This is a genomic window from Neobittarella massiliensis (ex Bilen et al. 2018), assembly GCF_900289145.1.
Taxonomy (GTDB): Bacteria; Bacillota; Clostridia; order Oscillospirales; family Ruminococcaceae; genus Neobittarella; species Neobittarella massiliensis.
The window spans coordinates 115,344-172,681 of the sequence record NZ_OKQO01000002.1 but is presented as its reverse complement, the minus strand read 5'-3'; the positions used below and the strand labels follow the sequence as shown (position 1 = coordinate 172,681).

General features: G+C 59.1%; 52 protein-coding genes (2 of these 52 cut by a window edge). 13 read left to right on the top strand and 39 right to left on the bottom strand.

Annotated elements, in window-relative coordinates:
* The 4 genes from mutL to miaB all read right to left on the bottom strand — a co-directional run.
* Positions 1–2,017: the 5' portion of a DNA mismatch repair endonuclease MutL gene (gene mutL, locus C6Y32_RS15260; RefSeq protein WP_105203794.1), read on the bottom strand. The gene continues 95 nt to the left of window position 1, outside the view; only the first 2,017 of its 2,112 coding nucleotides appear in the window; it begins with the start codon at positions 2,015–2,017; its stop codon lies beyond the left edge, outside the window.
* Positions 2,018–2,055: 38 nt separating this feature from the next.
* On the bottom strand, positions 2,056–4,665 hold the full coding sequence (mutS, locus tag C6Y32_RS03555; protein ID WP_105203793.1) for a DNA mismatch repair protein MutS: 2,610 nt from the start codon (positions 4,663–4,665) through the stop codon (positions 2,056–2,058).
* Between the two features lie 102 nt (positions 4,666–4,767).
* Positions 4,768–5,184, bottom strand: a complete 417-nt coding sequence (locus tag C6Y32_RS03550; RefSeq protein WP_105203792.1) for a YlbF/YmcA family competence regulator — start codon at positions 5,182–5,184, stop codon at positions 4,768–4,770.
* A gap of 80 nt (positions 5,185–5,264) precedes the next feature.
* Positions 5,265–6,689: a tRNA (N6-isopentenyl adenosine(37)-C2)-methylthiotransferase MiaB gene (miaB, locus tag C6Y32_RS03545; RefSeq protein WP_243562495.1), complete on the bottom strand. Its 1,425-nt coding sequence runs from the start codon at positions 6,687–6,689 to the stop codon at positions 5,265–5,267.
* A gap of 234 nt (positions 6,690–6,923) precedes the next feature.
* On the opposite strand from miaB, the gene C6Y32_RS03540 reads away from it, so the two are divergent.
* Positions 6,924–8,057: an AI-2E family transporter gene (locus C6Y32_RS03540; RefSeq protein WP_105203791.1), complete on the top strand. Its 1,134-nt coding sequence runs from the start codon at positions 6,924–6,926 to the stop codon at positions 8,055–8,057.
* Between the two features lie 265 nt (positions 8,058–8,322).
* Here the strand turns inward: C6Y32_RS03540 and C6Y32_RS03535 are convergent, their stop codons facing one another.
* From C6Y32_RS03535 to C6Y32_RS03515, 5 genes are all read right to left on the bottom strand, one after another.
* Positions 8,323–9,270 (bottom strand): DUF4097 family beta strand repeat-containing protein, encoded by a 948-nt coding sequence (locus tag C6Y32_RS03535; protein ID WP_105203790.1) that lies wholly within the window; start codon positions 9,268–9,270, stop codon positions 8,323–8,325.
* Positions 9,267–9,848, bottom strand: coding sequence for a DUF1700 domain-containing protein (locus tag C6Y32_RS03530; protein ID WP_105203789.1), 582 nt, complete (start codon positions 9,846–9,848; stop codon positions 9,267–9,269). Before C6Y32_RS03530 ends, C6Y32_RS03535 begins: the two co-directional genes overlap by 4 nt.
* The gene (locus C6Y32_RS03525) at positions 9,826–10,161 is read right to left on the bottom strand and encodes a PadR family transcriptional regulator (RefSeq protein WP_105203788.1); all 336 of its coding nucleotides are present in this window, start codon (positions 10,159–10,161) and stop codon (positions 9,826–9,828) included. Before C6Y32_RS03525 ends, C6Y32_RS03530 begins: the two co-directional genes overlap by 23 nt.
* Before the next feature lie 147 nt (positions 10,162–10,308).
* On the bottom strand, positions 10,309–11,487 hold the full coding sequence (gene fabV, locus C6Y32_RS03520) for an enoyl-ACP reductase FabV (RefSeq protein WP_105203787.1): 1,179 nt from the start codon (positions 11,485–11,487) through the stop codon (positions 10,309–10,311).
* A gap of 118 nt (positions 11,488–11,605) precedes the next feature.
* Positions 11,606–11,851 (bottom strand): helix-turn-helix domain-containing protein, encoded by a 246-nt coding sequence (locus C6Y32_RS03515; RefSeq protein ID WP_105203786.1) that lies wholly within the window; start codon positions 11,849–11,851, stop codon positions 11,606–11,608.
* A 178-nt stretch (positions 11,852–12,029) separates the two neighbouring features.
* On the opposite strand from C6Y32_RS03515, the gene C6Y32_RS03510 reads away from it, so the two are divergent.
* A complete protein-coding gene (locus tag C6Y32_RS03510) occupies positions 12,030–13,118 on the top strand; it encodes a lipid II:glycine glycyltransferase FemX (protein ID WP_164998122.1) in 1,089 nt (362 codons plus the stop codon).
* A 478-nt stretch (positions 13,119–13,596) separates the two neighbouring features.
* On the opposite strand, the gene C6Y32_RS03505 is transcribed toward C6Y32_RS03510, so the two are convergent.
* The 4 genes from C6Y32_RS03505 to C6Y32_RS03490 all read right to left on the bottom strand — a co-directional run bounded on the left by C6Y32_RS03505 (position 13,597) and on the right by C6Y32_RS03490 (position 19,774).
* Positions 13,597–13,758 (bottom strand): rubredoxin, encoded by a 162-nt coding sequence (locus C6Y32_RS03505; protein WP_105203784.1) that lies wholly within the window; start codon positions 13,756–13,758, stop codon positions 13,597–13,599.
* Between the two features lie 155 nt (positions 13,759–13,913).
* Entirely contained in the window at positions 13,914–16,748 is a 2,835-nt protein-coding gene (uvrA, locus tag C6Y32_RS03500; protein ID WP_105203783.1) for an excinuclease ABC subunit UvrA, read from the bottom strand.
* A gap of 65 nt (positions 16,749–16,813) precedes the next feature.
* Positions 16,814–18,784: an excinuclease ABC subunit UvrB gene (gene uvrB, locus C6Y32_RS03495; protein WP_105203782.1), complete on the bottom strand. Its 1,971-nt coding sequence runs from the start codon at positions 18,782–18,784 to the stop codon at positions 16,814–16,816.
* Positions 18,785–19,090: 306 nt separating this feature from the next.
* Complete coding sequence (locus tag C6Y32_RS03490) at positions 19,091–19,774, bottom strand: JAB domain-containing protein (RefSeq protein WP_164998121.1); 684 nt, start codon at positions 19,772–19,774, stop codon at positions 19,091–19,093.
* A gap of 139 nt (positions 19,775–19,913) precedes the next feature.
* Here C6Y32_RS03490 and C6Y32_RS03485 point away from each other — a divergent pair, with 139 nt between their 5' ends.
* Positions 19,914–20,882 carry an RluA family pseudouridine synthase gene (locus C6Y32_RS03485; protein ID WP_105204099.1) on the top strand — a complete coding sequence of 323 codons (969 nt, stop codon included), beginning with the start codon at positions 19,914–19,916 and terminating at the stop codon, positions 20,880–20,882.
* 68 nt (positions 20,883–20,950) lie between these two features.
* On the opposite strand, the gene C6Y32_RS03480 is transcribed toward C6Y32_RS03485, so the two are convergent.
* From C6Y32_RS03480 to C6Y32_RS03420, 13 genes are all read right to left on the bottom strand, one after another.
* The gene (locus tag C6Y32_RS03480; RefSeq protein ID WP_243562493.1) at positions 20,951–25,195 is read right to left on the bottom strand and encodes a PolC-type DNA polymerase III; all 4,245 of its coding nucleotides are present in this window, start codon (positions 25,193–25,195) and stop codon (positions 20,951–20,953) included.
* Positions 25,196–25,277: 82 nt separating this feature from the next.
* Positions 25,278–26,327 (bottom strand): flavodoxin-dependent (E)-4-hydroxy-3-methylbut-2-enyl-diphosphate synthase, encoded by a 1,050-nt coding sequence (gene ispG, locus C6Y32_RS03475; RefSeq protein WP_105203780.1) that lies wholly within the window; start codon positions 26,325–26,327, stop codon positions 25,278–25,280.
* A 141-nt stretch (positions 26,328–26,468) separates the two neighbouring features.
* Entirely contained in the window at positions 26,469–27,503 is a 1,035-nt protein-coding gene (locus C6Y32_RS03470) for a M50 family metallopeptidase (protein WP_105203779.1), read from the bottom strand.
* Positions 27,504–27,597: 94 nt separating this feature from the next.
* Positions 27,598–28,752 (bottom strand): 1-deoxy-D-xylulose-5-phosphate reductoisomerase, encoded by a 1,155-nt coding sequence (locus C6Y32_RS03465; RefSeq protein ID WP_105203778.1) that lies wholly within the window; start codon positions 28,750–28,752, stop codon positions 27,598–27,600.
* 161 nt (positions 28,753–28,913) lie between these two features.
* Complete coding sequence (locus tag C6Y32_RS03460) at positions 28,914–29,744, bottom strand: phosphatidate cytidylyltransferase (RefSeq protein ID WP_105203777.1); 831 nt, start codon at positions 29,742–29,744, stop codon at positions 28,914–28,916.
* A 2-nt stretch (positions 29,745–29,746) separates the two neighbouring features.
* On the bottom strand, positions 29,747–30,493 hold the full coding sequence (locus tag C6Y32_RS03455; protein ID WP_105203776.1) for an isoprenyl transferase: 747 nt from the start codon (positions 30,491–30,493) through the stop codon (positions 29,747–29,749).
* A gap of 4 nt (positions 30,494–30,497) precedes the next feature.
* A complete protein-coding gene (frr, locus tag C6Y32_RS03450; protein WP_105203775.1) occupies positions 30,498–31,052 on the bottom strand; it encodes a ribosome recycling factor in 555 nt (184 codons plus the stop codon).
* 75 nt (positions 31,053–31,127) lie between these two features.
* On the bottom strand, positions 31,128–31,838 hold the full coding sequence (gene pyrH, locus C6Y32_RS03445) for a UMP kinase (RefSeq protein ID WP_105203774.1): 711 nt from the start codon (positions 31,836–31,838) through the stop codon (positions 31,128–31,130).
* A 203-nt stretch (positions 31,839–32,041) separates the two neighbouring features.
* Positions 32,042–34,021, bottom strand: coding sequence for an LTA synthase family protein (locus tag C6Y32_RS03440; protein WP_164998120.1), 1,980 nt, complete (start codon positions 34,019–34,021; stop codon positions 32,042–32,044).
* A gap of 232 nt (positions 34,022–34,253) precedes the next feature.
* Entirely contained in the window at positions 34,254–36,350 is a 2,097-nt protein-coding gene (locus C6Y32_RS03435; RefSeq protein WP_105203772.1) for an LTA synthase family protein, read from the bottom strand.
* Between the two features lie 324 nt (positions 36,351–36,674).
* Positions 36,675–37,583 carry a translation elongation factor Ts gene (gene tsf / locus C6Y32_RS03430; RefSeq protein ID WP_105203771.1) on the bottom strand — a complete coding sequence of 303 codons (909 nt, stop codon included), beginning with the start codon at positions 37,581–37,583 and terminating at the stop codon, positions 36,675–36,677.
* A 92-nt stretch (positions 37,584–37,675) separates the two neighbouring features.
* Entirely contained in the window at positions 37,676–38,398 is a 723-nt protein-coding gene (gene rpsB / locus C6Y32_RS03425) for a 30S ribosomal protein S2 (RefSeq protein WP_105203770.1), read from the bottom strand.
* 180 nt (positions 38,399–38,578) lie between these two features.
* Positions 38,579–38,869 carry a YlmC/YmxH family sporulation protein gene (locus tag C6Y32_RS03420; RefSeq protein ID WP_105203769.1) on the bottom strand — a complete coding sequence of 97 codons (291 nt, stop codon included), beginning with the start codon at positions 38,867–38,869 and terminating at the stop codon, positions 38,579–38,581.
* A gap of 255 nt (positions 38,870–39,124) precedes the next feature.
* Between C6Y32_RS03420 and sdaAB the strand changes: the two genes are divergently transcribed.
* Together sdaAB and sdaAA are read left to right on the top strand one after the other, a co-directional pair.
* Positions 39,125–39,799, top strand: coding sequence for an L-serine ammonia-lyase, iron-sulfur-dependent subunit beta (sdaAB, locus tag C6Y32_RS03415; RefSeq protein WP_105203768.1), 675 nt, complete (start codon positions 39,125–39,127; stop codon positions 39,797–39,799).
* Between the two features lie 22 nt (positions 39,800–39,821).
* A complete protein-coding gene (sdaAA, locus tag C6Y32_RS03410; RefSeq protein ID WP_105203767.1) occupies positions 39,822–40,694 on the top strand; it encodes an L-serine ammonia-lyase, iron-sulfur-dependent, subunit alpha in 873 nt (290 codons plus the stop codon).
* A 142-nt stretch (positions 40,695–40,836) separates the two neighbouring features.
* Here the strand turns inward: sdaAA and C6Y32_RS03405 are convergent, their stop codons facing one another.
* On the bottom strand, positions 40,837–41,301 hold the full coding sequence (locus tag C6Y32_RS03405) for a TetR-like C-terminal domain-containing protein (RefSeq protein ID WP_306418962.1): 465 nt from the start codon (positions 41,299–41,301) through the stop codon (positions 40,837–40,839).
* A 193-nt stretch (positions 41,302–41,494) separates the two neighbouring features.
* Here C6Y32_RS03405 and C6Y32_RS03400 point away from each other — a divergent pair, with 193 nt between their 5' ends.
* The 3 genes from C6Y32_RS03400 to C6Y32_RS03390 all read left to right on the top strand — a co-directional run bounded on the left by C6Y32_RS03400 (position 41,495) and on the right by C6Y32_RS03390 (position 43,037).
* Positions 41,495–41,725: a hypothetical protein gene (locus C6Y32_RS03400; RefSeq protein ID WP_105203765.1), complete on the top strand. Its 231-nt coding sequence runs from the start codon at positions 41,495–41,497 to the stop codon at positions 41,723–41,725.
* Positions 41,722–42,093 (top strand): hypothetical protein, encoded by a 372-nt coding sequence (locus tag C6Y32_RS03395; protein ID WP_105203764.1) that lies wholly within the window; start codon positions 41,722–41,724, stop codon positions 42,091–42,093. The genes C6Y32_RS03400 and C6Y32_RS03395 overlap by 4 nt, the downstream gene beginning before the upstream one ends.
* Before the next feature lie 146 nt (positions 42,094–42,239).
* Positions 42,240–43,037, top strand: coding sequence for a hypothetical protein (locus C6Y32_RS03390; protein WP_164998119.1), 798 nt, complete (start codon positions 42,240–42,242; stop codon positions 43,035–43,037).
* A gap of 89 nt (positions 43,038–43,126) precedes the next feature.
* Here C6Y32_RS03390 and C6Y32_RS03385 read toward each other — a convergent pair whose 3' ends face one another.
* Positions 43,127–43,642 (bottom strand): hypothetical protein, encoded by a 516-nt coding sequence (locus C6Y32_RS03385; RefSeq protein WP_105203762.1) that lies wholly within the window; start codon positions 43,640–43,642, stop codon positions 43,127–43,129.
* Between the two features lie 161 nt (positions 43,643–43,803).
* On the opposite strand from C6Y32_RS03385, the gene C6Y32_RS03380 reads away from it, so the two are divergent.
* The 3 genes from C6Y32_RS03380 (at position 43,804) to C6Y32_RS03365 (ending at position 45,243) form a co-directional block, all read left to right on the top strand.
* Complete coding sequence (locus C6Y32_RS03380; protein WP_105203761.1) at positions 43,804–44,145, top strand: helix-turn-helix domain-containing protein; 342 nt, start codon at positions 43,804–43,806, stop codon at positions 44,143–44,145.
* Positions 44,146–44,710: 565 nt separating this feature from the next.
* Positions 44,711–45,031, top strand: a complete 321-nt coding sequence (locus tag C6Y32_RS03370) for a phosphotransferase (RefSeq protein ID WP_105203759.1) — start codon at positions 44,711–44,713, stop codon at positions 45,029–45,031.
* A gap of 26 nt (positions 45,032–45,057) precedes the next feature.
* Complete coding sequence (locus tag C6Y32_RS03365) at positions 45,058–45,243, top strand: hypothetical protein (RefSeq protein WP_105203758.1); 186 nt, start codon at positions 45,058–45,060, stop codon at positions 45,241–45,243.
* A gap of 282 nt (positions 45,244–45,525) precedes the next feature.
* Here the strand turns inward: C6Y32_RS03365 and C6Y32_RS03360 are convergent, their stop codons facing one another.
* The 9 genes from C6Y32_RS03360 to C6Y32_RS03325 all read right to left on the bottom strand — a co-directional run bounded on the left by C6Y32_RS03360 (position 45,526) and on the right by C6Y32_RS03325 (position 54,072).
* Positions 45,526–47,868 (bottom strand): endonuclease MutS2, encoded by a 2,343-nt coding sequence (locus C6Y32_RS03360; RefSeq protein ID WP_164998118.1) that lies wholly within the window; start codon positions 47,866–47,868, stop codon positions 45,526–45,528.
* Positions 47,869–48,049: 181 nt separating this feature from the next.
* Positions 48,050–48,784 (bottom strand): DNA repair protein RecO, encoded by a 735-nt coding sequence (gene recO, locus C6Y32_RS03355; protein ID WP_164998117.1) that lies wholly within the window; start codon positions 48,782–48,784, stop codon positions 48,050–48,052.
* Positions 48,765–48,914, bottom strand: a complete 150-nt coding sequence (locus tag C6Y32_RS15255) for a hypothetical protein (RefSeq protein ID WP_164998116.1) — start codon at positions 48,912–48,914, stop codon at positions 48,765–48,767. The genes recO and C6Y32_RS15255 overlap by 20 nt, the downstream gene beginning before the upstream one ends.
* A gap of 172 nt (positions 48,915–49,086) precedes the next feature.
* The gene (gene era / locus C6Y32_RS03350) at positions 49,087–50,010 is read right to left on the bottom strand and encodes a GTPase Era (RefSeq protein ID WP_105203755.1); all 924 of its coding nucleotides are present in this window, start codon (positions 50,008–50,010) and stop codon (positions 49,087–49,089) included.
* An 81-nt stretch (positions 50,011–50,091) separates the two neighbouring features.
* Entirely contained in the window at positions 50,092–50,571 is a 480-nt protein-coding gene (locus tag C6Y32_RS03345; protein WP_105203754.1) for a diacylglycerol kinase family protein, read from the bottom strand.
* Between the two features lie 157 nt (positions 50,572–50,728).
* Positions 50,729–51,238: an rRNA maturation RNase YbeY gene (gene ybeY, locus C6Y32_RS03340; protein ID WP_105204095.1), complete on the bottom strand. Its 510-nt coding sequence runs from the start codon at positions 51,236–51,238 to the stop codon at positions 50,729–50,731.
* A gap of 65 nt (positions 51,239–51,303) precedes the next feature.
* Complete coding sequence (locus C6Y32_RS03335; RefSeq protein ID WP_243562491.1) at positions 51,304–52,308, bottom strand: PhoH family protein; 1,005 nt, start codon at positions 52,306–52,308, stop codon at positions 51,304–51,306.
* A gap of 237 nt (positions 52,309–52,545) precedes the next feature.
* The gene (locus C6Y32_RS03330) at positions 52,546–53,721 is read right to left on the bottom strand and encodes a sporulation protein YqfD (protein WP_105203752.1); all 1,176 of its coding nucleotides are present in this window, start codon (positions 53,719–53,721) and stop codon (positions 52,546–52,548) included.
* 54 nt (positions 53,722–53,775) lie between these two features.
* Positions 53,776–54,072 carry a YabP/YqfC family sporulation protein gene (locus C6Y32_RS03325; RefSeq protein WP_164998115.1) on the bottom strand — a complete coding sequence of 99 codons (297 nt, stop codon included), beginning with the start codon at positions 54,070–54,072 and terminating at the stop codon, positions 53,776–53,778.
* Positions 54,073–54,190: 118 nt separating this feature from the next.
* Between C6Y32_RS03325 and C6Y32_RS03320 the strand changes: the two genes are divergently transcribed.
* A complete protein-coding gene (locus C6Y32_RS03320) occupies positions 54,191–55,288 on the top strand; it encodes a hypothetical protein (RefSeq protein WP_129589377.1) in 1,098 nt (365 codons plus the stop codon).
* 110 nt (positions 55,289–55,398) lie between these two features.
* The gene (locus tag C6Y32_RS03315; RefSeq protein ID WP_243562489.1) at positions 55,399–55,623 is read left to right on the top strand and encodes a hypothetical protein; all 225 of its coding nucleotides are present in this window, start codon (positions 55,399–55,401) and stop codon (positions 55,621–55,623) included.
* 82 nt (positions 55,624–55,705) lie between these two features.
* Here C6Y32_RS03315 and C6Y32_RS03310 read toward each other — a convergent pair whose 3' ends face one another.
* Together C6Y32_RS03310 and C6Y32_RS03305 are read right to left on the bottom strand one after the other, a co-directional pair.
* Positions 55,706–56,461 carry a sulfite exporter TauE/SafE family protein gene (locus tag C6Y32_RS03310; protein WP_243562487.1) on the bottom strand — a complete coding sequence of 252 codons (756 nt, stop codon included), beginning with the start codon at positions 56,459–56,461 and terminating at the stop codon, positions 55,706–55,708.
* A gap of 19 nt (positions 56,462–56,480) precedes the next feature.
* Positions 56,481–57,338: the 3' portion of an amidohydrolase family protein gene (locus tag C6Y32_RS03305; protein WP_105204089.1), read on the bottom strand. 453 nt of this gene lie beyond the right edge of the window; 858 of the gene's 1,311 nt are visible here — the last part of the coding sequence; its start codon lies off the right edge, out of view; it ends in the stop codon at positions 56,481–56,483.

Sequence of the window (57,338 nt, the reverse complement as noted above, 5' to 3'; positions counted from 1 at the left end):
AGATCTGCTCGATGAGCTGCTGCAGCTCGTACAGACTGGAGCGGTCGCCGCCCTTGATGGCCCCCCGGCAGGAGATGGACTGAAACAGCCAGTCGAGATGGGAGGCCTGCACCGCCTGACCCTGGGTGGTGAGCAGGTTGCTGGCGATCTCCTCGAAGATATCGGCCAGGCCCACCTGCTCTAAAAACACCGGGATCTCGCGCACCACCACCGTGTTTTGGCCGAACTCCTCAGCCACGAAGCCGGCGTCCTGCAGCAGCTGCCGGCTGGCCACCACTGCGTCGACCTCCTCTTTGGAGAGCGTGACGCTGACCGGGTCCAGGAGCATCTGGCGGTCGATACTGCCCCACTCCTGCCGCAGCCGCTCGTAGAGGATGCGCTCGTGGGCGGCGTGTTTGTCGATGATGAACAGGCTGTTGCCGCTCTGGCAGAGGATATAGGTCTTAAACACCTCGCCGATGACGGTGGGCACCGGTTCCTGCTGCTCCTCTGTCTCGCGCGGGGCCAGCGCCAGTTGGTCGGGTGCCGACACCGGCGTTGCCGGGGTGCAGACGGGCGCCGCATCCGCATTTTGGGGAGGTGTCGCAGCGGCCGGCGGTGGGGAGACTGGAGCCGGCGTGCAGTCCTGCCGAGGCTGGAGATCCGGCTCCTCTACCTCGATATCCAGCTGGCGGCTGCGGGCGGCCTGACGGGCCATATTCTCGCGCAGCAGCTTGGTCACTGCGGCGGGCAGCTGTTGCGTGTACTGGCCGTTTTGCACCTCTACCGTGCCGGTAGGGGCATGCAGCGAGAGATCTCTTTCCCGCCCGGCGCCTGTCTTGGCCAAAGCTGCGTCCGGGCGGGCCGAACCAAAGCGACGGCGGAACTCGTCGGCGCTCATGCGCTCGCTGCGTAGGCCCTCCGCAGTTTTTTTCTCTGTTAAAGTATCTGGCTTTACAGCGGTCGCTACCGCCGTTTGCGGCGCAGACGACCGCTGCCCGGCCAGAGAACTCATGGCACTGCCCAGTGCGGCGGCAGTTTGGTCGGAGTAGTTGGCGATGGCCGACTTGGTGGCGGCGTAGATGGCGCCGAACACCTCTTTTTCGGCGGCAAAGCGCACCTCTATCTTGGCCGGATGCACGTTGACGTCCACCAGCTCCTGCGGCATGGTGACAAACAGAAAACAGGCGGGGAACTTGCCGCTCATCAGCACGCCGCGGTAACCCTGCTCCAGCGCCACCATGCCGGTCTTGGTCTTGACCAGGCGGCCGTTTATGTAGAAGTGCTGCAGCGTGCGGTTTGACTTGGCCAGCTGCGGCTTGGAGATAAAGCCCTCTACCCGGTAGTAGCCCTCCTGGTAGGAGACGGGGATGAGCGAGGTGGCCACCGTTTTGCCAAACAGGCTGAAGATGGTATCTTGCAGCTTGCCGGTGCCGGGGGTATGCAGCTTGTCCACCCCGTCGCGCACAAAGCGAAAGGAGATGTGCGGGTGGGAGAGGGCCACCTTTTGCATGACCCCCTCTACCGAATTGCCCTCGGTGACATTTTTCTTTAAGAACTTCATCCGCGCCGGGGTGTTAAAAAAGATGTCGCGCACCACGATGGTGGTGCCCACCGGGCAGCCGGCATCTTCTGCCTCGCCGGCGCTGCCGCCCTCGATACAAAAGCGGGTGCCGGCCACCTCTTCCCGGGGACGGGTGATGAGCTCTACCCGGCAGACCGAGCTGATGGCCGCCAGCGCCTCGCCGCGAAAGCCCAAAGTGCCGATGTGGCCCAGGTCCTCCTCGGTGGATATTTTGCTGGTGGCGTGGCGCAAAAAGGCGGTGGGCACGTCTTGCCGCAGAATGCCGCAGCCGTTGTCGCTGACGCGGATATAGGAGATACCACCGTCTTTTATCTCGACGGTGATGGCGTCGGCCCCCGAGTCGATGGCGTTCTCGACCAGCTCTTTGACCACCGAGGCCGGACGCTCCACCACCTCGCCGGCGGCGATGAGCTCGGCCACATGGCCCTGCAGTAGATTGATGCGTTCGCGCATGGCGCACCTCCTTTTTTACGGTAAACTCTTTGTTCTGCTCACTCTTTGACCATCTGGGCCAGCTCGTAGAGGATGTTGAGCGCCTCGATGGGGGTGAGCGTGTTGACGTCGATCTGTTTGATGCGCTCTTCGAGCTTGCTCTGGCTGGACATGGCAAACAAGTTGGGCTGCTCTTCCTCCTGCCTGGGGGCCGCCTGCCGGCGGCGCGGCTGATCCTGGCTCTCGAGCGAGGCCAGTATCTCTTTAGCCCGGTTGACCACAAAGTCGTTGACCCCGGCCAGCTTGGCCACCTCGATGCCGTAGCTCTCGTCGGCGCCGCCGGGCACGATACGCCGCAAAAAGGTGATGTCGTCCCCCCTCTTTTTGACGGCGATGTTGTAGTTTTTGACGTTGGAAAAGCTCTCTTCGAGTGCGGTGAGCTCGTGGTAGTGGGTGGCAAACAGCGTTTTGGCTCCCAGCTTGCGGCGGTTGCCGATATACTCGAGCACCGCGCGGGCGATGCTCATGCCGTCGAAGGTGGAGGTGCCGCGGCCGATCTCATCCAGGATGAGCAGGCTGTGGCGGCTGGCATTTTGCAGGATGTGGGCCACCTCGCTCATCTCGACCATGAAGGTAGATTTGCCGGCGGCCAGATCGTCGGAGGCACCCACGCGGGTGAACACCGCGTCGACGATGCCGATCTCGGCGCTGGATGCGGGCACGAAACAGCCCATCTGGGCCATGAGCGTGATGAGCGCCACCTGCCGCATATAGGTGGATTTGCCGGCCATATTGGGACCGGTGATGATGGCGATCTGGTTGTCGCGCTCGTCGAGCAGCGTGTCGTTGGGCACAAAGGGCACGTCTTTTTGCAGCTTTTCCACCACCGGGTGGCGGCCGTCTTTGATGCGGATGGCCTCCCCGGCGGTGACGGTGGGGCGCACGTAGCCGCCGCGCTCGCTGACGGCGGCAAAGGAGATGAGCGTATCCAGCAGCGCCAGCTGGTGGGAGGTCTCCTCCACCCGGGCTATCTGGGCGGTGATCTTTTTGCAGAGCCCATCGTACAGCTGCCGCTCGAGGGCGATGATCTCGTCGCTGGCGTTTAGGATGCGGCTCTCGAGCTCCTTGAGCTCCTGGGTGATGTAGCGCTCGCAGTTGGTGAGCGTCTGCTTGCGGATAAAGCTGTCGGGCACCAGATCGGTCTGGCCTTTAGAGACCTCTATGTAGTAGCCGAACACCTTGTTGTAGCCGACTTTTAAGTTGCGGATACCGGTCTCCTCTTTGACCTGGACCTCCATGCGCAGGAGGATGTCTTTGGAGTGATCGATGAGATCGCGCAGCTCGTCGACCTGCGGATTGTAGCCGTAGCGGATGACCCGGCCGTCTTTTAAGGTGACCGGCGGATCGTCCTCGATGGCCTCGTCGATAAGGGACTTGAGGTCGTTTAGCGGGTCTATCCCATCACGGCACTGGCGCAGCAGGTCGCAGTCGAAAGCGGTCAGCGACTGGCGGATCGAGGGCAGCTGGCTGGCGGTGTAGGCCAGCGCCCGCACCTCTTTGGGGCCGGCGGAACCGAAGACGATACGGCTCATCAGCCGCTGCAGGTCGGAGATCTTTTGCAGGTGCTCGGTGATCTCGCTGCGGGCGGTGAGATTTTGCATGAGCTGCCCCACCGCATCCAGCCGTTTTTCGATCTGCACGATACCGGTGAGCGGCTGCTCGACAAAGCTGCGGATGAGCCGCTTGCCCATGGCCGTTTTGGTCTTGTCGAGCACCCACAGGAGGCTGCCCCGCTTCTCGCCGGTGCGCATGGTCTCGGTGAGCTCCAGGTTGCGCCGGGAGCTCAGGTCGAGGTTCATGTAGCTGTCGGTCTGATAGATGGTGAGCTCGCGGATGCGCTCGACCCCTTTTTGCTGGGTGTGGTCGAGGTAATGCAGCAAAATGGAGATGGCGGTACTGCACAGCGGCTTGCCGGTGAGGCCCAGCTCGCTGGGGTCGGCCACCCCGAACTGGTCGGCGATGCGGCGCGCATTTTGCGCCGGCTCGAACTGGTCGCCCACCAGCTTGACCACCTGGCAGCCGATCTGCTCGCTGATATCGTCGAGCGCGCGCTTGAGCTGCAGCGAATTTTGGCACAGCAGGATCTCGGAGGGGGAGAATTTGCCCAGCTGGTCGATGATCTTCTGCTGGCAGTCTTTGCCCGAGAGCTGGGTCACCAGCATCTGGCCGGTGGAGATGTCGGCCAGGCACATGCCGGCGGTGTTCTTATCGGTGGCGATGGAGCAGAGGAAGTTGTTTTTTCCCTCCTCGAGCATGCCGGTCTCGAGTACGGTGCCGGGGGTGTAGATGCGCACCACTTCGCGCTCGACCAGTGTGCGGCCCTTCTGCGGCTCGGTCACCTGCTCGCAGATGGCGACGTTGTAACCTTTTTTCAAGAGCCTCTGTATGTAGCCCTCACAGCTGTGGTAGGGCACCCCGCACATGGGGGCCCGCTCGTCGAGGCCACAGTCGCGCCCGGTGAGGGTGAGGTCCAGCTCTTTGGACGCCTTGAGCGCGTCGTCGAAAAACATCTCGTAAAAGTCACCGAGGCGGAAAAACAATATCTCGTCTTTGTGCTGTTCTTTGATGCGCATGTACTGCTGCATCATGGGCGACAAATTCTCACACATCTCTTTTCTGCTCCTACCCTGCGCCCCGACCTGTCCGGGGCGCCCATATCCCATACAGGGCCGCGGTCGCCCGCAGCCCTGTAGCAAGTGCTCTATCGGTCCTTAACAGCCACAGCCGCCGCAGGAGGCACAGTTGCCGCCGCAGCCGGCGCTCTCGACATCGATGGCGTCGGGGTCCTCGCCGTTGATGGCGCCCATGAGGATGGCGTTGATCTGGTTGGCCAGCTGGTCCATGGCCTCTTTGGCGCCGGAGAAGATCATCATATTGGGGTTTTGCATGATCTTGGCGTAGAGGTCGCGCATCTCCTGATTGAGGGTGTCGATGCGCTGCTGGTCCTTGTCTTTTTTGCCCATCTCGCCGTTGATGTTCATGCGCACCAGGTTGAATTTACCGATGAGCTCGGCCAGGGCCTTGTCGTTGTCGTTGCCCTGCTTGGCCAGCTCCAGCGCCAGGTAGCGGTCGTCCTTCTGGATCTCTTTGGCCAGCTCGCGGGCCAGCTTTAAAATCGCGTCGTCCATTTTATTGCCTCCAAAAATTTTGTTATATCCTGCCGACAGCCGCCGGCGAAATATCGGTATGATCGTGCCGGATACGGCGGTCAGTCGACCCGGTGGCCCACCAGCGCCCAGCTGGCGACCCGGTCGACCTCTACGGTGACAAAGTGGCCACAGAGGGTGCTGTCGCCGATAAAGTCCACCACCATATTGTGTTCGTCGCGGCCGCTCATATACCCGGGGCCGGTCTTGCCGGGGCTCTCACACAGCACCCGGACCGTTTGGCCCACCAGCTCGCCATAGCGCTGCCGGCCCACCTGCCGCTGTACTTCCAGCAGCTGGTTAAACCAGCGCGACTTCTCCTCTGCGGGCACCGGGTCGTCCATTTTGGCGGCGCGGGTGCCCGGCCGCGGGGAGAAGATAAAGGTGAACAGGCTGTCGTAGCGCACCTTTTTGATGAGGTCGACGGTCTGCAAAAATTCCTCGTACTGCTCGCCGGGGAAACCCACGATGATGTCGCTGGTAAAGGAGACCGCGGGGATCTTTTGGCGGGCGTAGTCGACGATGGACAGGTATTTCTCGACGTCGTAGTGGCGATTCATCTCGCGCAGTACCCGGTCACAGCCCGACTGGACCGGCAGGTGGATATGATTACAGAGCTTGTCGTTTTGGGCGATGGTATCGATGAGCTTGTGGGTGATATCTTTGGGGTGTGAGGTCATGAACCGTATCCAGAAATCACCGGGTATCTGGCAGATGCGCTGCAACAGGTCGGCGAAGTCGCAGGGCTCGGCCAGACCTTTGCCGTAGGAGTTGACGTTTTGGCCCAGCAGAGTGATATCGCGGTACCCCTGCCCCACCAGCTGCTCGATCTCGCGCAGCACATCGGCCGGCTGGCGGCTGACCTCGCGGCCCCGCACCAGCGGCACCACGCAGTAGGAACAGAAGTTGTCGCACCCGTACATGATGGGCACCCAGGCCTTGAGGCTGCCCTCGCGGCGGGTGGGGATCCCCTCGTAGATGATGTTTTTCTGCTCGTTCGTGTCGAACACCCGCTTTTTGCCCTGCTGGCGGCCCTGCAACAGCTCGCACAGATTTTGCGGCAGGTTTTGCAGGGCATGGGTGCCGAACACCAGGTCGACATAGGGGTAGCTCTTTTTGATCTTCTCGGCCACCGCCGGCTGCTGCATCATGCAGCCGCACAGACCGATGACCATGTCGGGGTTGCGGCGCTTGGCGTGTTTGAGCGCGCCCACATTGCCAAACAATTTTTCCTCGGCGTGCTCGCGGATGGCGCAGGTATTGTAGATGACCAGGTCGGCCCGGCCGGGGTCGGCGGTAAAGCCGTAACCCATCTGAGCCAGCAGGCCGCTGATCTTTTCGCCGTCGCTGACATTTCCCTGACAGCCGTAGGAGTGTACGTGAGCCAGTGGTATGCGGTCGCCGAAAAGGCGCTGTATCAGCTGGCGGGCGCTATCTAAAAGGCGGCTGTCGAACTGCTGGCTGCCGCCGGTACCGGTGATTTCCAAACTGTGTCCTCCCCAAATGAACTTACTGCTTTATCATACCATTTTCGTCAGTTTTCTTCAAGTTCTTTGCCCGCCAAAAATACCGCCCCGAAAAAGCGTAAAACTGTGACCTGCCGCCGCGGATTTGTTTTGACATCCCACTTTCTGACAACTATAATATGGGGTATGCAAGCCGCACCAACTGAGCTATCCGCTGCGCCCGGCACGGCGCTTACACTGTGAGGACGTGATACATTGAAAGCATACTTCGAGACCCTTAAAAAGTACTGGCTGCCCATCACCTACGCTATTTTGCTTTACCTGGCGCTCAATAACCTGGGCGCGCTGTACGAGATGCTGTCTTACTCGATGGGGCTCATCAGCCCCATCCTCATCGGCATTTTTATCGCCTTTATCCTGAACCTGCCCATGCGGGTGATCGAGGCGAAGCTGGTGGGGCGGCTGATCAGCCGGGAGAAAAAGCCCAGCCTGTGCCGGGCCGTCTCTATCGTGCTGACCATTTTACTGGTACTGGCCATCTTCACTCTGCTTATCTGGTACATCATCCCCGAAGTGAGCCGCAGCGTGATGACGCTGGGCAACCGGGTGCCGTCTTACGTGCAGGAACTGCAGAACCTGCTCATCAAGCTGTCTAAAAACATCGAGCTGCCAAAAGAGGTCATCACCCAGCTGACCAAGACCTTCAACGATCTGTTGGAGAGCGCGGTCAATTTTCTCTCGGACCTGGCGCCACTGGTGGTGGGCTCGGTGATGGGGGTGGCCTCCAGCATCGTCAATTTCATCATGGGCTTTGTGTTTGCCATCTACCTGCTGTTTGGCAAGGAGCGCATGCTGCGGGGCATTAAAAAGGTCGCCGCCTGCGCACTGCCCAAAAACTTTTACGACCGCAGCCTGTCGGTGTGCCGCCTGACCAACGAGACCTTCTGCTGCTACTTTACCGGTCAGTTGACCGAGGCTTTTATTTTGGGCGGGCTGTGCTTTTTGGGCATGAGCATCTTTAAGTTTCCCTTCGCCCCGCTCATCAGCGTCATCGTGGGGGCCACCGCGCTGATCCCCATATTGGGCGCCTACATCGGCGCCATCCCCAGCGCGCTGCTGATCCTGATCGAGGACCCCATCAAGGCGCTGTGGTTCGTGGTGTTCATCATCTGCCTGCAGCAGTTAGAGGGCAGTCTCATCTATCCGCGCATCGTGGGCACCTCCATCGGGCTGTCGGGTTTTTGGGTGATGGCGGCCATGATCATCGGCTCGGCCACCTACGGCATCATGGGCATTTTGCTGGGCGTGCCCATCTGCTCGGTGCTCTACACCCTGATCTCGCGCAAGACCAACCAGACCCTGAAAAAGAAAAACATACAGATCGAATAGAGGCGATAAAAAGGCCCGCTCGTGTGACCGAGCGGGCCTTTTTCTATTTGTCGATCAGCACCTGCCGCGCCGCCGGCCAGACATGCCGGTGGAGGTGCATGGTGGGCGCCATCCACGCCACTCGCCGACTGGCAGCAGGCTTTTTTTAGAGCGCAATACAAGCATCCCACGCCTGGGGGCAACTGCTGCGCAAAAAGATGCGCAACCGGGAGCGCTTTAGGGCACACCGGCACTGCAGGTACGCAGGCCGAGTTTGGACCGGCAACTACTGCTGGACGAACTCGAGGCGGATTGAGGCGTTGGTGGTCTCGGCCAACAGCTGTTTGGCTCGCGCCTTATCTATGCCGGAGGACCCGGGCTCGGCCGAGCCGTTGGTGGTGGTGCAGATGATATTATAATCCTGCTGGCGGCCATCTATACTGCCCTTGATACTGCCGTTGCGGGTGTGCAGCTCGATATCCGGCACCTGCAGACGCTCCAGGACGATAGCCCCGTTGCTGGTCTCGGCCCGCAGCGCCTCTTGCAGGTGCACGTCGGTGAGCTCCAGCTTGCCGTTGGTGGAGTGCACGCTGCCGCTTTTGGCCGACACGCGCAGCAGTTCGCATTTGGCGTTGGAGGTGGTGGCGCTCAGCGCCTCCTGTATGCTGACGGTGTTCAGATCGATCTTGCCGTTGGTCGAGGTGGCCTGCAGGCTGTAACAGGACACATCCTGCAGCTCGATCTTGGCGTTGGTGGTGCTCAGCAGCACAGCCTGCTCGGTGTGCAGGCCGGTGAGCGTGATACGGCCGTTACGGGTCTTGCCGGTGATGCTGCCCGCGTAGTTTTTGGGCAGGATTACCCTGACCGGGGCGATATCCAGCTGCATGATGCCGTCGACGAAGGGATTATACCAGCGGCGCACATCGCGGGCGTACACTTTGAGCTTGTGGCCCACCTGCTCGACGGTAAACTCGCGCCGGGTGCTCTCTTGATACTCTACCTGGATCTGGGTGGCGGTCTCGTCCACCTCGATCTGCAGCCGCAGATTTTCGATATCTACCTCTAGCTGCTCTACGCTCTGGCTCTGTTTTGCTGTATACATCTTGCTCTCCCCCACACTGCCGTCCATCTGATATATGTCGAACCCGGACATGGCGAAACCGCAGGCGGCGAGCACCAGCCCCACCCCGCACAGGCCGCCGGCTACCGCCAGCCATACTCTTGTCTTTTTCACTGGGCAGTCCTCCTCTCGGCGCTCTTACCGCGCAGTCTTTTGATCAGGGTGTCTACCAGCCGGCACAGCGCGCCCCACAGCTTGTAACTGCCCAGGCCAAACGGTATGGCCAGACCAGATACGAACAGGCAGCAGCCCACTTGAAACAGCCCGGCGGCCGGTTCGCGAAAGGCCAGCAGCACCGATGGCACCAGCATGAGCACTCCGCACAGGCCCATGACCCCCGCAGTCAGCAGCAGCGCGAGGACCACGATGAAGGCCGAGAGCAGCAGCGCCAAGGCGGCGATGCCCAGCGACAACCACAGCGGCGAGCCCAGGACCAGCGCCACGGTGATGAGCACTTTAGAGCCGGTACCGCTGCCGGTGCCGCTGTTGGGCGCGGCGCCGTTTTCCTCTAAGATCTTGGCGGCCACCTGGTGCGGCGTGCCCAGCTGCGCCACTGCCTGGGCCTCGCTCATACCGCCCTCGATCTTGTCGTCGATGATCTCGGCATAGTACTGGAATATCTGTTCCCGCTCCTGCGGGGAGAGCTGCCCCAGCAACTTGCGCAGCTCTTTAAAAAATCTCTCGCGGTCCATCGGTCTGGTCCTCCTCGATTATAAAGTGGTATATTTTTTCGATCTCGCGCCACTGGTCGATAAATTCGGCGATGCGCTGCTGCCCCTCGGGGGTGATGCGGTAATACTTGCGCAGCCGCCCGTTGTGGGCCTGGGTGTAGGTGAGCAGGCAGCCCCCGGCCTCCAACCGTTTTAAGATCGGATACAGGGTCGATTCGGATACGGCGGCGTACGGGGGCAGGTCCCCCATGATCTTATAGCCGTAGGAGTCTTCGCGCCGCAGCAGCGAGAGCACACATATCTCCAGCAGCCCCTTTTTGAGCTGTGTATCCATGGCGTTACCTCCCTTTACCTAATACTATATAATACATAGTATACTTTGTCAACAAGAAAAGAGGACCCACAGCCATGCGCTGCGGGCCCTCTTTTATGCGGTATTTTGATCTGAGTGGAGCGCGGCCGGCCCCGTCACAGACGGGCTCTAGCTGTGGATACTGGGGATCGCGACATCGGGATCGACATCCTGCTTATAGTCTACACCCTCGATGCCAAAGCCGAACATGCGGTAAAAGTCGTCCCAGTAGCCGTCGATATCGGCCAGCTGCGAGACATTTTGACTGTTGAGCTGCTCCCAGATAAGGCTCACCTGTTCCTGCACGTCAGGGCGCATCTCGAGGTCGTCGAGCCGCAGGTAGCCCTGCTCGTCGGTCTGGGGCGCGGCGCCAAACAGTTTTTGGGAGAACAGGCGGTACATCTGGCGGGCACAGCCCTCGTGCAGCTCCTTCTCTTTCATGACTTTATAGAGGATGGACACGTAGAGCGGCACGATGGGGATAGCGGCTGAGGACTGGGTGACCAGCGCCTTATTCACCGAGACATAGCTGTGCACACCCGGTATCTGCGCCGCTATTTGGCCGGCCGTTTGGTAGAGGTGTTTTTTGGCCTGGCCGATAGAGCCGTTTAGGTACATGGGATGGGTGAGCGCGGGCCCGATGTACGAATAGGCCACGGTGGTGGCGCCGGGGGCCAGCACACCGCCATTTTGCAGCTGCAGCATCCAGTCCATCCAGTCCTCGCCGCCCATCACTTTAACGGTGTCGGCAATCTCCTGTTCGGTGGCCTGCGGGATGGTGATCTCGGACACCTGGCGGGTCTTGAGATCGATGGTCTTGTTGGTGTAGGGCTCGCCGGTGGTCTTGAGCACCGAGGAGTAGGTCACCTCCCCCACCGTGCGGCGCGGTGCGGCCAGACTGTAGATCACCATATCTACCTGGCCCAGATCGCGGCGGATGCGGGCGATCGTCTCTTCTTTTATCTGGGGGGAAAAGGCGTCGCCGTTTATGGTTTGGGCATACAGGCCGTCGGCGGCGGCAAATTCCTCGAAGGCGGCGCAGTTGTACCAGCCGGCGGTAGCGGTGCGCTTACCGGCTGCCGGGCGCTCGAACGCCACCCCGAGCGTGGCAGCGCCGCAGCCAAACGCGGCCGCGATGCGCGAGGAGAGGCCGTAGCCGGTAGAACAGCCCAACACCAACACCTTTTTAGGGCCGCTGACTGCCGGCTGAGATTTTACATAGTCTATTTGGCGCTTTACCTCTGCCCGACAGCCCACGGGGTGGGCGGTGGTACAGATAAAACCCCTGATCTTTGGCTCGATCACCATAAAAATTCCTCCTTTGGAACGTCTGTTCGCAGATGAAAGAGGGTCTCCCCTGTTTTCCTGGGTATTATACCACAGCGCAGCGGAGCGAAACAAGGCGGCAGCAAAAATATTTAGACAGTCAAAGTTTATGATGTTCCCGCCTTTCCCGCGAGGGGGGCGGTGCCGGGTCATCGGTGCGGTCGAGCAGGTAGTCGACACTGGTTCCGTAAAAATCGGCCAATTTACAGAGCACCTCGGCGGTGAGGGCTATAGTGCCCGTCTCGTACTGGGAGTAGGTATTTTGGGCCATGCCCAACAGCTGGGCCAGCTCCCGCTGGCGGATATCACGATCGACCCGCAGGTCTTTTATGTGTTTATAAGCCATATCGCATCACCGATCTCAGTATGGCTTATCTGTATAACAGATATTGATTTTTATCTGGAATACAGATAACATGAGTATTAAACACCATATGCGGTCTGCGGCAAAATCCCCCGCTGTCGCAGCGGACTTTTGCCCCGTCATCCAGAGCGGTGACAGGGCCGACAGATCGGAGCGCAACATGTACCAGATCATCGATCATCCAGACGACAGCCAAGTGACCGAATACGAGGCCTTTATCTGCGCCTGCCACAACGGCAGCTTTACCCAATCGGCCGCCTGGGCGCAGGTAAAGGCCGGTTGGGGTCACTATTTGCTGGTATCGCGCCGGACCGATGGCGCTCTGCGCGGGGCGGCACTGGTGCTGCACAAAAAACTGCCGCCGCCCTTTGGGGGCATACTGTATAGCCCCCGCGGGCCGGTGGGCGACCTGAGCGACGAGGCGCTGGTGGCGGATTTCGCCGACGGCGCCCAGGAGTTGGCACACCGCTGTCACGCCTGTTTTTACCGCTGTGACCCCTGGCTAGCCGGTAACGAACCAAAGGTGCTGACCCCGTGGCGACAGGCCGGCTTTCGGCCGGGGCCGCAACAGGGCGATTACAATACCATCCAGCCCCGTACCCTGTATGTATTGCCGCTGGCTGGACGGGACCGCGCACAGATACTCGCCGACTTTCACCCCAAGTGGCGGTACAATCTGCGGCTGGCGCAGCGCCGCGGCGTGGTGTGCGCGCTGTGCGGAGAGGAGGCACTGGACGAGTTTTACGAGCTGATGATCGAGACCGGGCGGCGGGACGGATTCACCATCCGCCCCAAAGCGTATTTCTCTGCCCTGTTGCGGGCCTTTGGGCCCCAGTGCGCCCGGCTTTTTATCTGTCGGCACGAAGGGCGGGCGCTGTCGGGGGCGCTGTGTATACGCTATGGGGGTAAGGCCTGCTATCTGTACGGGGCCTCCAGCAGCTGTGAGCGCCGCTGCATGCCCAACCACCTGATGCAGTGGGAGATGATCTGCTGGGCACTGGACGGCGGCTGCACCGTTTACGACTTTGGGGCGATCCCCCACTGGCAGCAGCCACAGCACCCCGATTACGGCATATACCGCTTTAAAAAGGGGTTTGGCGGGCAACCCTGCACCTTTGCCGGCGAACTGGACCTCGTGTCCCGGCCGGCAGCTTACCACCTGCTGATGGCCGGGCAGCGGTGGGACTGTTTCTGGCGAAAGATGGGGCGCTACTTACACCGGCACCATTACCGGCGCTATCGGTCGTAGGCGACGGTGAAAAAGAGAAGTGCGGTGGGGACATATGTACCCGCGCACGTAGATGCGGGTGCGAGCGGCCAAATACACGGATCGCGGACAACTGGCAGTGGGGGCGGGTCTGTGCCGGGCTGCACCGGGCGGCCTGACAGGTGGCGGTGGAGCGGTATGCGGGCCCTGACCGGTGACACCGCTGCTTTTAGAACACAGTAGCCGGGCAGAGCTGCCGGGGTTGTGTTGTGGGTATGGACCGACACCGGTGATCTTGTATCGCCTAGAGCGCGCTACCGGACAGCAATTAGGGACAAGCAGATATGTCAGGGCGCCGGAGGGCGCTGGAGGCCCGTTTAGGGCACTGCGGCGTCCCTCTAGGGGCAAAGGAGAACTCTGTTTGAGCGACCTCTGCCCTGCCCTTTTTTGCACAGAAAAAAGCAGGCGGCACACATGAGATGTGCCGTCTGCTCTCTTTTTTAAAAGCTATCGCTGAAAATCAGGCCTGTTCCTCGAACATATCTTTGCCTACGCCGCACAGGGGGCAGACAAAATCCTCGGGCACGTCGGCCCAGACAGTACCGGCAGCAACGCCGGCGTCGGGAGCGCCTTCAGCCTCGTCGTAAACATAACCACAAACGGTGCACACATATTTTGCCATGTGAAAAACTCCTTTCAGTGAAGGCGCCGGTGTTTTGGGCAGCGCCTCTTTGTTACGATCTAATTATACCAAGTTAGTCCACAATTGTAAATACCCTTTTTGCAAGAATTTCCAGACTCTGTGCACGGGGACGCAAAATGGGCGGCCAGCCGCCATTACTGCGAATCGGCCAGCATTTTTTGCAGGTATTTACCGGTGTAGGAGCCGGCCACTTTGGCCACCTTTTCGGGGGTGCCGGTAGCCACGATCTCGCCGCCCTGATCGCCGCCCTCGGGGCCGATGTCGATGATGTAGTCGGCCACTTTGACGATATCCAGGTTGTGCTCGATGACGATGATGGTGTTGCCGGCGTCTACCAGCCGCTGCAGCACGCCGATGAGCTTGTGCACGTCGGCGGTGTGCAGGCCGGTGGTGGGCTCATCCAGCACGTAGATGGTCTTGCCGGTGGCCCGGCGCGACAGCTCCAGCGAGAGTTTCACCCGCTGTGCCTCGCCGCCGGAGAGGGTGGTGGCCGGCTGGCCCAGCTTGATGTAGCCCAGGCCCACGTCTAAGAGGGTCTGCAGCTTGGCCTTGATGCGGGGGATGTTCTCGAAAAACACATAGGCCTCGTCGATGGACATCTCCAGCACGTCGTAAATGCTCTTGCCTTTATATTTTACTTCCAAAGTCTCGCGATTATACCGTTTGCCGTGGCACACGTCGCAGGGGACGAAGATATCGGGCAAAAAATGCATCTCGATCTTGATGATGCCGTCGCCCTGACAGGCCTCGCAGCGGCCGCCCTTGACATTGAAGGAGAAGCGGCTGGAGGTGTAGCCGCGTGCCTTGGCGTCGGCGGTCTCGGCAAAGAAGTTGCGGATATCGGTGAACACGCCGGTATAGGTGGCGGGGTTGGAGCGCGGGGTGCGGCCGATGGGAGACTGGTCGATACCGATGACCTTGTCGAGATTTTCCATGCCCACGATCTTTTGGTGCTTGCCCGGCCGCGATTTGGCGCCGTTGAGTTCCTTGGCCAGCGCCTTGTAGAGCACCTCGTTGATGAGTGAGGATTTGCCCGAGCCGGACACGCCGGTGACACAGGTAAAGGTGCCCAGCGGTATTTTGACGTTGACGTTTTTCAGGTTGTTCTGAGACGCTTTTTTGACCTCGATAAATTTACCGTTGCCCTTACGGCGGGACTTGGGCACCTCGATCTTTTGGGCGCCGCAGAGGTACTGGCCGGTGATGGACTCTTTGCAGTTCTCGATATCCCGCAGGCTGCCGGCGGCCACCACTTCCCCGCCGTACACGCCGGCGCCGGGGCCGATATCGACGATGTAGTCGGCCTCGCGGATGGTGTCCTCGTCGTGCTCCACCACAATGAGGGTATTGCCCAGGTCGCGCAGCCGCTTGAGGGTGCCGATGAGCTTGTCGTTGTCGCGCTGGTGCAGGCCGATGCTGGGCTCGTCGAGGATGTAGAGCACCCCCATCAGCGAAGAACCGATCTGGGTGGCCAGGCGGATGCGCTGGCTCTCGCCGCCGGAGAGAGTGGTGGCCGAGCGGGCCAGGGTCAGGTAGCCCAGACCCACGCTCTTTAAGAAGGTGAGTCTCTCCTTGATCTCTTTAAACACCTGGCCGGCAATCATCTCGTCGCGCTCGCTCAGGTGCATGTTCTCGATAAAGCTGAGCTCGTCGACCACCGACATGTTGGTGAACTCGATAATGTTCTTGCCGGCGATGGTGACCGCCAGCGACTCTTTTTTCAGCCGGTCGCCGCCGCAGTCGGGGCACAGCACCGAGCTCATCACATCCTGTATCTCCTCGCGCATCCAGTTGCTGCTGGTCTCGCGGAAACGGCGCTCGAGATTGTTGATGATGCCCTCGAAGGTGGTCTTGTACACGCCGGTGCCGTACTCGTTTTGGCGGGTCATCTCGATGGCCTTTTTACCGGTGCCGTAGAGGATGGCCTCCTGCCCCTTTTTGGGGATCTCGGCAAAAGGGGTGTCGAGGGTGAAGCCGTAGGCCTTGGCCAGCCCGTCGTAGTACATGTGGGAGATGGTGGACGAGTCTTTGTAGTACCAGCCGGAGGCACGGATGGCCCCCTGGCGGATGGACTTTTTCTTGTCGGGCACCACCAGATCGGGGTCTACCTTGAGAAAGGTGCCCAGGCCGGTGCACTTCTCGCAGGCACCAAAGGGGTTGTTGAACGAGAACATGCGGGGCTCGAGCTCCTCGATGCTGACCCCGTGCTCGGGGCAGGCGTAGTTTTGGGAGAAGAGCAGCTCCTCTTTTCCCACCACGTCGATGATGACCAGCCCGCCCGAGAGCGAGGTGGCGGTCTCCAGTGAATCGGTCAGGCGGGACTTGATCCCCTCTTTGATGACCAGGCGGTCGATGACCACCTCGATGTTGTGCTTTTTATTTTTGTCGAGCTTTATCTCCTCGGTGAGGTCGAAGATGCTGCCGTCGGCCCGCACCCGCACAAAGCCGCTGCGCCGGGCCGACTCGAACTCTTTAAGGTGTTCGCCTTTGCGGCCGCGCACCACCGGCGCCAGCACCTGGATGCGGTCTCCCTCATCCAGTGAGAGCACCTTGTCTACGATCTGGTCGATGGTCTGCTGCTTGATCTCGCGCCCGCAGATGGGGCAGTGGGGCACGCCGATACGGGCGTACAGCAGGCGCAGATAGTCGTATATCTCGGTGACGGTGCCCACGGTGGAGCGCGGGTTGCGGGAGGTGGTCTTCTGGTCGATGGAGATGGCGGGGCTCAGCCCCTCGATGTAGTCGACGTCCGGCTTTTCCATCTGGCCCAAAAACTGACGGGCGTAGGAGGACAGGCTCTCGACGTACCGGCGCTGTCCGTCGGCGTAGATGGTGTCGAAGGCCAGCGACGACTTGCCTGAGCCCGACAGCCCGGTAAAGACCACCAGCTGGTCGCGGGGGATGGTGACATCGACGTTTTTCAGGTTGTGCTCGCGGGCACCTTTGATGCGGATCTTATCTGTAGCCAATCTGCGTTCCTCTCTTTTATAAACTTCCTCTTTTTGGGGAGATCGTTGGGGGATACTGGGTCTATCTATTTCATCGCCTTGAGCTTGGCGATCTTGTCGCGCAAGAACGCCGCCTGCTCGAACTCCAGCAGCTGGGCTGCCTGGCGCATCTCTTTGGTGAGCGCGTCGATCATCTCCATCTTCTTGGCACGGCTGAGTTTTTTGTACTTCTTCTCGTCGTCGGTATCTTTGGAAGATATCTCGATGATGTCGCGCACCGGCTTGATGATAGTCTGGGGGGTGATGCCGTGTTCCTGGTTATATTTGCCCTGGATGGCGCGGCGGCGCTCGGTCTCGCGGATGGCCGCCTCCATGGAGCGGGTAACGCTGTCGGCATACATGATGACCTGGCCGCCGGCGTTGCGGGCGGCGCGGCCGATAGTCTGTATCAGCGAGGTCTCAGAGCGGAGGAAGCCCTCCTTATCGGCGTCGAGGATGGCCACCAGCGACACCTCGGGGATATCCAGCCCCTCCCGCAGCAGGTTGATGCCCACCAGCACGTCGAACTCGCCCAGGCGCAGATCGCGGATGATCTCCATGCGCTCGATGGTCTCGGTGCCGTGGTGCATGTAGCGCACCCGCACGTCCATCCCCTCCAGGTAATCGGTCAGGTCCTCGGCCATCTTTTTGGTGAGGGTGGTCACCAGCACCCGCTCGCCGCGCTGGCGGCGCTTCTGTATCTCGCCGTAAAGGTCGTCTATCTGGCCCTCGACCGGCTTGACGATGACCTCGGGGTCCATGAGGCCGGTGGGGCGGATGACCTGCTCCACGATCTGGGTGCTCTTTTCGCGCTCCAGCTCGTTGGGGGTGGCCGAGACGAAGATGACCTGGTTGAGCTTTTGGTAGAACTCGTCGAAGTTGAGCGGCCGGTTGTCGAATGCCGACGGCAGGCGAAACCCGTAGTCGACCAGGTTTTTTTTGCGGGCGAAGTCGCCGGCGAACATGCCGCGCACCTGCGGCAGCGACACGTGCGACTCGTCGACGAACAGCAAAAAGTCGTCGGGGAAATAGTCGAGCAGGGTGTTGGGGGTGCTGCCCGGCTCGCGGCCCGAGAGCACCCGCGAGTAGTTCTCGATCCCCTTACAGAAGCCGATCTCCTGTAACATCTCGATGTCGTAGTGGGTGCGCTGCTCGATGCGCTGGGCCTCGATGAGTTTGCCCTCGGCCTTAAACTGGGCGATGCGCTGCTGCAGCTCCTCCTCGATGTTGGCGATGGCCGCCTTCATCTTCTCCTGCGGGACGATGTAGTGGGAGGCCGGGTAGATAGCCACGTGGCCCACCACATTCTTCACCTCGCCGGTGAGGGGATTGATCTCGCAGATGCGGTCGATCTCGTCGCCAAAAAATTCGACCCGGATGGCCGTCTCGGACGAGTAGGCGGGGTAGATCTCCACCACGTCGCCCCGCACCCGGAATTTGTTGCGCACAAAGTTGAGGTCGTTGCGCTCGTACTGCAGGCTCACCAGTTTTTTGATGAGCTCGTCGCGGTCTTTTTCCATGCCCGGGCGCAGCGAGATGACCATGGTGTGGTAGTCGATGGGGTCGCCCAGCGAGTAGATACAGGAGACGCTGGCCACCAGGATGACGTCGCGCCGCTCGGACAGAGCGGCGGTGGCCGAGTGGCGCATGCGCTCGATCTCCTCGTTGATGGCGCTGTCTTTTTCGATATAGGTATCGGTGGAGGCGATATAGGCCTCGGGCTGGTAGTAGTCGTAATAGGAGACAAAATACTCGACCGCATTGTGGGGGAAAAACTCGCGGAACTCGGAGCACAGCTGTGCGGCCAGTGTTTTGTTGTGGGCCAGTACCAGTGTGGGGCGGCCGGTATTGGCGATGATGTTGGCCATGGTAAAGGTCTTGCCCGAGCCGGTGACGCCCAGCAGCGTCTGCTCTTTGTCGCCCCGCAACACCCCCGCGGTGAGCTTTTCGATGGCCTGTGGCTGGTCGCCGGTAGGGCTGTACGGCGCCACCAGCTGAAAAACTTTTTCTTCGCCCATATCTCTTTCCTATCTTCCAATGCTCTATAAGAACAAACGTTTCTACACCTTAATATACTACTGCTTTTGTAGGTCTTTGTCAACCGGATCTGTCGAGATCGGTCGCCGCTGGATCGAGTCGCCAGCGACCCGCCCGCCACAGCTATTCTGCCCACTGCCGGGCGCAGTACAGTCACTTTTCTGCCCGATCTCCATCATACCACAAACTGTGGCCAAAAGAGATAAAATCTCCTATATTTTTGCAACAGAGGAAAGTGTTTATGGGCAAAAAAGCGCCTGCCCTGCCCGGTGGCAGGACAGGCGGCACTAGAGCCCGACAAACAGGTTGCTGTCGCGCAGGGAGACAAAGTCGTCGCCGGCGACGATGATGTGGTCGAACAGCTGGATATTCAGGTCGCGCAGCGTTTTGTAGATCTCGAGGGTGGCGTGGATGTCCTCGTCGGAGGGCATAGCCACCCCGCCGGGGTGGTTGTGGGCGATGGCCACCAGGTTCGACTTGGCCACCACCGCCCGCTCGGCGATCTTTTGCCGGTTGACCTGTACCGCATTGTGGCTGCCGCCGCCGATACACTCACACTTGAGTAGCGAAAAGCGGTCGTCGAAACAGAGCAGGTAGACCTCCTCATCGGTCTTGCCCAAAAAGACCGGCAGCATGTATTGCCCGATCTTCTCGGAGGTGTTGAGCACCCGGGAGCTGTCCTGTCCGTCGCGCATGTAGCGGCTAAAGAGGGCCAGCACCGTCTTGAGCATGACGGCGGTGTTATAACCCACCCCCGGCACCTGCTGTAGCAGCTGCACATCGGCCTCTAAAACGCCTTTGACACTGCCGAAGGTGTTTAGCAGCTGGTGGGCCAGATCGTTGGTGTCGCGCTGGGGAATGGCCGAGTAGAGCAGGATCTCGAGCAGCATGTGATCGGGCAGGCCCGCCGGCCCGGCCTGTAAAAACAGCTGCCGGGTGCGCTCCCGGTGGCCGTAGTGATTGTGTTTCATAGACGCCCCTGCCCCGCTGCAAAAAAGATTTGTGTTGCCGCACATTATCCAGTACAATACCAGTAGACCCGCACCTCCCAAAACAGAGGTGCTGCTTTTTGACAAATTGCGACATGTATACCCGTTTAGTATATACTATTTGCGGGCAGAAGGAAAGAGGAGAACTGCTCTGTTTACACTGATCATTGGCGACAACGACGCCGGGCAGCGACTGGATAAATTTTTGCTCAAGACGCTGGTGCACTGTCCTAAGTCGCTGCTCTATAAAGCCAATCGGCAAAAGAAGATCAAGGTCAATCGCAAGCGGGTGGAGCTGTCGGCCATGCTGCAGCCGGGCGACCAGCTGGACCTGTACCTGCCAGACGAGTTTGACCCGGCACAGCGGGGCGGCGCGGTGGCAGGGACACTGCCGGCCGCAGTGCCGCCCCTGCCGGCGGATGACATCGTGTATGAGGACGATCATCTGCTGGTGGTCAATAAGCCGGTGGGCACTCCTGCCCACAGCGAGCAGCGGGGTGCTTGTAACCTGCGCGATCAGGTGCTCTGTTACCTGATGGCCAGCGGCAGCTACCGGCCGCAGCGGGAACTGAGTTTTGTGCCGGCGCTGGCCAACCGGCTGGACCGCAACACCCAGGGGCTGGTGCTGGTGGGCAAGACCGCCCCGGCGCTGCGGGAGCTGTGCCGGCTGATACGGGAGGACCGGGTGCAAAAGCGGTATTTGTGCCTGGTATCTGGCGTGCCGCAGCCGGACCGGGCGGTGCTGACCGGCTACCTGCGCAAGGACCGACAGCAGAACCGGTCTGAGATCTTGGACGAACCGGTACCGGGCGCCAAAAAGGTAGTGACCGAATACCGGGTGCTGCGGCAGCTGGGCGGACACGCCGAGGTAGAGGTACTTTTGCACACCGGGCGCTCACACCAGATACGGGCGCAGATGGCGGCTATCGGCCACCCGATACTGGGCGACAAAAAATACGGCGGACAGCACCCTGCATACCGCTGGCAGGCGCTCTGCGCCTATCGGCTACAGCTGCAGCCCGAGCCGGACAGTATGCTTTCCTACCTGGCCGGGCGAGAGTTTGCGGTGGACCCCTGGTTTGCTATATGATAAAGAGCGAGCCGACATGCCCCTTAGGATGGGCTGTGTCGGCTCGCTCTTTTCGCGCAACGAAACGATTAGAAAAAGGTCATTTGGCTAGACTGGGGCAGGTCTCCGAAAGCGCCAAACTCCTTGAGGCTCTCGACCACCGTTTTGGAGATGCCCGAACGGGTCTGCAGCTCGTCGATAGAGATGAAGTCCCCCTCCTTGACCGCGGCTTCCAGCCCCTGGGCGGCGGTATCGCCCACGCCTTTGATACAGTTAAAGGGCAGGCGGATCTTGCCGCTTTCGATCTGGTAATTGGTGGCCGAGGAGTGGTAGATATCTACCGGCAAAAACTCGTAGCCGCGCAGCTGCATCTCGTAGAGGATCTGGTAGGTCTGGAATGCGTCTTCCTCTTTGACCGAGCGCTCGTTTCCCTTGGCGCGCAGCGCCTCCATCTGCACCTTGGTATATGCCTTTCCCTTGACCGCCGCGTGGGCGTCGAGATCGCCGCCGCGCACGGTGAAGTGGGCGGCATAGAACTCCAGCGGGCGGTGGAGCTTAAACCAGGCCAGCCGCAGTGCGCCGATGACGTAGGCGGCAGCATGGGCTTTGGGGAACATGTACTTGATCTTTAGACAGCTCTCGATATACCACTCGGGCACACCGTGCTCGCGCATGGCGGCGTAGTGCTCTTCGGTGAACAGCTTTTTGGCGTTGCCCTTACGGGTGATCTCCATGATCTTAAAGGCCATGCTGGGGTCGAGCCCCTTGTGCATGAGGTAGACCATGATGCTGTCGCGGGTACCGATCACCTCGCTGATGGTGCAGGTACCGTTTTTGATGAGGTCTTTGGCGTTGCCCAGCCACACGTCGGTACCGTGGGACAGGCCGGATATCTGCAGCAGGTCGGAAAAGTTTTGCGGCTGGGCGTCGATGAGCATCTGCCGGGCAAAGCTGGTGCCCATCTCGGGGATGGCAAAGGTACCGGTCTCGCTGCCCAGTTCCTCAGGGGTGAGGCCCAGCGGCTCGGGGCTGGTAAAAAGCCGGTACACCTGTCTGTCGTTCATGGGGACGGTGTTGATATCGATGCCGGTAAGGCGCTCCAGATGCTTGCAGAGGGTGGGCACATCGTGACCCAGCTCGTCGAGCTTGAGGATGGTGTCGTGCAGCGAGTGGAAGTCGAAGTGGGTGGTGATGATATCGGAATCAGCTTTCTCGGCCGGGTGCTGGACGGGGGTAAAGTCGTACACGTCGTAGTTGGAGGGCACCACCACCATGCCGCCGGGGTGCTGGCCGGTGGTGCGCTTGACGCCGGTACAGCCCTGCACCAGCCGTTTCATCTCGGCCTTATGCACCACCCGGCCCCGCTCTTCGAGGTAACGCATGACAAAGCCGTAGGCGGTCTTATCCTGCACGCCGGAGATGGTACCGGCTTTGAATACGTGGTCCTTGCCGAACAGCTCCTCAGTATATTTGTGGGCGCTGGACTGGTACTCGCCGGAAAAGTTGAGGTCGATATCGGGGGCCTTGTCACCATTAAAGCCCAAAAAGGTCTCGAAGGGGATATCGTGGCCGTCGCCGTGCAGCGGCGTGCCGCACCGCGGGCAGTTTTTCTCCGGCAGGTCAAAGCCGGAGCCCACGCTGCCGTCGGTGATGAATTCGGAGTATTTGCAATTTGGACAGCTGTAGTGGGGAGATAGCGGGTTTACCTCGGAGATGCCGGCCATGCTGGCCACGAACGAGGAGCCCACCGAACCGCGGGAGCCCACCAGATAGCCGTCGGACTCGCTCTTGGCCACCAGCTTTTGGGCGATGATGTACAAGACGGCAAAGCCGTGCTTGATGATGGACTGCAGCTCGCGGTCCAGCCGCTTTTCGACGATCTCGGGCAGCGGCGTGCCGTAGAGCGACTCGGCCCGCTCGTGGGTGATGCGCACCAGGTCCTCTTCGGCCCCCTCGATGGTGGGGGTAAAGGTGCCTTTGGGGATGGGGCGGATGTCGCGCTCTATGGTATCGGCCAGCATATTGGGATTGGTGATGACCACCTCGCGGGCCAGGTCCTCCCCCAGGTAGGAAAATTCTTTGAGCATCTCCTGGGTGGTCTTAAAGTAGAGCGGCGCCTGTTCACCGGCATCGGAAAAGCCCATACCGGCCATAAGTATCTCGCGGAAGATGGCGTCTTCGGGGTTTTGGAAGTGCACGTCGCCGGTGGCCACCACCGGTTTGCCCAGCTCTTTGCCCAGTTGACACACGGTGCGGTTGTAGCCCTGGATCACCGTCTCGTCGGCCACGGTGCCGTTGCGGATCATAAACTGGTTGTTGCCCAGCGGCTGGATCTCTAAAAAGTCGTAAAAGCGGGCGATCTCGAGCAGCTCTTTGTAGGGCTTGCCGTCGATGATGGCGCGGTAGAGCTCGCCGGCCTCGCAGGCACTGCCGATGAGCAGCCCCTCCCGCAGGGCATTTATGCGGCTGCGGGGCATACGGGGGCGCTTGAAGTAGTAGTCGAGGTTGCTCTCGCTGACCAGCTTGTAGAGATTTTTGAGGCCGGTATGGGTCTGCACCAGCAAAATGATGTGATAGGTGCGCAGCTTTTTGGGATCGGCCCCCGGCAGAGCGGCCTGGATGCCGTCGGTATCCTGCACCCCCAGCTCGGCCAAGCGCTCGAACAGTTTTTCTAGGATGAGGGCCAGTTGTTTGGCATCGTCGCTGGCGCGGTGGTGATTAAAATCGGGCAGATTAAAGTATTTGGACACCGTGTTGAGTTTATAGTTGTGCAGATCTTTAAACAGCATTTGAGTGAGCGTGACGGTGTCTATGTAGGTGTTGTGAAAGTCGAGATCGTGCCGGCGGCTGGCGGCGGCGATAAAGCCGGTATCGAAGTCGGCGTTGTGGGCGACTAAGATGCGGTCGCCGCAGAAGGCGAGAAAGTCGGCGACCGCCTGGGCCTCTTTGGGGGCGCCGGCCACCATGGAATCGTCGATGCCGGTGAGTTGGGTGATCTTGGGCGGGATGGGCATCTCCGGGTCGACGAACGTCTCGAAGCGGTCGATCTCTTTGCCGCCCTGCACCAGTACCGCGCCGATCTCGGTGATGCGGTCCTGGGCGTTGGACAGGCCGGTGGTCTCGATATCGAAAACGATATACTCGTCCTGCAGCGAGGCGTTTTTGCCGCCTTTTACACAGGGGACCGCGTCGTTGACGTAGTAGCCCTCCACCCCGTAGATCGCTTTGAAATCGGGATCGTCTTTCTGTATTTTGGCCACCGTGTTCATCACGTCGGGGTAGGCCTGCAGCACGCCGTGGTCGGTGATGGCCACCGCTTTATGGCCCCACTTGTGCGCCTGCATGATGAGGTCAGAGGCCTCGGACAAGCCGTCCATGGAGGACATTTTGGTATGCATGTGCAGCTCGACTCTCTTTTCGGGCGCTGTATCCTGCCGGCCCATCTCCCCCTCGATCAAATTGATATCGTAGGGCATGACGTTGATGTCGCGGTCGAACTTGTCGTAGCTGACCTTACCGCGAACCAGGATATTGTCGCCGTTTTTGAGGGTCATCACCCCGGCCAGCTTGTCCGGCTCCTTGATGACCTTTACGGTCATGGAGCCGGTGCCGTCGGTGATATCCAGCAGCACGATGAGCCGGGCGCCGTTTTGGATCTCTTTTTTCTCGATCGAGAACACGCTGCCCCGGATCACTACCATGTCGTACTCATCGGTGAGATCGCCCAGCGGGGTGATACCGGAGTCTTTGATGGTCTTGCCGAAGAGCACGTCGCCTTCCCCGGTGTATACCTTTACCGGTGACTTCTCTTTTTTGGGCAGCTCTTTTACGTAGGTGATACGCTCTTTGGGCGGTTCGGCCTCGACCTCGACAGCGCCGGTAAAGACCACCTTGGCCGGTCTTCCGTACAGGGCAGCCGCCTTCTGGCTGAACTTCTGGGCAAAACCCATACCCTCTAAGATGCGCAGCCCGCCGCCGCTCAACTCGACGGCGTAGGTGCAGCTCTCGGCGTCGAAGGACACCTGGCACTCGCTGAAGATGCAGTCGAACATGGAATTTTCTTCGCGTATGTATTCGGCGATGATGTGAAAGGCATCTTCGTCGAGCGCCACACCGCTAAAGCGGGGGTTGAGCCGTACGCCGCAGCCCAGCTGCAGGCCCAAATGGCTGCTGCAGCCCCGCAGCACCTGGCAGGACACCGGCTGAGGAAAATCGGCCTGTATCTCGATCTGATTGCCGGCCCGGTCTACGGCAATGCCCAGCACGCTGCCGCAGGACAGAGACTGGTACTCGCCGCCGGCGACCCCCAATTGCTCAAATAAACCGCTACTCAAATCTTCACCTCAAAAAAATCGCTCTGCTGCCGGCTGCCACTGCGGAAGCCGATCTTTCTTATGTATACGGCACCGACGGCGCTCACAGCCGTTCGATCTCCTCTATCAGGGCCGACAGGATCTGGTCTTCCGGCACCTTGCGCAGTATCTTGCCGTGGGAGAACAGCAGACCGCAGCCGTCGCCGCCGGCCACGCCGATATCGGCCTCTCTGGCCTCGCCCGGGCCGTTGACCGCGCAGCCCATCACCGCCACGGTGATGGGCTTGTCCATATCCCGCACCAACTCGGTCACCTGCTCGGCCAGACCGATGAGGTCGATCTGGGTGCGGCCGCAGGTCGGACAGGAGATCACCTCTGCTCCGCCCTGACGCAGACCCACTGTTTTGAGTATATCTCTGGCGGCGTACACCTCTTTGACCGGATCGGCCGTCAGCGACACCCGCAGTGTGTCGCCGATGCCGCACAGCAGCAGCGAGCCGATACCAACGGCGTTTTTGATGGTGCCCATACGCTCGGTGCCGGCCTCGGTCACGCCCAGGTGCAGCGGGTAGTCGCAGCAGCTGGACATGAGCCGGTAGGCCTCGTACATGGTCTGTACATTGGAGGACTTCAGGCTGATGACGATATCCTCAAAGTCAAATCTCTCCAGCAAAGAGATGTGGTATTGGGCGCTCTCGACCAGTGCCTGAGCCGTGGGGTGACCGTATTTTTGCAGGATCTCTTTTTCCAGACTGCCGCCGTTTACCCCGATACGGATAGGCACGCGGCGGGCGCGGCAGGCGTCGACCACCGCTTTTACCCGCTCGTTAGAGCCGATGTTGCCCGGATTGATGCGCACCTTGTCCACCCCGGCCTCGACGGCGGCGATGGCCAGCCGATAGTCGAAGTGGATATCGGCCACCAGCGGGATATCCACCGCCTTTTTGATGGCCGGGATCAGCGCCACCGCCTCCATATTGGGGATAGCGGCCCGCAGTATCTCGCAGCCGGCAGTCTGCAGCGCCTTAGCCTGCTCTACACTGCCGGCTATGTCGGTCGCCGGCGTGCTGAGCATGGACTGAATGGCGATGGGGTGATCGCCCCCCAGCTTTACGCCGCCTACATCTACAACACGGGTATGTCTTCTCTGCATGATATATCTCCCTCGTCTTTCACTTCCTGCACCAGTCCTGCACCGGTAGGGCCGGCAGTATACCGGCCCTACCGCCAAACCGCGCCGCGGCTATTTTCTCGGCGCATCAGGGCCGCTGACCTTACACATCTCGGGCGCCGGTCAGCGGGTAAATATGCGGGTGATGTCGCTGTAGCTGACAAACAGCATAAAACCGATGAGCAGTAAAAAGCCCACCGCGTGGATCGCGCCTTCGTACTTGGCGGGGATGGGCTTGCGCCGCACCGCCTCGATGAGCAGGAAGACCAGCCGTCCGCCGTCGAGCGCGGGGATGGGCAACAGGTTGAAGATGCCCACATTGATGGTGAGCAGCGCCAGCATACTGAGGGTAGTCTCCCAGCCCATGCCCACCGCCTGATCGATGACATCGATGGTGCCGATGGGGCCTGCCACCTGGGAGATGGGCACGTTGCCGGTGACCAGGTCGATGAGCGAGACCCAGACCATCTTGCCCACCGAGACGGTCCAGAGGGCGCTCTCTTTGATCACGCCGCCCACTGTTTTTTCGACTCCCAGCACCCAGAAGTCGCGGCTGATATACTGGTTGCCGCTGTCATCTTTGGCCATGGAGAACTCTACCCCGTTCAGCTCTACCAGCTTGCCGTCGCGCCGCACGGCCATATCTACCTTGCCGTCTTTGTCGCGCATCAGCTCAAAGTCGATATCGTTGGCGATAAAGACCCGCCGCCCGTTGATGGCGTGGATCTCGTCGCCTACCTGCAGGCCGCTCTGGGCACTGAGGGAACTGTCGCCGAATTTAGCCACGGTGGTGGTGGGCACCAGCTTGGCAGTGGAGGTGAGGATGACCAAAATGACGAAACCCAGGATCAGGTTCATGGCGGCGCCGGCGATCACCACGAGGATGCGTATCCAAATAGGGCGCTGGCCAAAGGAGTGGGGATCGGGCGAGTCCTCGTCTTCCCCCTCCATCGAGACAAAACCGCCGATGGGTACCAGCCGCAGTGCATAGGTCGTGTCGCCTTTTTGTTTTTTGAGCAGCGTGGGGCCCATGCCGATGGCGAACTCGTTGACCTTGATACCCCCCAGCTTGGCCACCACAAAGTGGCCCAGCTCGTGTATCATGATGATCAGCCCGAACATCAGGATAGCCAGACAGATGGATAACACAAAACTCATAGTACACCTAGATCCTCACTGGGCGGCACAGCGCCGCCGTATTTTCTATTTTATTATGATCGCCACCGGTGTCAAATGCGCCGGACAGCAGTGCTTATGCGCCGACAGCTGCACGCACGAACGCGCGGGCCTCCTGGTCCTGGGCCAGCACATCCTCTAGAGAATATACGTCCTTTTGCGGCAGAGTATGCATGGCCGCCCGGGCCAGCTCCCCGATCTGTAAAAAGCCGATCTTGCCCTGCAAAAACAGCGCTACCGCCTCTTCGTTGGCACCGCTGACGGTACAGGGGGCCAACCCGCCCCGGCGCGCGGCCTCGATACAGGTGCCCAGACAGGTAAAGGTCTCGATGTCGGGGCGGGCAAAAGTTAAGCTGCCGCAGTCGGCCAGCGAGAGCTCTTTTACCGGCGATGGCCAGCGGTCGGGATAGGTCAGCGCGTACTGGATGGGGATGCGCATATCCGGCACGCCGAGCTGCGCCAGCATAGAGTTGTCGTCGAATTGTACCAACGAGTGGATGATACTCTCTCGGTGCACCACGATATCGATCTCGTCGGGCGTTTTATCGAAAAGCCAGCTGGCCTCGATGAGCTCCAGCCCCTTATTCATGAGCGTGGCCGAATCGATGGTGATCTTGGCGCCCATATCCCAGTTGGGGTGTTTGAGCGCATCTTTTACCGTGACCTGCGCCAGCATATCGCGGCTGTAGCCGAAAAAGGGGCCGCCGGAGGCGGTGAGCACCACTTTTTTCAGCCGCCGGGCCGAGTGCTTATCCTGCAGGCACTGAAAGATGGCCGAGTGCTCGCTGTCTACCGGCAGGATATCGACCCCCATTTTTTTAGCCAGGTCGGTTACCAGCTTGCCGCCGGCCACCAAGGTCTCTTTGTTGGCTAGAGCGATAGTGGTGCCCGCTGCGATGGCGGTGAGCGTGGGCTGCAGGCCGACCATACCCACCACCGAGTTGAGCAGGATATCGTTTTGCTCCAGCGCCGCCAAGGTGCACAGACCATCCATTCCTGTCAACACCTGAATATCGGTATCGGCCAGAGCGGTCCTCAGCTCCTTGGCCGCTGTCTCGTCCATCATGCAGGCATATTGAGGGGCAAAAATGCGGCACTGCTCTTCCAGCTGAGACACCGAAGAATTGGCCGAGAGGCCCACCACTGTAAATTGGTCGGGGTGGCTGCTGATCACATCCAGCGCCTGGGTACCGATAGAGCCGGTAGACCCCAAGATCGTCACTCGTTTCATTGCTACACTCCGTTTTTCATAGGGGCCAGGTTCGGGAGTACCGGGGCCCAGCACGGCGCAAGGGGGGCCATAAATGCCCCCCTCTGCCGCACATGTATCCTCTATCTATCTGCAAAAGCCAGCCGGCCGCTGCCGAATGGGCACACCCATACACGGCCAGTTTACCGCGCGATGATCGGCAGAAAGCTGGCCATAAAGAGCACTGTGGGCGCGGTGAATAGCACGCTGTCGAACCGATCCATAGCGCCGCCGTGGCCGGGCATGATATTGCCGTAGTCTTTGATCTGCATCTGCCGCTTTAGACTGGAGGCCACCAGGTCACCCATCATGCCCAGCAGCGAGGCTACGGCCACCGTGAGTGCCAGGTACAGGTGATTGATGGACAATACTCCATCGTTAAAATGGGTATACAGTGCGGCGATACCTGCCATGAGCAGTGCGCAGACGACAACGCCGCCAACAGCGCCCTCAACTGTTTTGTTGGGGCTGACGTGGGGCGACATTTTGTGTTTACCGAACAGACGCCCACAGAAATAGGCGCCCGAATCGGTGAGCCAGGCACTGCCCAGCGCCACAAACAGTAAAAACAGCGCATCGGGGCCAAACGCTGTGCGCATGTACACGGCGCTGCCAAAACCGAACAGGATGGCCATGGTCTCGAGATACAGCACGGCCACATTGGCATAGGGTACATCCTGAAAGTGAAATACAGTAAAACTGAGCACGCCTACCGTAAAGCAGAACAGACCGGCCAAAAACGGCAGGAAACCGCTGAGGGGCAGGTACTCGTAAAACACCACGAACAGGCCGAACAGGCCGCACCAGAGATACAGCCCAAAGTGCTGTTTGAGTTTTACCGCACGGCACACCTCAAAGATGGCCAGCAGCACGATAGCCCCGATGATAGCGTTAAAAAACACCGTACCGAAGAGCAGTACGGCGATAGCCAGCACCACCAGGCCACCCATGGCCGAAAGAATGCGGGTCTTCAAGATCAAACCCCTCCAAATCTGCGATTTCTATTCTGGTATTCCAGCAGAGCCCGGTCAAGGTGGTGGCGCCGAAAGTCAGGCCACAGCACATCCATAAACACCAGCTCGCTGTAGGCCGACTGCCACATGAGAAAATTGGAGAGACGCTGCTCCCCGCTGGGGCGGATGATGAGATCGGGATCGGGCTGGCCGGCGGTATAAAGGTGTTCTTCCAGCACCGTCTCGTCGACCTGCTCTGGGGTTAAACGACCCGCCGCCACTTCGCCGGCTATCTGCTGCACAGCCTGCATGATCTCGGCCCGCCCACCGTAATTGAGGGCGATATTCAAGATCATCTTGTCGTACTGGGCACTGTCAGCCTCCAGCTTATCGATCAGGGCGATGATATCGGGTGCCAGCGGGGCCTTGTCGCCCAGTATCTTTACCCGCACCTCTTCCTCGCGGTGGTCGAAAGCATCTTTTAGATAGCTGCGCAAAAGGTCCATGATGCTGTCGACTTCCTGTTGCGGCCGCTTCCAGTTTTCAGTTGAGAACGCGTACACCGTCATGTACTTGATCCCGATATCTTTGCAGTAGCGGACCATATCGCGAAAGACCTGAGCCCCTTTTTGATGCCCAGCCGACCGCGGCAGCCGACGCTTTTTGGCCCAGCGGCCGTTGCCGTCCATAATGAAGGCCACGTGAGCCGGCAGGTGCTCGAAGTCGGGCCGCAGCAGCACCTTGCTCTTTTTTAAATTAAACCAGGCCACCGCCCTAGATCTCCATGATCTCTTTTTCTTTTTGTTTGGTGGCGGCTTCGACCTTTTCGCAGTAGTTGTCGGTCAGCTTCTGGATATCTTTCTCGGCTACTTTCAGCTCGTCCTCGGTGATCTCGGACGACTTCTTCATCGCCTTGAATTTATCGATCGCATCGCGGCGGATCGAGCGGATGGCCACCTTGCACTCCTCGCCCATCTTGTGGATCTGCTTGACGATATCTTTTCTGCGCTCCTCGGTCAGCGGGGGGAAAGAGATGCGCAGCAGCTTGCCGTCGTTCATGGGATTGAGGCCCAGATCGGAAGACAGGATGGCCTTCTCGATGTTTTTCAGCGCCGATGCATCCCAGGGCTGTACCACCAAGGTACGGGCGTCGGGCAGCGAGATCGCCGCCATCTGGCTGATCTGGGTGGGGGCGCCATAGTAGTCGACAGTCACCTTGTCGAGTACGGCGGGGTTGGCGCGGCCGGCACGGATCGAGGAGAACTCGTTCATCATCACGTCGATAGATTTGCCCATCTTGCCTTCATACTTTTTCAGTTGCTCTTTCATGTTGATACCTCCGGCTGTATATATAGGTGAATGGCGGCCGCCGCGAAGCGGCTGGCCCGTATAGAAAGATCTCTCTTAATCCTCGATGACGATGGTGCCCACCTGCTCGCCGCACATGGCTTTGACGATGTTGTGGGGGTCGCTGAGGTCAAACAGTAAAATGGGCAGATCGTTGTCTTTGCACAGAGATGCCGCGGTAGAATCCATGACGCCCAGCGAGTCGGTGAGCACCTTGGTAAAGGACACCTTGTCGTAGCGGACGGCGTCGCCAAACTTTTTGGGGTCTTTGTCGTAGACGCCGTCGACCATGGTAGCCTTAAAAATGATCTCGGCATTGATCTCTGCCGCGCGCAGCGAAGCGGCAGTATCGGTAGAGAAATAGGGGTTGCCGGTACCACAGGCCAGGATCACCACTCTCCCCTTTTCCAGGTGGCGGACCGCCTTGTTGCGGATATAGGGCTCTGCCACCTGCTGCATGGGCAGTGCTGTCTGTACTCGCACCGGCACGCCCAGCTGCTCCAGTGCGTCGGCTACCGCCAAAGCGTTGATAACGGTGGCCAACATGCCCATGTGGTCGGCACGGGTGCGCTCCATCTCGCCGCTGCTGCGACCGCGCCAAAAGTTGCCGCCGCCTACCACGATGGCGATCTGGGCACCCATCTCTACGCAGGTCTTGATATTTTTGCAGATATCGGTGACGATGTCGTAATCGATGCCCATCTTCCGCTCGCCGGCCAGGGCCTCACCGGAAATTTTCAGCAGGACCCGCTTGTACTTCAGCTCCATGTTCTAAACACTCCTACCCATTATTATTTATCCTGTATTTTACCCTATTTCGACTCGGTCTGTAAAGGACATAGGGGGAAATTCACAAATTGTCATGAAAGCGAACAACCACAACACGTGTTTTTCTACTTTCTGTCCTATGGGAACATGCGGATAGAGAAAGTCTCTGCCGAGCTGACTTGCCGCGGCAGAGACTTGTAGAGCTATTGTGATTTTACGCTATAGAGACCGGGGATGCGGTTTTTAGAGTCGAACACGCTATTGTACTGTAGCATCTCGTAGCCGTGTAACAGCTCATCGTCGGGCTCTTCTCCCCGCTGATAGTAGTTGCCCTGACTGTCGATAACGCCCAGCGCGTTGATCACCGGATACTGCGCATACACCTGCTTGAGGTACTGGTTGTACGGCGGCAGCGGCAGACCGGCAGTCTCGAGGAGCAGTGTAGACAGATAGTTTGCACTGATCTTATCCACCTCTCTGCTCTCGATATCGTAGTTGGCCCAGATAATAAATGGGGTGACATACTCCAGCTGGCGCTCCTCAATGGTTTTTTCACTGGACTCTTTGCCGTCTAATTCCCGATAGAAGTCGGTACTCAAAGACGGCTGATGGTCACCGAACATCAAAATGATCGTGGGTTCTTCCTGCTGACTAAAATAGGTGACGAGTTCCTGAAAAGCCAGATCAGATTCACGGATCAGAGATAGATACTGCTCAGCGTCGGGGTAGCTCCCCTGCATATTTTGAATACGCACCGTCGGCTCGTAATCTTCTACTGTATAGCCCCCGTGATTTTGCATGGTCACATCAAAAATGAATAAGGGGGTATCTCCGTCTTTCTCCTCATACTGACGGATGATCTCGGTATATGTGCAGCGATCCGATGGAAAAACTCTCACGATATCTTCTGGGAAAGTATATGTATCCCAAAACCTCGTCTCCTCAAAGCCCAGCCAGGGATAGACACGATACCTGTTCCAGCCAGTAGACCCATGTGGATGCATGGCACTTTTTCTGTACCCCAAAGTGTCCACAGTTTTTACAATGCTATCTGTCTCTCCATGGATATACTGCTGATAGGCAATACTGCCAACAGGAAGATAGGACATACTTCCACCAGTCAAAAATTCCCACTCGCTATTGCTCGTTCCCCCTCCAAACGTTGACATATATAAATGGCCATAAACTGCATTTTCTCTAAGCGACGCGGTAAACGGCATATAAGGGGTATCCACCTCCAGCGTCCCCCGCACTGAGAGGTCTGAAAAGGACTCATTCATAATGGCGATAATGTTTGGGTACTGTGTGCCAGTCACTCTACTCGACTGTACTTCTTCTGTACTCTGAAGAAGGTCTTTTACCACTTTGGGAGAATACCCGACAGGATTCTCGACAACTAGGTATTGCGAGTTTAAGATAAAACCCAGCGCGATCCCCTGCTCCCTATATGTGTTTTCCTGTGCCCAAAAATCGATCACCTTTAAACCGGCATTAGCCATCACATCCGTTTTATAAATGCAGGAAAATGCCGTCAAAGTAAAGAGCGCCAGTATTCCTTTTTGCGTCCATCTCTTCCACTTTTTCGTGCACTTTATGCGGAAATTGCCCGCTAGGGCGATTGCGGCCACCAAAACTGCCACTACTAGCAAAATACTTCCAGTGACCGTCATCTTATAATTCCCCATTACATTCATCGCCGTACGCACGGCGAACAGATCGGCCGGCAACAGCGGGGTTCCCCGAAACATGTACACCAGCATAAAGATCAGGCCAACAAGAAAAGAAAAGAGCAAAGACGCTATCACAGCGACACGCACCCGGTTGGTGAAAAAATATAAAATACAGATAACCAATAGATACAGGAAATAGTTGACCCAAAAAACAAGATCTTTATAGTCCTCCAATAGCCGTCCATTCAAGGCCTCAACCATCCAAAAACACAGCAGTGGGGTAGCAAAAAAAGACAAGATACTAAGTACTTTGTCCGCCGTGGGATGCAGAGTGATTTTGGGAATAAGCAGACAACCGGCCAAAAGGACCAAGCCCAGCGCAGTACAGGCCAAATTGCGACTATAGACCCCGTCCACGAGAAACAGAGCCCGATTGTAGTAGATAAAAGTCAGCAGAAAAAATATTGGCGGCACGGTCAGTGCTGCCCGCTTTTTACTAAATTCTATACGCATGGATCCACCCCTGATGCTCTTTATTGCCATACTGGTATCTCAAAACAGGACCGCGTTTCAGCCAGACTCTTCATTCCTTCACTAGATAGTTAGTATACCATATGAAAATAGTTTACAAAAGGGTTACACGGCCATTACATTTCACAAATTTTTACCATTTACACAGAATTTTTACACAAAAAGACAGCTACCCAAATAAAAGGCAGCTGTTTTTTTGTTATTAATGCTCTTTTCATGCGGCGGCAGCGGTATTTTCTGAGCTGGTCTGCTGCGTGTCGGGAGACGTTGGGCCGGCATCGCTGCTCTGTGTGGAACTGCTACCCAAGTCGGCCGGCGGATCCTCTTTCTTGACTTTTAAGGCAAATACGCCTTTGAGCTTGTTTTTGGGGTCAAAGAGATTGTTATACTGCAGAATGCTGTACTCGTCCAGCAGCGGATTGTCGGTGCCCGGATCGCCCACGGCGTAGTACTGACCATTTTTGTCGATGATGCCGGTGGAGTCGATGACCGGGAACTCTTTGTACAGGTTTAGGAGGAACTTGTTGTAGGCCGGCAATTTGAGGCCCGCAGTTTTGAGCAGCAGACTGGAGAGGTAGTTGGTGCTGATGCGCGCGATCTCCTGCTCCTCGATATCGTAATTGGCCCAGATCACAAAAGGCACCTCGTAGAGCTTTTGGGTCTCCTCGATGGTGAGGTCGTCTAAGCTCTTACCCATGAGCTTTTCAAAAAATTTGGTCTGCAGTTTGGGCTGGTGATCGCCGAACATCAGGATGATCGTCGGCTCCTCCTGCTGGCTGAAGTAATTGACCAGTTCCTGGAAGGCGGTGTCCGACTCCTTGATGAGCGAGAGGTACTGCTCAGCGTCGTCGTAGGTGCCTTCTGGTTTGGTGATGTGCACGGTGGGCTCGTAATCGCTGTAGTTATAGCCGCCGTGATTTTGCATGGTCACGTTAAACACGAACATCTTTTCGCCGGGCATACGGCTCTCGTACAGGTCGATGATCTTGCGGTAGCTCTCGCGGTCGCTGATATAGTCGCGGATCTTCTCGGGCGGGGTCTCCTGCTTTTCGAAGTCGTAGATGCTGTAGAAGCGATCGAAGCCCAGCAGCGGGTAGACGTTCTCGCGGTTCCACCCCTCGGGGTAATAGGGGTGGATGGCTGAGGTGGTGTAGCCCTGCTCTTTTAAGATAGAGGCCAGCGAGTCGGTGGGCTCTTCTATGTACTGCTGATAGGGGTACACGCCGGGCGAGAGATGCGACATGCTGTTGCCGGTGATGAACTCGAACTCGGTGTTGCAGGTGCCGGCACCTTTGACCGGCACATAGAGCGTGCCTTTGACGGTGTTTTCTTTTAAGCCGCGCACAAAAGGCATGTAATCCTGATCGGTCTGCAGGTCACCTACCACCCCCAGATCGGAGAAGGTCTCGTTCATGATAGCGATGACGTTGGGGCTCTTTTTGCTGGCTTTGGCCGTATCGGATTTATAGTCGCCGTTTTTGATGATCTGCTGGGCCTTTTCAGCTGAGTACTCCTCTGGCTCTTTGATGGAGATGTACTTTAGATTCATGGCAAAATAGGTGACTACACCGTTGCGCTGGTACTGCTTGGCCGGCTGCCACAGCGTAAAGCTGAGACCCATCCAGTCCATGAGCGGGGTGGCGTAAAAAAGCAGTGCAAAGAGCGGCGCCGCCAGCGCCAGCGCGGCGCGGTGCCAGAGCTTTTCGCGCACCTTGACTTGGCACAGCTTGATCGCGAGGATGATGACAAACGCCAGCACCAGCACGGCCAGCACCAAAAGATCGGTGACTTTATAGCTGTAGCCGCCGGCCACATCCATGGCGATGCCCAGCACCAGCAAGTCGCCGGGCAGCACCGGGGTGCCGCGGAAAGTGAGCACCGCCTGATAGGCGGCGCCCAGAATGAAAGCCAGCGCATTGACGGTGATAACGGTGACCCGCATGCGGTTCGACAGTGCATAGACCAGGAGGTGGAGCACTAAAAACCACAGGTAGTTGAGCACGATCGCGCCGGGCTTTATCTCGAAGGGATTGTTGTCGTTAAAGATCTCGATGATGCAGAACGCGGCCAGTGGGGACAAAAACAGACAGCTGTGCACCACGTGCTTTTGCAGCTTTTCGCCGATGTTCCAGTCGAAAGTGAGCGCCAGCCCGATGAGCACGGCAAAGATAAAGCAGGCAATGTAGTGCATGCGCCGCAGGTTGCCGTTCTCGTTAACGAAAACGTTGCCGAGCAGCAGCAGGCCCGCCAGCAGTGCAGCGGTGATGGGCAGCGCGTACAGGCTGCGTTTTTTATTGAAACGAAAACTCATAGAGAAGACTCCTATTGTCGAATAAATACACCGATATCTTCTCAATTTTACACAAAACGGCGCAAGAATTCTATAAGAATCGGTAAAATTTAAGAGTTTTGTAATTTTACGTTGAGGCAGAGGTGATTTTTTGGTGATAAATCATTAAAAACCAGGTAAAATTTTACCGTCTTTCTCTACTTTCCCATCGATCAAATTGTGAACAAACTGTAAAAACAGGCCTTTTTTCGCTGATTTTTTATCGGATCGTGCAAAAAAGTGCAGGCCGCTCTCTACGCAGAGAGCGGCCTGCACCTAAGATCGCCACAAGACGAGACGACTGATCTATTTTACCATTTTGGCAACTTCGGCGGCCAGATCGTCCTGACGCTTCTCGATGCCTTCGCCTTTTTCAAAGCGGACGAACTTGACGATCTCGATCTTGCCACCCAGCTCTTTGGCGGTGTTCTGGGTGTATTTGGCGACCGTCAGATCCTGATCTTTGACGAAGGGCTGCTCTAACAGGCAGACCTCTTTAAAGAACTTGTTGATGCGGCCCATGACCATCTTCTCGGCGATGTTGGCGGGCTTGCCCTCATTGAGAGCCTGTACTTTGAGGATCTCTTTTTCTTTCTCGACCTGCTCGGCGGGGACCTCTTCCTTGCGCACGAAGGTGGGGTTGGCCGCGGCGATCTGCATGGCGACATCTTTGCCGTAGGCGGCAAACTCGGGCTTGCCGGCCAGATCGGTGTCGAACAGCACCATGACGCCGTGGGTGCCGCCGCCGTGGATGTAGGTGACGACATCGCCCTCGAAGCGGGCAAAACGGCGGATGATAAGATTTTCGCCGATGGTGAGGATCTTCTCGCGGAGCATCTCCTCGACGGTCATGTCGCTGTCGACGGCCTTCTCGGCCATCAGGGCAGCCACGTCGGCGGGGTTTTTCTGAGCCACGGTCTTGGCGCAGGTGTCGACAAAGGCCTGGAACTCGGCGTTTTTGGCCACGAAATCGGTCTCGCTGTTGACCTCGATGACGACGCCCACTTTGTTCACGTCGTCCACATAGGCGTACACCAGGCCGTCGGCGGCGATGCGGCCGGACTTTTTGGCGGCGGCGGCCAGGCCTTTTTCACGCAGCAGCTCGATGGCTTTGTCCATGTCGCCCTCGGCCTCGGTGAGGGCCTTCTTGCAGTCCATCATGCCGCAGCCGGTCTTTTCGCGCAGCTCTTTTACGTCTTTGGCGGTAAATGCCATTTTTGGTTCCTCCTAAATCTAGTCTATCCAAGCAGTGCCCGTGCAAACTGTACTGCGCGGGCACTCTGCTTATTATTTAAAATTGAGTAAGCTTATGCCTCGGCTTCTTCGGCGGCAGCGTCTTCTACCTGCTCGCCCTGACGGCCCTCGAGGTAGGCGTTGGCCATAGCGCCGGAGATGAGTTTGACCGCGCGGATGGCGTCGTCGTTGCCGGGGATGACATAGTCGATGTCGTCGGGGTCGCAGTTGGTGTCGACGATGGCCACGATGGGAATGTGCAGCTTCTTGGCCTCGGACACGGCGATCTTCTCTTTTCTGGGATCGACAATGAACAGGGCGCCGGGCAGACGCTCCATGGTCTTGACACCGCCCAGGAATTTCTCGAGGCGCTCGATTTCGAGGTTCAGTTTGATGACCTCTTTTTTGGGCAGCAGATCAAAGGTGCCGTCCTCTTTCATATTATTGAGCTGATACAGGCGGTCGATGCGCTTGCGGATGGTGCGGAAGTTGGTGAGCATACCGCCCAGCCAACGGGCGTTGACATAGTGCACGCCAGCTCTGGTGGCCTCGTCGCGGATGGATTCCTGCGCCTGTTTTTTGGTGCCGACGAACAGCACGCTGTCGCCCTGCTCGGCTACCGAGCGGACGAAGTTATAGGCCTCATCCAGTTTTTTGACCGTCTTTTGCAGGTCGATGATGTAGATGCCGTTTCTCTCGGTGAAGATGTAGGGAGCCATTTTGGGGTTCCATCTTCTGGTCTGGTGGCCAAAGTGCACGCCGGCCTCGAGTAGCTGTTTCATGGATACTGCTGCCATAGAATTTTTCCTCCTAGGTTTTTCCGCCGCTGTATTTCCTCCACAGCGAAGACCCTGCTGTTGCGGGCACCTTCTGTGGCTGTACAGCGTGTGTTTTATTTTTGCCTGACCTGGCAAGTTTGCCATAAATCAGAACAGTACTTTGGTAGTATAGCATGTGTACCGGTAAAATGCAACGGGTCAACTGAAAAATTTGTCCAGCATCCCGCTCTTTTTTTTGCGCAGCTGGGGCTGCTCTGTATAGTGTACCAGCACCGTGTCGCGGCCGATCTTCTGAATGTCGCCCCACTTGATGATGATGTCTGGTGTGCGGCCCAAAAGGCCGAAAAATTTGAGCCGGCCAAACAAGATCAGGGCGGTTATCTGGGCGGTGTCGCCGTCGAACTCCAGGTCGCACACCTCTCCCAGTTTGACGCCGTCGGATATACTGATGACGTCTTTGTTTTTCAAGTCGTAAAAACTGCTGATCATCGGATAGATCTCCCTCCCCTATTGGCGGTATCTTGTCCCGCTGTTTTGGCAAAAAGCACGCCGCTTTTACAATGTATGCGCCCCGCCCGATATGTAGGCCCTTTTTAGTTGACTTTCGCCCGGTCATTTTGGATAATATAAGGTACAGGTACGGGAAAATACGGTTTTGGCGGCGCACAGATCCGGCTCGGCGGCAAAAAAAAGAGCCGGCGAGCGGCCTGAGCGCGGCAAGACGTTGCAAAAAGGAGTATTGTCATGGACAGTTCCAGCACCAGCCTCTTTGATATTTTGGGGCCCATCATGATCGGGCCCTCGAGCTCGCACACGGCGGGGGCGCTGCGCATTGGGCGCGCGGCCGGCATGCTGTGTACGGCACCGGTGGTAAAGGCGGTATTCAGGCTGCACGGCTCGTTTGCCAGCACCTATAAGGGGCACGGCTCGGACCGGGCGCTGGCCGCCGGCGTGTTGGGCATGCAGACGGACGACCCGGACATAAAAAACGCCCTGGAGATCTGCCGGCAGCGGGGCATAGAGGTAAAATTTACCGAGGCCGACCTGGGCGAGGTACACCCCAATACCGTACAGGTGGAGTTGACCGACGCCGGCGGTATACGCCACGTGCTGACCGGGTGCTCGGTGGGGGGGGGCGCGGTGCGCATTATCGGCATCGACGGCTTTGACACCGGCATAACCGGCGAGTACCCGACCATTGTGACCAAGCACCACGATAAAGTGGGCGTGATCAAAAATGTGGTGTCGTGCATTTCGGACGCGGAGGTCAATATCGTGACCATCAACCTGGCGCGCAGCCAGAAGGGCAAGCTGGCCACCGCCATTATTGAGACCGATACGCTGGTGGATGGCGACGTGGTGGAGAAGATCGGGCAGCTAGAGCACATGGTCGACGTGCTGACCATGGACAAGTTTTAAAGCCTTTAAGGGAGGATACAGCGTGTTTAGATACGGTCATGAGCTGGCGGCGCACTGCGCGCAGACCGGCAAGACGATAGCTGAGGTAGCCATAGAAGAGGAGATGCAAAACAGCGAGTGCAGCCGCGAGCTGGTGTTTGCCAAATTGGCCCGGCGGCGGGCGGTGATGGAAAAGGCCTGCCGCGCCACGCTAAAGCAGCCGGTGCCTTCGGTGAGCGGACTGACCGGGGGCGACGCCAGTTTGCTAAATAGTTTTTTGCAGCAGGGCGCACCGCTGCTGGGCGGCCCCACTGCCAAGGCGGTGGCGTATGCGCTGTCGTGCTTTGAGGTGAACACCTCGATGGGAGCCATTGTGGCCTGCCCTACCGCCGGGTCGTGCGGGATCGTGCCGGGGGCGCTGTTTGCAGTGGCCGAACAGCTCGGCGCCAGCGACGAGCAGCTGCTAAAGGCCTTTGCCGCGGCCAGCTACGTGGGGATGATCATTGCCCGCAACGCCACGGTATCGGGCGCTGAAGGCGGCTGCCAGGCCGAGTGCGGCTCGGCCGCGGCCATGGCGGCGGCGGCGCTGGTCGAGCTGCGCGGCGGCGACGCCGAGAAGTGCCTGTCGGCGGCGGCCATCGCCATCAAGAACGTGATGGGGCTGGTGTGCGACCCGGTGGCCGGACTGGTGGAGATCCCCTGCGCCAAGCGCAACGCCTCGGGCGTGGTGAACGCGATCTTGTGCAGCGACCTGTCGATGGCGGGCATTAAGAGCCAGATACCGTTTGACGAGGTGGTGAGCGCCATGCGCAAGGTGGGCAGACTGCTGCCCGAGTCGCTGCGGGAGACCGCCAAGGGAGGCGTGGCCACCACCCCGACCGGCCTGCGGATGAAAAAGCAGGTGTTTGGCGAGTAGGCCGGCACACCCGGCAGCATTTTAAGCCTTATGTTACAAAAAAAGAGAGCGGACACAGCTGAAGTTGTGTCCGCTCTCTTTTTTGGGCGGGCGCCTGCAGTGCCGAAAACAGCCGGGGCGGCATAAAACAGGCCGCCCACCGCTACTTGGGACCGTACTCGGCCCGCAGGATCTCGGCCATTTGCTGCGGGGTCTCGCGGCAGCCGTTTTGCAGCCACTTTTTGATGATGGCGTTGAGGCCGTGCCGAAAAAACTCGATATGGTAATCGATATAGCGGTCGCCGTAGTAGGCGGCTGCCTGGCGGGTATCGTACTCGGCGACCCCGAGCGCGCCGGTGCTGCCCGGGTGCTCGAGCTTAAAATACGTCTGGTAAAAAAGCTGATTTTGATAGATGTGACAAAAGAGCTTGTAAAAGTCGTTGCTGTTATACTTTTGCTCCCGCTCATCTTGATACAGCTCGGCCACCTGCCGCTCCAGTTCTTTTTGCACGGCGTCGGCCAGATCGAAGATATCGAGATAGCTGGCGTAAAAAGTGGTGCGGTTGACACCGGCGATCTGACAGACGGCGGTGACGGTGATCTTATCGAGCTCGGTGTGCTGCAGCAACTGTATAAAGGCGGCCTGTATTTTTTGTATCGAGGCGCGTTTGCGCCGGTTGTTGGGCGTATTCAGGGCGGTCTCCCCCCTTTTTATTATCGCTACAGATGTGGGCGATCTGATGATTGTACCGGTACTTTTTCTACATTATACTGGATATAGACGATCTGGACAAGTGTTGTGATAATAGGAGGAGACGGCGATGTCAAAACTGAGAGAGGTCAACCGGCCGATAGAAGACGCGGTGGTAGGCGGCTACCGCAAGATCGAAAAAAAGGTGGTGGACAGCTACCGCAAGATCGAGGACCGCTTTATCGACGCCTTTTTGGCACAGGATGGTGAGAGCACCCAACAGGCGCGGGCGCGTGTTGTACAGCAGCGAGAAGAGCGGCAGTGCCAGCAGGACCGGCGGGCCGGGAGGAGAGAGAGATGAAAAAGATCGATCTGGTGACGATGCTGATGGGTGCGGTCGGTGGGATCGCCTTCTCTTTGGGCATGTGCATGTGTACCGTTACCCAGTGGGACACCTTTGGACCGGGCGTGATCACCGGGGCGGCAGGGCTGCTATTTTTAGTGGCTGCACTGGCTGTGCACCGCCGCGGACACGGCAAGCGCTGGCCGGCAATAAGCGGCCGAGCGGTGGGCACGGTGGCCCTGGGCGCAGCAGGCGCGCTGACATTGGGACTCGGCATGTGCATGAGCATGGTGTGGAGCGGACTTTTGGTACCCGGTATTGCCGTGGGGATATTGGGTATCGCGATGCTGCTGTGCCTGGTGCCGCTGTGCCACAGCCGCCACTAGAGAAAAGCCCCAAACGGCCGCTGTGGACCCGCATACTGTACCCCCACTGGTGGGTCTTGCTGCTGTTGTCGCCGATCGCTGTGATGGGACCGGTCGCCGCTTTGACGGCGCGCCACCCACCCACGGCAGCTGCGCCGGCCCTGTATATGCCGACCTTTTACGTGGCGGCGGCCACGGCGGCGCGGGCCTACCGGCTGCTGCGGGGCGCCGGGCGGTGGCTGGGCGGCAGGCCGCTGGTACGCCGCTACCGGACCGAGCACGGCTTTCGGATGCGGGTGACGCTTTACCTGTCGCTGGGCGCGAACACAGTATACGCGCTGTACAAGCTGGCAGCCGGCCACCAGTACCGGGCCTGGTGGCTGGGAGCTGAAGCCCTCTACTATCTGCTTTTGAGTACGGCGCGCTTTTTGCTGCTGCACCACCTGCGGGGGGCTCACCGAGACCCGGCTGCCGATCACCGCAAATATCGCTTTTGCGGGTATTTACTGCTGGTGCTGACTGCCGCCGTCATGGGGGTCGCCGCCGGTGTTCTATACGGCGGCAAGGTGATCACCTACCCCGGCCACCTCATCTATGCCGCAGCCGGTTATACCTTCTACAGCTTTGGGGCGGCGATCGCCGGCTCTGTGCGCAGCCGCCGGTTGAGCGACCCCATTTATGCGGCCAGCCGGGCTATTGCTATGGCGGCGGCGCTGGTGTCGGTATTTTGGCTACAGGCGGCGATGCTGCACAAGTTTGGCGGCAGTGCCCGCTGGCAGCGGCAGATGAACCTGGGTACTGGGGCGGCGGTACTTTTGCTGGTGGCGGCGATGGCCGTATACATGATCGCGCACGGGCAGCGGGCGCTAAAAGCGCTGCCCAGAGCAGAACACAGCGCCGACAAAACCGACCGGCGCACGGCACAGTGCGGACAGACCCGCTTGAGACACAATAAGAGCCTGTAGAGAAGATGCTCTCTACAGGCTCTTATCTTTAGGGGGCAGTGCCGACAGCATCGGCGGTAAGCGACACTGGCCCGGGCACCAGCTCGCGTTTAGAGCTGATCTTTTTTGTTTTCGAGCTCGCTTTTATACGCGGGGCCCATCGTGCGCTGCAGGATCTCCCCGAAACTGTCGCTGTATTCCTGCTGTGTGATATCGTCGACAAAATATTCGATATCCAGGCGCATGCGGATACATTTGTCGTCGCCTAAGTAAAAGGCTATCGAGCTGGCCTTGCTGGTGATCTCGTTTATCAGGGCCATCTCCTCGCTGTCGGTGAATTCAAAGGCCGGGAGGGTGACCTGGATGGAGGCACTGCCCGGCCCCTCGCTTATCACGCCTTTTACCTGTCCTCCACCTTGCTTGGCCATCTCGTCACACTTGGCGAGCAGCTGCTCATAGGTCTGTCTCCCCTCTTCACTGACATGCTTAGGGATGGCGTCTATATACGCGGCCATCTCTTTGAAGAAACCTTTTTGGGTGAGCTGCCCAAAGAATTCGGAGCCGCCGCTCCGGAGGACCTCCGCCTCATCCACCCGATAATCCCGCTCAAAAAACTGCTTTTCCATCTCATTACTCCTTTCGGTATACTTGTTCTCATATAGCATACCATATTTGTGCACAAATTTCATCCCATTAGTGATAATTTTATTCCCAATGGTTTATTTATCATCTTACCCTCCGCACATATACTAGTAGTACCAGAGTATTACTGACAGTGGGGGTGGCAATGAATAAGCCTTTAAATCTATCATCGATCGGCAAACAGATAAGAAAATACCGCGTACAAAAAGGCTGGAGACAGGATGATCTGGCGGAAAAAGCGGATCTGAGCCACAATTATATCAGTTTGATCGAGCGCGGCGTAAAGTTGCCGGCGCTGGATACTTTTATTCGGATAGCCAACGCGCTGGAAGTCACGGCAGATATGCTGCTCGCGGACGTTCTGGAGGAACACCATGTGAAAAACCTGGTGCTTTATGATGAGTTTGAGACATTACCAGATCATGTTAAAAGCCAGATATTTGAGGTAGTGACTGCCCTGATCGAACACGCGCAAAAAAACAGTTAAGTGATATCTAGCAGCGGGACCCAGCGCCCGTTTTTGCTGTGCCGCCACCCGGGGCGATCGGGGGGCGGACCTGAATAGCTAGAGCGGTATACCGGGCTCTGTGGGAAAACCTGCAGGGCCCGCTTTTTATAGGTAGAAAGGAAGTGGCGGCGCATGCAACAGCGCGCGCCGATAAGACCTTTGGTGCGGGCCTTTATCCGCGAGCCATCTTTGCTGGAATTGTTGGGATAATCGCACAACACCGTATACTGACACGCACACAGGGCATTTGGGCACACCCGTTTATTTTGCACCTGACTGCCACCAGCTACCAAAGCAGGTCCAAGCTGCTGAGCGAGATGGACGTTTTGCTGTACCTTGCTCAGGCGGGGAGCCCCTGCCGCCACACCGATCCGCCCGCTGTGGGGCGAGCTGGTCACAGCCGGACAGCAGGAGGCCCAGGCGGTATTGGCGGCCGCTTTTACAATTGCGGCCGGCCGGGTGAACAGAACAGAGCGCCCTAACGACCGCGCCAACAGTTTGGAGATCGGCACGCTGTCGAGACAGTACCGGCCAGGAAGCGGATATTCCAGGCAGCGCACATTTTTGCAGGGGCAACACCTGGCTAAGTCAGCAGCAGGCAGCAGAGAACAGCAGCGGGCAGCAGAGGGCGGCAGAGAAATTTGGCCGCTGCGGCCGGCAGCCGGCACGCGCCTATCAGGACTTTTTGTTACAGCTGGCAGCGCTGGCAAGAAACGACACCAATTTGGGCCTGACCCACGGGGACTACCTGCTTTCAAATATGAACATAACGGCTGGCGACCCAGTGACGGTATACGACTTTGATGAGTGTGCATACGGCTGGTCGCTCTTGGACATAGCCGTTTACCTGTACTACTCTACCTGATCGGCGGCGAACCCTGAAGGAGCAGTATGCAGAGCCGGGGCCCCAACGATCTGCACACCGATCTCTGTGCGGGTACCGGCGCGAAAAGCAGCTTCCCATCGGCGGAACTTGACCAGCTGGACCTGTTTTTTACTCTGCGCGACTTACCCGCTGCCGTCGATTATTGGCTATTAGAGGGCGAGACGAACAGTCGCCGTGGGACCGCGATCTAAAGATCGCCGCCACCCGGAGCGTACTGAGCACTGTATCAAAAGCCGTTTTTTGACAGCAGGCCTCTGAAGGTCCAGCTGGCTGAAGAACAGCCGAGTGGCAGATGACGCTTTTAGCCGGCGCCGCAGGGCATGAGTCCATGCGCTTACCGACCCGGCTGTTTGGACGGGCCCGCCGGAAGCAGCGGACTGTGGATCTGCCTGCTATCGCCCCCTATAAAGCAGATAACAGAACGCGATAAATATGCCACCTGTCGGCTGACAGGTGGCATATTTTTAGTGTGATCATTGAATGGTGACGATGGTGACGCCCGCCTCGCCTTCACCAAAGGTGCCCAGGCGATAGCCGGCCACATTTTTGTGGTGGCGCAGGTACTCGTGGATGCCTTTGCGCAGGGCACCGGTACCTTTGCCGTGGATGATGCTCAGCTGGGTGAGGCCGGAGAGCAGCCCCTGATCGATAAAGCTGTCGATCTCCATGGTGGCCTCCTCTACGTTCATACCGCGCACATCGATCTCCATCTCGACTTTGGCACTGGCTTTGCTGCGCGGGCCGCGGTAGCTCTGGCTCTTTTTCTTTTTGGGCGTCTCGAGCAGGCGCAGCCGGTCGAGGGTGACGGTGGTCTTCATGGCGCCGGCCTGCACCTCGGCTTTTTTGCCGGTGACGCGCAGTACCTCGGCCGGGGCGTTCATACCTTTGATGGTGACGGTGTCGCCGGGGCGCAGCGGCCGGGGCAGCTGGTAGTGATCGTCGGACTCTATCGGTTTGCCGGCGATGTCGTAGAGCTTATCCACCCGGTTGCGCACCGCACCGGGGGTGAGGGACGCATCTTTTTTGCGGTGGCGCTCTTTGATCTCGGCGATGACCTGCTCGCTCTCGCGCTTGACCTTGTCGATGACGGTGCTGGCGTAGTAGTGGGCGCGCTCGGTCTCGTCTTTTGCCTGGCGCAGGCGGCGGTCGATCTCCTTTTTGCTCTCCTCCTGCTGGCGCCTGGCCTTTCGGGCGTAGTGCTCGGCCAGCTCGGTCTGGTGGACCAGCTCGGCGCGCTTTTGCTCGAGGCTCTCGATGACGTCCTCGAATTTGAGGTCGTCGGACTGGACATAGCCCTTGGCCGTATCGATGATCATGCGGTTGATGCCCAGTTTACCGGCGATGGCAAAGGCGTTGGAGCGGCCGGGCACACCGGTGATGAGCCGGTAGGTGGGGCGCAGGCTCTCGACATCGAACTCGCAGCTGGCGTTTTCGACCCCGCCCTCTTTGAGGGCGTACATCTTGAGCTCGGCGTAGTGGGTGGAGGCGGCCGTTTTGCAGCCCACCGAGCGCAGGTGCTCCAGTATGGCGATGGCCAGCGCCGCGCCTTCGGTGGGGTCGGTGCCGGCGCCCAGCTCATCGAGCAGCACCAGCGACCCCCTGCCGGCGTATTTTAGGATATCGACGATGTTGACCAGGTGGGAGGAGAAGGTGGAGAGAGACTGCTCGATGCTCTGCTCGTCGCCGATGTCGGCAAAGATGCCGCTGAAATAGCCCATCCGGCTGCCCTGAGCGGCGGGGATGAGCAGCCCCGCTTTGGCCATGAGGGCAAAGAGGCCCAGCGTTTTGAGACACACTGTTTTGCCGCCGGTGTTGGGGCCGGTGATGACCAGAGTATCGTACTGCTGACCCAGCGAGATATCGACCGGTACCACCACCTCTTTGGCGATGAGCGGGTGGCGGGCCCGGCGCAGCTCGATCTGCAGGTCGTCGCCCAGCAGGGGCTTGGTGCAGTCGTACAGGCGGGCCAGGCGGGCCTTGGCCATGAGCAGGTCGATCTGGCAGAGCAGATCGTAATCGTAGAGGATATCCTGCCGCACGCCCACCACGAAATCGGTGAGCTCGGCCAGGATGCGCTCGATCTCCTGCTGCTCTTTGACTTTGCCTATGCGCACCTCGTTGTTGAGCTCGACTACGGCCATGGGCTCGACGAAAAGGGTGGCCCCGCTTTGGGAGGTATCGTGTACCAGGCCCGGCAGTGAGCCCTTATACTCCTGCTTGACCGGCAACACGAAACGGCCGTCGCGCATGGTGACGATGCTCTCTTGCAGGTATTTTTGCTGGGTGCTGGAGTGGATGATGGCGTCGAGCTTTTCGCGGGCACGGTTTTGCGCCCGCAGAATGGCCCGGCGGATGGAGAACAGCTCGTCGCTGGCGGTGTCAGCCAGTTCCTCCTCATTCTCGATGGCGCTGTCGATACGGCGGTAGATCTCGCTGTGGAACACCAGCTGATCGAAATAGGGATCGAGTACGCCGGTGGTCCCCTCACAGTTTCGGTACCAGCTGAGCGCGTCGCGGCAGCCGGCCATGAGTCTGGCCACGTTGAGCAGCTCGCGGATGGAGAGCACGCCGCCTTTTTGCGCGCGTGTGAGCGGCTGGGTCACGTCGTGAATGTGGCCGATCCCCGGCTCGGAGTATCGCAAAAACAGCGTGTACATCTCGTCGGTGCGGTCGAGGGAGGCCACGGCGTCGGCGTAGCTCTGGCTGAGCAGCTCCTGGGGGTCGAGCTGGGTATTTTTTTCGCAGAAGGTGCGCTTTTGCAGGGTATGTACGATCTTATCGAATTCCAGCAATTTAAAGTGTTTTTGGATGTCCATACTGCTCCTCATGCCCGTTTTTTCGGGTCTAAATGGGTATGCGGCCCGAAAAAACGGGCCGTCGCGGCAGTTATTATTATGTGATCGACAGGCGGCGGACCGATCGGGCGCCGCCCGGCATACAGGCTATGTAGAAAAGCTTTCGCGACAAGTGGGCTCTGGCGGCGTTTGCCGCCGGCGGTCACAGCAGACCTTTATAAAAGTCCAGCGCCTTGAAGCGGCCGTCGGTCTGATAGATGAGGTACTGCTCGGCCAGTTTTTCGAGGGTGGCGAGCGTAGTGGCATCTACCCGGAAGTTGAAGAGGCGGGAGAAATCGCTGTAGATGATGTGGCGCATGGCGGCCAGCAGCCCCGACCCCAGCAGCGTATAGTGGCTGTCGTCGACGGGGAGGTGGCATTCGCGGCAGATGAGGTCGCCGCTCTGGGGGCTAAAGTACATGCCCTGATCGACAAACTGGCCGCAGCGCGCGCAACCCACCAGGTCGGGCATGTAGCCGCTCATGGACAAGAGCCGCAGCTCGAAGAGCGGCTTGAGGTAAGAGATATCGCGTTTGCCGTTGTCTAAAAAATAGAGCGTGTTGAGCACCAGCTTCAGGTGGCCGCGCAGGTCGGTCTCGTCGGGCGCCAGTTTGCGCACCAGCTCTAAAAAATACATGGCCAGCGACAGCTTGACCACGTCTTGGCGGAGATTCCAAAACTGGACCTCGATACGGGCGTCGTCGACGGTGTACATGCTTTTGCCCTGATAGAGAGAAAAGCTGGAATACGCCAAAAGGCTGGTGGAGCTCACCAGCCTGCTGCGCACCCGCATGGCCCCTTTACAGGAGGCCGACACGAGACCGAGACCGTCGGTCAGGATGTGGACGATCTTGTCCGCCTCGCCGACTTTCACCTCTTTAACTACGATCCCTTTCACTGAATAGATGCCGCTCAATGGCCTGTACCTCTGCTGTGTGTGCCTGCTGGCAGTAGGCCAGATAGTCGCCCACCGCGCCGGTGTGCGCAAATCTGTCCCACAGCTGCAGCTCTAAGGGCTCCTGTTTCATCCGCCGCGCCTCCTTTTTGTATAAGATCGCTTTGATCTTACTGTGCACAAAAAGTCGCGGCGGTATGTCTGCCAAAAGTTTCTTTGGCGTTTTGCCTGATTTACGGGGATAAAGTTTTAAATATTTCTGATGGGGGCGCGGCGCGTTTCGACACGCGGCGCCGAGAGAGGTGCTACTCCTCGACCAGGCCGAAGTTTTTGATGAGCCCCTCTTTGTTGCGCCAGTCCTCTTTTACCTTGACCCAGCACTGCAGGTTGACCCGGCAGCCCAAAAACTGCTCGATATCCTGGCGGGACTGGGAGAGTATTTTTTTGAGCATACTGCCCTGCTTGCCGATGATCATCCCCTTGTGGGACTGCCGCTCGCAGTAGACGGTACAGTCGATATCCACCAGGTCCTGACCGGGGCGCTCTTTAAACTTCTCGACTACCACGGCGGTGCCGTGGGGGATCTCCTCGAACATGTTGCGCAGGATCTTCTCGCGCACGATCTCGGAGACGATGACCCGTTCGGGCTGGTCGGTCAGGGCGTCGTCGGGGAAAAAGTGGGGGCTCTCGACGGCGTAGTCCTTTAGGGCGGCGATGAGGTCGTCTACCCCGTCGCGCTGGGTGGCGGAGATAAAGAACACCGCGGCAAAATCGGCTTTTTGGGTGAACTGGGCAGCGCGGGCGAGCAGCTGCTCTTTATTATCGACGGTGTCTATTTTGTTGACACAGAGAATGGCCGGGGCGCCGGAGGCACCAATATCGGCCAGCAGCTGCTCCTCGGCTTCGCGGATGGGGCCGGAGGGCTCGGTGACCAGCACGCTGACATCGACGTCGCCGATGGCCTGACCTACCGCCTTGACCATGTGGGCGCTGAGCTTGGTCTTGCCTTTGTGCAGGCCGGGCGTGTCGATAAAGACCATCTGCGTCTCGTTTTGAGTGAGCACGCCGGTGATCTTGGTGCGGGTGGTCTGGGGCTTGTCGGAGACGATGGCCACCTTCTCTTGCAGGATGGCATTGAGCAGCGAGGACTTGCCCACGTTGGGGCGGCCCACGATGCTCACAAAGACCGATCTGCTGCCCATTGGCTCGGGGCGGGGGGTATCTGTCATAAGTCGTTCCTCTCGTGGTAAACGCCGGCCGGCCCGCCCCACCGCGTTTTGCGGGCATGGGGCGGGGGCGGCTGGCGGCTGTTATTTTTTATTAAGACCGCCGCGCACCAGCAACCAGCTGGCTAAAAGCAGCAGGGCGGTGAGCGGCAACGGCCAGGGGCTGCGCAGAGCGGCGAGCAGCCGTGCCGGGCGGCCTGACTGGCAAAAGAGCAGCAGGCCGACGGCGGCCGCGGCTATGGCCGCCACCAGCACGGCGGCGGCCGCTACATCTTTACAGCGGCCGATGGCGCTGTCGTGTTCGGGGCAGACCTTGTCGCACAGTACCTCCAGCGCGGTGTTGCCGAGCTCGGCGGCCAACACACTGCCGCAGCACAGGGCGATCAGGCCCCACTGGCCGGCTGAAAAGCGGGCGAAAAAGCCCAAGTAGCACACCCAGACGGCGGCTGCCAGGTGAAAGCGCAGGTTGCGCTGGCTGCCCAGCGCCCAAAAAAGGCCGCGAAAGGCATGTCCAAAACTGTGAACAAATTGTAAAAACAGCCCTTTTGGGCGCTGTTTTGGCACCTTATCGCCCCCTTAATGGCCGGCAGCTCCGCCCGCCCTCTATGTAAGCCGGCAGACCGGACCCGGGTGCCGATGCTGTGCGGCGGGCGAAAGACCGGCACCGGACCGGGACCAGATGGCCGCACAGATGTTTGCGGCCGGGCGGGGGCGGGCCTTTTTATTTTAGGATGTCTTCGTCGACGTAGCTGGCGTTGCGGGGCAGGCCCAGTTTGAGCATGATCGCCTCTTCTTTTTCGCGCATGCGCACCTGCTCCAAGCCGCCGCCTTCGTGGTCGTAGCCGAGGATGTGCAGCATGGAATGGGTGGTGAGAAAGGCGATCTCGCGCTGGAAGGAGTGGCCGTAGATCTCGGCCTGGGACTGGGCGCGCTCGGCGGAGATGACAATATCGCCCAGCACGAAGGCGCCGGTCTCCATATTCTTGTCGTACACGCCGTCTTTGCCCAGGGGAAAGCTGAGCACGTCGGTGGGTATATCTTTGTTGCGATAGGCAGCGTTGAGCTCCTGGATCTGCTCGTTGTCGACGAAGGTGACGCTCACCTCGGCCGGGCCGGGGAACTGCTCGGCGGCCAGCACAGCAGTGCAGGCACGGCGGACCAGCAGGCGCAGCCCAGAGGGCAGCTTGACCTGTTTTTGCTTGTTGGTGATCAAAACTTTTACACTAGCCATGGTGTTTCTCCTCACGTCACTGTGCCGATCTTTTACCGGCACTACTTTTACACGTACGCCCATTTTTACCTCTTATCTGTATGGGGCTGCTCTGGTGAGCGGGCCTTTTTATTTTCCTGTTTTTGGTAGTAGCGCTCGTAGGCCCGGATGATCTCCATGACCAGGCGGTGGCGCACCACGTCTTTTTCGGTAAAATATATCTGGGCGATATCCTCCACGTCGCGCACGATGCGGGCGGCGACGACCAGGCCGGACTGGCGGCTGTCGGGCAGGTCGATCTGGGTGATGTCGCCGGTGACCACTGCTTTGGAGCCGGCCCCCAGGCGGGTGAGGAACATCTTCATCTGCTCGGGGGTGGTGTTTTGGGCCTCGTCCAGAATGATGAACGACTCGTTTAAAGTGCGGCCGCGCATGTAGGCCAGCGGCGCCACCTCGATGTTGCCGCGCTCCTGATACTTATAGAAAGTCTCGGCGCCGAGCATGTCAAACAGAGCGTCGTACAGGGGGCGCAGATAGGGATCGACCTTCATCTGCAGGTCGCCGGGCAAAAAGCCCAGTTTTTCGCCCGCCTCGACCGCCGGGCGGGTGAGGATGATCTTCTCGACCTCGCCGGCGCGAAAGGCCTTGACGGCCATAGCCACGGCCAGATAGGTCTTGCCGGTGCCGGCGGGGCCGATGCCGAACACCACCGAATTTTGGGCGATGGCCTCGACATATTTTTTTTGGCCGAAGGTCTTGGCCTTGATGGGGCGGCCCTTGGCCGAGAGACAGACGATGTCGCCGTCGGCGACCGGGGGCGGCTGGCTGTCGCCGCCGGCGGCCAACTCGAGCGAATAGCGCACGTTTTGGTCGTCTAGCGGGGTGCCGCTTTTTTGGATGAGCAGCAGGTTCTCGATCGCCTTTTTGGCCCCTGCCGTCTGCACCTCGTCGCCGTCGAGACGCACCGCCCCGTCGTGGGAGGTGATGCGCACCCCGAAGCGCCGCTCGATCTGCTTGACGTTCTCGTCGAAGCGGCCAAACAGCTCGGCCAGCTGCTGGGGGGTACAGCCCTCCAGTAAAAGTTCTTCCATGTACATACCTCGATCATCATAGCGCTGTGGCGGCGATGCCTTTGGGCCCGGAGGCCAAAAACTGCCGCCTATCCAGACATATCCCGACACCGGGGCGACCGGCGCACAGTGGCGCCCGGGCTGCCGGCCGTCGGGATAGCTGGCTGCACCGCAGCGGCGACCGACCGGGGCCAGTCTTTTTCTGCGGGGCGAGAAATTTACTTTGATTATAGCACAAAACTAGAAAATGTAACAGTATTATTGCGAAATTTCTTGTGATTTTGCTATATTTTCTTCACAGGTCACAGTGTACTCGACGAACAGGCTGCCGTCGCGCTCCTCGAGCTGGGTGACGGCGCACTGCGGCGCGAGATCTTTGTAGTTTTGAGCCATAAAGGCCTGCACCTGCTCGTCGGCCTGCTGTTTGGCCTCCTCGGAGGTGAGCGTGCGGACCTGACTTTTGACCGGGGTGATCTTTTGGGTGATGAGGTCGATGGGGATCTCGACCGAGAGCAGTTTGAGATCCCACTTCTTTTTCTGGATCATGAACTCCCCCTCCAGTTTTTTGGGAAAGTACAGGGGCAGCTTGAAGCCGAACAGGTCGAGCACGCGCTGCTCTTTGGCCTCGCCGGCGGGGACCCATTCGGTCTTTTGCAGGGGGATGAGATAGGAGACCTTCTCCTCGGTCTGGGCCCAGACCTCGCCCTGCGCGTGCTTGTAGACGGTGCGCTGCCAGTAGTCCTGAAACATGCCGCTGATGAGCACATCCCCCTGCCCTACATACTGGCCGATCTCCACCTGAGGGTGACCCTCCAGCGGCTGGATGCGCAGGATCTTGCCCTTTTTGGCCGCGACGATGTCGCAGGGCTGGCGGGGGTCGACGATCTCGCCTTTTTTCTGCTGCTCGCGCACCTCGATAAACAGCTGGGTACCCTTGTTGGAGATGGTCATATCGGCCAGGTCGGGCAGCGCCAGCAGCGCCTTTTCCTCGGTGGCTTTGCGGTTGAGCCGCCGCAGGTCTTTGCCCTTATTGACCCCCAGGTCGGACAGTGTTTGCAAAATGGACTGGGTGCTGACCTTCTCGTTACCGGTGACCTGGATGGTCCAGGTGAGGTGGGACATGTGCAGCAGAAACCCGGCGCAGAGCAGCAGACCCACCACAGCGCCGATGCGCTTGCGGTAGCGGCGCGCCCAGAAGGGCAGCCCCTTCTTTTTTTGGATGCGCAGGCGCACGCCGGTACTGCGGGCCAGGTGGTGCATCTGCTTGTAGTCGCGCGCCACGGTGTTGGCGGTAAAGCCCTCGGGCTCTTTTTGCAGGCCCCACAGGCGCAGGCCGTTTTTGTTTACCAGATTGATGAACCGCTCGCTGAAGATGCCGCGCAGGCGAAACTGCACGGTGCCCAGCAGCCAGCGGATAAACGAGACCAGATACAAACCCTGTCTCCCCCTTTTTCTTCTTGTGACCGGCCGGGCGGCCGTATCTCTTCCCTAGTGCATGTACTCGATGGTGACAAATCTGCCCTGGACGATCGCATCGGTATCACTCATGCATTTGAGGGACAGGTCTTCCCCCTCGAACTTTATCTGCATTTTGCCCAGGCTGAGCACGATGACGCTCTCGTCGTACTCCAGTACGCCCTGACAGCCCTCGATGATGGCCTCGGTATTGCCCATGAGCTCGATGCGGCTGTCGGTGAGGTGGGCGCTGTCGATGAGCTGCTTGGTATCTACCAGCAGTGAAAAGGGCTTTTTTTCGCCCTGCTTGTTTTTTCTGCGTCTGTTCATGGCCGATCCCTCCCGTTCATATATATTAGCCAGCGGCTGCATTTAGCCCCCGGGCCGCCGAGTATCTGCCGCGGGGAGGCAAAATGGCCGATAAGGAGTGGGGTACTGGATGTATGCTATGTGGGGAAAAGTGAAAAAACACGCCGGCGAGGGCTGGCAGATCGCCGTTTGCCTGCTGCTTTTGTGGGGGGTGACTGCCGGCGGAGACCTGGCCCGGCAGGGGGTGCTGCGGGGGCTGGCCACCTGCTATAAAGTGCTCATCCCTTCGCTGTTCCCGTTTATGATCGTGGCCGGACTGGTGATGAACACCCCTATGTCGCGGGTGATCAGCTGGCTGTTGCGGCCCCTGAGCCGCTGGGTGCTGCGGGTGTCGCCCCAGGGGGGGAGCGTGTTTGCCATGTCGATGATCGGCGGCTTTCCGGTGGGGGCCAAGCTGGTGCGCGCCGGGTACGATGGCGGACAGCTGCCGGGAGACGAGGCCCGGCGACTGGCGCTGTACTGCATCGGCGCGGGGCCGGCCTTTGTGGTGACCGGGGTGGGCATGGGCATGTTTGGCAGCGCTGCGGTGGGCGGGCTCTACTACCTGTGCTGTGTGCTGAGCGCGCTGATACTGGGGGCGCTGTTGAGCCGACTGCCGGGCCGGCGGCGGGGGCCGGCGGTCGCCCCAGCCAGGGCAGCTGTAAAGGCAAAAAACTTTCCCCCGTTTTCGGCGGCACTGGTGACAGCGGTGAGCACAGCGGTGACCTCGATGCTGTCGATCTGCGGGTATGTGATCGCCTTTTCGGCGCTGCTGGAGCTGGTGCGGCGCTGGCTGCCGCTGCCCGCCCACCTGACTGCGCTGCTGAGCGGGCTGCTGGAGGTGACGACCGGCTGTGCGGCGGCCAGCGGGCTGCCGGGCAAGCTGGGGCTGTGCGCGGCGGCGTTTTTTTTGGGGTGCACGGGGCTCTCGGTCGTTTGCCAGGTGCTGTTTTGCCTGGGGGACCTGGCCGACATGGGGCGGCTGCTGCTTTGCCGGCTGCTGAGCGGCGTGCTGACACTGGGGCTTTTTTTGCTGCTTTACGGGCTGCTGCCCAGCGAGAGCGCCGATGTGTGGCAGAATGTGGCCATCCCCCTAAAAACCGCCCACAACAGCCCGGCCACCGCGCTGCTGCTGGTGCTGTTTTGCCTGTGTGCGCTGTGGAAATTTTGCCGCCCGCACACCGCTTTACGGCGGTAAAAAAATGCGGTATACTGAGATGCAGCGGCGGTACCGGAGGAACGATGCCCGCCGCCAGAAAATGGATGCTGCGCAAGAGAAGTCAGCACATAGATAGGAGCGGTGCCACTTTGTTCGGCAACAGCCAGAAATTATTTGGAAGATTTATCGAGCCCAGCTGCAACTACTGCGAACACGGGCGGGCCATGCGCGGGCAGGACCTGATCCTGTGCGATAAAAAAGGGGTGGTGGCCCCTTATTACAGCTGCAAAAAGTTTATGTATGCCCCCTTAAAGCGGGTGCCCAAGCCACGGCCCAAGCCAATGGATTTTGACCCCGACGATTTTAAGCTGTAAAGGCAAAAGCCCTCCGCACGGTGCGGAGGGCTTTTTGATATCGGCGGCCGGGAGGCCTGTCGTATACACAGCCTGAGCGGCGCTACAGGACCATTTTGAGCAGCATATAGCAGGAGGCGCCGATAGCCAGCGCAGCCACCATCCACTTGAGCAGTTTCAGGTTGACTTTGCCCGCGACTTTGGCCCCCACCAGCACCCCTACAGCGTGGGTGACGACACAGACAGCGGCCAGCAGCAGGAAGTTTTTGCCCTGCACCTGACCCATATAGCCGACACAGGCCGGCAGGGCGATGGCCACCGAATCGAGCAGGCTGATGCCCACGGCCGCCCGCAGGTCGACCCCCAGCAGCGCCAGCAGCGGCACCACCAGGATGGGACCGCCGGCCCCGGTGAGCGAGCAGATGGCGGCGGTGACTGCGCCCATGAGCAGCAAAAACGGCTTGCTGGCGGTGAGCGGCGAGCGATCTTTGCCCGGACCTTGCCGGTCTTTTTTGACCAGGATCGAGATGCCGGAGGCCAGCACCACGGTGTAGAGCAGCACTTTGGCGATATCTACCGGGATGAGCGTGTTCAGCCACACCCCGCCCAGAGCGCCCAGCACGCTGCCGGCGCAGAGCGGCAGCGCCAGCTGCATATCGAGGTGGCCCTCTTTTTTATAGGACCAGGCCCCGAGGATACCGGAGGTGAGAAAGGCCAAAAAGGCCAGTGCCAGCGAGTCGGCCAGCGGCAGGCCCAGAAAGCCCCCGAAGGTGATGGGCAGCAGAAAGCCGGCGATGCCGGAAATGCCGATGAGCACCCCGACGGCCAGACTGGAAAGGCCAATGATGGTAATGATCAAGATGTTCTCCCCTTTTTATTTAGTTGCATATGAGCCGTTTGTGCAGGTCGGCGGCGCGGCGCAGCACAGCTTTTTCGTCGATGGTCTTTACTTGCCGGTCGCGCATGAGCCACCGGCCGGCTACCATCGAATCGCAGACATCGGCGGCGGTGACCGTTTCGACCAGTGTATGTACGAGGTCGGCGGTGGGCAGGATGTGGGGCTGACAGAGATCGATGGCGATGAGATCGGCCTGATAGCCGGGGGCCAAACGGCCGATATGGCGGCGCCCCAACGCGGCGGCCGAGCCGGCGGTGGCCATGTGCAGGATGGTGGCGGCGGGCAGGATGGCGGGATCGGCGGTGGCGGCCCCGTTGACGGCGTTTTGCACCGAGCGCAGGATCTTCATCTCGTTCCAGAGACTGAGACCGCCGTGGGCGGCGCCGTCGGTGCCCAGGCCCACGGGGATGCCCTGCTCGAGCAGGCGGGGGGCCGGCGGTACCCCTTTACCGCTGTTGCTGAAGGGGCAGTGTACGGCGCGCACGCCCCGCGCGGCCATGAGCGATATCTCGCTGTCGGAGACGAAGATACAGTGGGCAGCCAACAGCCGACTGCCCAGTACGCCCAGCGACTCCAGATAGGCCATGGGACGCAGCTTATACTTTTCGAGACAGGCATTTACCTCGCCGGGGTACTCGTTCATGTGTACGTGTACGCTGGTGCCCAGCTCCTCGGCGGCGGCAAAGGTGCCGGCTATTAGCTGGGGGGAGCAGGAGAGCAGCGTGCGCAACGAGAAGGACACGGTGAGCCGCCCCTGCGCCTTTTGGTGCCAGCGCGCAAACAGCTGGCGGTTATTTTGCAGCGCCTGCTGCGCATCGGCCCGCATGGTGGCGGGGAC

Excerpts from the sequence above, each read along its gene's own strand:
- era (WP_105203755.1), bottom strand. The coding sequence starts at position 50,010 with ATGACAGATACCCCCCGCCCCGAGCCAATGGGCAGCAGATCGGTCTTT.
- C6Y32_RS03395 (WP_105203764.1), top strand. The coding sequence starts at position 41,722 with ATGAAAAAGATCGATCTGGTGACGATGCTGATGGGTGCGGTCGGTGGG.
- C6Y32_RS15255 (WP_164998116.1), bottom strand. The coding sequence starts at position 48,914 with ATGAAACAGGAGCCCTTAGAGCTGCAGCTGTGGGACAGATTTGCGCAC.
- ybeY (WP_105204095.1), bottom strand. The coding sequence starts at position 51,238 with ATGGCTAGTGTAAAAGTTTTGATCACCAACAAGCAAAAACAGGTCAAG.
- ispG (WP_105203780.1), bottom strand. The coding sequence starts at position 26,327 with ATGCAGAGAAGACATACCCGTGTTGTAGATGTAGGCGGCGTAAAGCTG.
- C6Y32_RS03465 (WP_105203778.1), bottom strand. The coding sequence starts at position 28,752 with ATGAAACGAGTGACGATCTTGGGGTCTACCGGCTCTATCGGTACCCAG.
- C6Y32_RS03515 (WP_105203786.1), bottom strand. The coding sequence starts at position 11,851 with ATGGCTTATAAACACATAAAAGACCTGCGGGTCGATCGTGATATCCGC.
- C6Y32_RS03490 (WP_164998121.1), bottom strand. The coding sequence starts at position 19,774 with ATGAAACACAATCACTACGGCCACCGGGAGCGCACCCGGCAGCTGTTT.
- pyrH (WP_105203774.1), bottom strand. The coding sequence starts at position 31,838 with ATGGAGCTGAAGTACAAGCGGGTCCTGCTGAAAATTTCCGGTGAGGCC.
- C6Y32_RS03550 (WP_105203792.1), bottom strand. The coding sequence starts at position 5,184 with ATGGACGACGCGATTTTAAAGCTGGCCCGCGAGCTGGCCAAAGAGATC.
- C6Y32_RS03360 (WP_164998118.1), bottom strand. The coding sequence starts at position 47,868 with ATGGACATCCAAAAACACTTTAAATTGCTGGAATTCGATAAGATCGTA.
- C6Y32_RS03320 (WP_129589377.1), top strand. The coding sequence starts at position 54,191 with ATGTGGGGAAAAGTGAAAAAACACGCCGGCGAGGGCTGGCAGATCGCC.
- C6Y32_RS03420 (WP_105203769.1), bottom strand. The coding sequence starts at position 38,869 with ATGATCAGCAGTTTTTACGACTTGAAAAACAAAGACGTCATCAGTATA.
- C6Y32_RS03335 (WP_243562491.1), bottom strand. The coding sequence starts at position 52,308 with ATGGAAGAACTTTTACTGGAGGGCTGTACCCCCCAGCAGCTGGCCGAG.
- rpsB (WP_105203770.1), bottom strand. The coding sequence starts at position 38,398 with ATGGCAGCAGTATCCATGAAACAGCTACTCGAGGCCGGCGTGCACTTT.
- fabV (WP_105203787.1), bottom strand. The coding sequence starts at position 11,487 with ATGGTGATCGAGCCAAAGATCAGGGGTTTTATCTGTACCACCGCCCAC.
- C6Y32_RS03505 (WP_105203784.1), bottom strand. The coding sequence starts at position 13,758 with ATGGCAAAATATGTGTGCACCGTTTGTGGTTATGTTTACGACGAGGCT.
- C6Y32_RS03470 (WP_105203779.1), bottom strand. The coding sequence starts at position 27,503 with ATGAGTTTTGTGTTATCCATCTGTCTGGCTATCCTGATGTTCGGGCTG.
- C6Y32_RS03365 (WP_105203758.1), top strand. The coding sequence starts at position 45,058 with ATGCAGAGCCGGGGCCCCAACGATCTGCACACCGATCTCTGTGCGGGT.
- C6Y32_RS03325 (WP_164998115.1), bottom strand. The coding sequence starts at position 54,072 with ATGAACAGACGCAGAAAAAACAAGCAGGGCGAAAAAAAGCCCTTTTCA.
- mutS (WP_105203793.1), bottom strand. The coding sequence starts at position 4,665 with ATGTGTGAGAATTTGTCGCCCATGATGCAGCAGTACATGCGCATCAAA.
- C6Y32_RS03400 (WP_105203765.1), top strand. The coding sequence starts at position 41,495 with ATGTCAAAACTGAGAGAGGTCAACCGGCCGATAGAAGACGCGGTGGTA.
- sdaAB (WP_105203768.1), top strand. The coding sequence starts at position 39,125 with ATGGACAGTTCCAGCACCAGCCTCTTTGATATTTTGGGGCCCATCATG.
- C6Y32_RS03390 (WP_164998119.1), top strand. The coding sequence starts at position 42,240 with ATGCCGACCTTTTACGTGGCGGCGGCCACGGCGGCGCGGGCCTACCGG.
- tsf (WP_105203771.1), bottom strand. The coding sequence starts at position 37,583 with ATGGCATTTACCGCCAAAGACGTAAAAGAGCTGCGCGAAAAGACCGGC.
- C6Y32_RS03525 (WP_105203788.1), bottom strand. The coding sequence starts at position 10,161 with ATGGATACACAGCTCAAAAAGGGGCTGCTGGAGATATGTGTGCTCTCG.
- uvrB (WP_105203782.1), bottom strand. The coding sequence starts at position 18,784 with ATGGGCGAAGAAAAAGTTTTTCAGCTGGTGGCGCCGTACAGCCCTACC.
- C6Y32_RS03385 (WP_105203762.1), bottom strand. The coding sequence starts at position 43,642 with ATGGAAAAGCAGTTTTTTGAGCGGGATTATCGGGTGGATGAGGCGGAG.
- C6Y32_RS03510 (WP_164998122.1), top strand. The coding sequence starts at position 12,030 with ATGTACCAGATCATCGATCATCCAGACGACAGCCAAGTGACCGAATAC.
- C6Y32_RS03435 (WP_105203772.1), bottom strand. The coding sequence starts at position 36,350 with ATGAGTTTTCGTTTCAATAAAAAACGCAGCCTGTACGCGCTGCCCATC.
- C6Y32_RS03380 (WP_105203761.1), top strand. The coding sequence starts at position 43,804 with ATGAATAAGCCTTTAAATCTATCATCGATCGGCAAACAGATAAGAAAA.
- frr (WP_105203775.1), bottom strand. The coding sequence starts at position 31,052 with ATGAAAGAGCAACTGAAAAAGTATGAAGGCAAGATGGGCAAATCTATC.
- C6Y32_RS03440 (WP_164998120.1), bottom strand. The coding sequence starts at position 34,021 with ATGCGTATAGAATTTAGTAAAAAGCGGGCAGCACTGACCGTGCCGCCA.
- C6Y32_RS03530 (WP_105203789.1), bottom strand. The coding sequence starts at position 9,848 with ATGGACCGCGAGAGATTTTTTAAAGAGCTGCGCAAGTTGCTGGGGCAG.